Annotated in this window: 49 protein-coding genes and 1 tRNA gene (2 of these 50 only partly in view); 30 read left to right on the forward strand and 20 right to left on the reverse strand. The window is 65.7% G+C overall.

Features of this window, described 5'->3' with window-relative positions:
- Nucleotides 1-2308 carry the final stretch of a tetratricopeptide repeat protein gene (locus FRC98_RS21245; protein WP_230467221.1) on the forward strand. Its footprint begins 9170 nt before the window's first position, so 2308 of the gene's 11478 nt are visible here — the last part of the coding sequence; its start codon lies off the left edge, out of view; it ends in the stop codon at nt 2306-2308.
- Nucleotides 2309-2385: 77 nt separating this feature from the next.
- Here the strand turns inward: FRC98_RS21245 and FRC98_RS03210 are convergent, their stop codons facing one another.
- From FRC98_RS03210 to FRC98_RS03220, 3 genes are read right to left on the reverse strand one after another with little or no spacing between them, the layout of a single operon-like run.
- The gene (locus tag FRC98_RS03210) at nt 2386-3183 is read right to left on the reverse strand and encodes a protein-L-isoaspartate O-methyltransferase family protein (protein ID WP_146979845.1); all 798 of its coding nucleotides are present in this window, start codon (nt 3181-3183) and stop codon (nt 2386-2388) included.
- Between the two features lie 23 nt (nt 3184-3206).
- Nucleotides 3207-3683, reverse strand: coding sequence for a low molecular weight protein-tyrosine-phosphatase (locus tag FRC98_RS03215; protein ID WP_146979846.1), 477 nt, complete (start codon nt 3681-3683; stop codon nt 3207-3209).
- Between the two features lie 42 nt (nt 3684-3725).
- Nucleotides 3726-4034 (reverse strand): hypothetical protein, encoded by a 309-nt coding sequence (locus FRC98_RS03220; RefSeq protein WP_146979847.1) that lies wholly within the window; start codon nt 4032-4034, stop codon nt 3726-3728.
- Nucleotides 4035-4235: 201 nt separating this feature from the next.
- Between FRC98_RS03220 and FRC98_RS03225 the strand changes: the two genes are divergently transcribed.
- From FRC98_RS03225 to FRC98_RS03240, 4 genes are all read left to right on the forward strand, one after another.
- Complete coding sequence (locus FRC98_RS03225; RefSeq protein ID WP_146979848.1) at nt 4236-5459, forward strand: superantigen-like protein SSL4; 1224 nt, start codon at nt 4236-4238, stop codon at nt 5457-5459.
- A 90-nt stretch (nt 5460-5549) separates the two neighbouring features.
- Entirely contained in the window at nt 5550-6362 is an 813-nt protein-coding gene (gene ttcA, locus FRC98_RS03230) for a tRNA 2-thiocytidine(32) synthetase TtcA (protein ID WP_146979849.1), read from the forward strand.
- Between the two features lie 203 nt (nt 6363-6565).
- Nucleotides 6566-8041, forward strand: coding sequence for an MATE family efflux transporter (locus FRC98_RS03235; protein ID WP_146979850.1), 1476 nt, complete (start codon nt 6566-6568; stop codon nt 8039-8041).
- A gap of 62 nt (nt 8042-8103) precedes the next feature.
- Nucleotides 8104-9069 (forward strand): dimethylarginine dimethylaminohydrolase family protein, encoded by a 966-nt coding sequence (locus FRC98_RS03240; protein ID WP_146979851.1) that lies wholly within the window; start codon nt 8104-8106, stop codon nt 9067-9069.
- Between the two features lie 8 nt (nt 9070-9077).
- On the opposite strand, the gene FRC98_RS03245 is transcribed toward FRC98_RS03240, so the two are convergent.
- Entirely contained in the window at nt 9078-9464 is a 387-nt protein-coding gene (locus FRC98_RS03245; protein WP_146979852.1) for a VOC family protein, read from the reverse strand.
- A 152-nt stretch (nt 9465-9616) separates the two neighbouring features.
- Here FRC98_RS03245 and FRC98_RS03250 point away from each other — a divergent pair, with 152 nt between their 5' ends.
- From FRC98_RS03250 to FRC98_RS03295, 10 genes are all read left to right on the forward strand, one after another.
- Nucleotides 9617-11824, forward strand: coding sequence for a penicillin-binding protein activator (locus tag FRC98_RS03250; RefSeq protein WP_146979853.1), 2208 nt, complete (start codon nt 9617-9619; stop codon nt 11822-11824).
- Nucleotides 11821-13053 carry a hypothetical protein gene (locus FRC98_RS03255; RefSeq protein WP_146979854.1) on the forward strand — a complete coding sequence of 411 codons (1233 nt, stop codon included), beginning with the start codon at nt 11821-11823 and terminating at the stop codon, nt 13051-13053. Before FRC98_RS03250 ends, FRC98_RS03255 begins: the two co-directional genes overlap by 4 nt.
- Before the next feature lie 155 nt (nt 13054-13208).
- Complete coding sequence (gene tolQ / locus FRC98_RS03260) at nt 13209-13940, forward strand: protein TolQ (protein WP_146979855.1); 732 nt, start codon at nt 13209-13211, stop codon at nt 13938-13940.
- A 21-nt stretch (nt 13941-13961) separates the two neighbouring features.
- Nucleotides 13962-14465, forward strand: a complete 504-nt coding sequence (locus FRC98_RS03265; protein WP_146979856.1) for a biopolymer transporter ExbD — start codon at nt 13962-13964, stop codon at nt 14463-14465.
- Nucleotides 14465-15316 (forward strand): TonB C-terminal domain-containing protein, encoded by an 852-nt coding sequence (locus FRC98_RS03270; protein WP_146979857.1) that lies wholly within the window; start codon nt 14465-14467, stop codon nt 15314-15316. The genes FRC98_RS03265 and FRC98_RS03270 overlap by 1 nt, the downstream gene beginning before the upstream one ends.
- Nucleotides 15317-15332: 16 nt before the next feature.
- Nucleotides 15333-16718 (forward strand): DPP IV N-terminal domain-containing protein, encoded by a 1386-nt coding sequence (locus FRC98_RS03275; protein WP_230467222.1) that lies wholly within the window; start codon nt 15333-15335, stop codon nt 16716-16718.
- On the forward strand, nt 16706-17437 hold the full coding sequence (locus tag FRC98_RS03280) for an OmpA family protein (RefSeq protein ID WP_146979859.1): 732 nt from the start codon (nt 16706-16708) through the stop codon (nt 17435-17437). The genes FRC98_RS03275 and FRC98_RS03280 overlap by 13 nt, the downstream gene beginning before the upstream one ends.
- Nucleotides 17434-18345 (forward strand): Clp protease/crotonase-like domain-containing protein, encoded by a 912-nt coding sequence (locus FRC98_RS03285; protein ID WP_146979860.1) that lies wholly within the window; start codon nt 17434-17436, stop codon nt 18343-18345. Before FRC98_RS03280 ends, FRC98_RS03285 begins: the two co-directional genes overlap by 4 nt.
- Nucleotides 18346-18542: 197 nt before the next feature.
- Nucleotides 18543-18626 (forward strand) — tRNA-Leu (locus FRC98_RS03290).
- A 193-nt stretch (nt 18627-18819) separates the two neighbouring features.
- Nucleotides 18820-19293, forward strand: coding sequence for a hypothetical protein (locus FRC98_RS03295; RefSeq protein ID WP_146979861.1), 474 nt, complete (start codon nt 18820-18822; stop codon nt 19291-19293).
- 96 nt (nt 19294-19389) lie between these two features.
- Here FRC98_RS03295 and FRC98_RS03300 read toward each other — a convergent pair whose 3' ends face one another.
- The 3 genes from FRC98_RS03300 to FRC98_RS03310 form a co-directional block, all read right to left on the reverse strand.
- Nucleotides 19390-19992, reverse strand: a complete 603-nt coding sequence (locus tag FRC98_RS03300; RefSeq protein ID WP_146979862.1) for a MiaE family protein — start codon at nt 19990-19992, stop codon at nt 19390-19392.
- 7 nt (nt 19993-19999) lie between these two features.
- Nucleotides 20000-22567, reverse strand: coding sequence for a signal peptide peptidase SppA (sppA, locus tag FRC98_RS03305; protein ID WP_146979863.1), 2568 nt, complete (start codon nt 22565-22567; stop codon nt 20000-20002).
- Between the two features lie 71 nt (nt 22568-22638).
- Nucleotides 22639-23721: a hypothetical protein gene (locus FRC98_RS03310; protein ID WP_146979864.1), complete on the reverse strand. Its 1083-nt coding sequence runs from the start codon at nt 23719-23721 to the stop codon at nt 22639-22641.
- A gap of 204 nt (nt 23722-23925) precedes the next feature.
- Here FRC98_RS03310 and FRC98_RS03315 point away from each other — a divergent pair, with 204 nt between their 5' ends.
- The 4 genes from FRC98_RS03315 to FRC98_RS03330 are packed head-to-tail and all read left to right on the forward strand — an operon-like array spanning nt 23926 to nt 27964.
- Nucleotides 23926-24654 carry a DUF1963 domain-containing protein gene (locus FRC98_RS03315; protein ID WP_146979865.1) on the forward strand — a complete coding sequence of 243 codons (729 nt, stop codon included), beginning with the start codon at nt 23926-23928 and terminating at the stop codon, nt 24652-24654.
- The gene (locus FRC98_RS03320) at nt 24654-25667 is read left to right on the forward strand and encodes an Lnb N-terminal periplasmic domain-containing protein (RefSeq protein WP_146979866.1); all 1014 of its coding nucleotides are present in this window, start codon (nt 24654-24656) and stop codon (nt 25665-25667) included. The genes FRC98_RS03315 and FRC98_RS03320 overlap by 1 nt, the downstream gene beginning before the upstream one ends.
- 60 nt (nt 25668-25727) lie before the next feature.
- Nucleotides 25728-27131, forward strand: a complete 1404-nt coding sequence (locus FRC98_RS03325; RefSeq protein ID WP_146979867.1) for a LemA family protein — start codon at nt 25728-25730, stop codon at nt 27129-27131.
- A complete protein-coding gene (locus tag FRC98_RS03330; protein WP_146979868.1) occupies nt 27128-27964 on the forward strand; it encodes an alpha/beta hydrolase in 837 nt (278 codons plus the stop codon). Before FRC98_RS03325 ends, FRC98_RS03330 begins: the two co-directional genes overlap by 4 nt.
- Nucleotides 27965-27971: 7 nt before the next feature.
- Here FRC98_RS03330 and FRC98_RS03335 read toward each other — a convergent pair whose 3' ends face one another.
- From FRC98_RS03335 to FRC98_RS03355, 5 genes are all read right to left on the reverse strand, one after another.
- On the reverse strand, nt 27972-29489 hold the full coding sequence (locus FRC98_RS03335) for a hypothetical protein (protein WP_146979869.1): 1518 nt from the start codon (nt 29487-29489) through the stop codon (nt 27972-27974).
- A 198-nt stretch (nt 29490-29687) separates the two neighbouring features.
- Entirely contained in the window at nt 29688-31976 is a 2289-nt protein-coding gene (locus tag FRC98_RS21980; protein WP_146979870.1) for an NADP-dependent malic enzyme, read from the reverse strand.
- 37 nt (nt 31977-32013) lie between these two features.
- Nucleotides 32014-32691: a DUF6483 family protein gene (locus FRC98_RS03345; RefSeq protein WP_146979871.1), complete on the reverse strand. Its 678-nt coding sequence runs from the start codon at nt 32689-32691 to the stop codon at nt 32014-32016.
- A gap of 54 nt (nt 32692-32745) precedes the next feature.
- Nucleotides 32746-32955, reverse strand: coding sequence for a hypothetical protein (locus FRC98_RS03350; protein WP_146979872.1), 210 nt, complete (start codon nt 32953-32955; stop codon nt 32746-32748).
- A gap of 75 nt (nt 32956-33030) precedes the next feature.
- Nucleotides 33031-33351, reverse strand: coding sequence for a hypothetical protein (locus FRC98_RS03355; RefSeq protein WP_146979873.1), 321 nt, complete (start codon nt 33349-33351; stop codon nt 33031-33033).
- Between the two features lie 519 nt (nt 33352-33870).
- Between FRC98_RS03355 and FRC98_RS03360 the strand changes: the two genes are divergently transcribed.
- Nucleotides 33871-34077, forward strand: a complete 207-nt coding sequence (locus tag FRC98_RS03360) for a cold-shock protein (protein ID WP_111728389.1) — start codon at nt 33871-33873, stop codon at nt 34075-34077.
- A 38-nt stretch (nt 34078-34115) separates the two neighbouring features.
- Entirely contained in the window at nt 34116-34856 is a 741-nt protein-coding gene (locus FRC98_RS03365) for a CAP domain-containing protein (RefSeq protein WP_146979874.1), read from the forward strand.
- A gap of 147 nt (nt 34857-35003) precedes the next feature.
- Here the strand turns inward: FRC98_RS03365 and FRC98_RS03370 are convergent, their stop codons facing one another.
- Both FRC98_RS03370 and FRC98_RS03375 read right to left on the reverse strand, forming a co-directional pair.
- Nucleotides 35004-35216 (reverse strand): cold-shock protein, encoded by a 213-nt coding sequence (locus FRC98_RS03370; RefSeq protein WP_115602922.1) that lies wholly within the window; start codon nt 35214-35216, stop codon nt 35004-35006.
- Nucleotides 35217-35488: 272 nt separating this feature from the next.
- Complete coding sequence (locus FRC98_RS03375; protein ID WP_230467223.1) at nt 35489-36805, reverse strand: lysyl oxidase family protein; 1317 nt, start codon at nt 36803-36805, stop codon at nt 35489-35491.
- 169 nt (nt 36806-36974) lie between these two features.
- Here FRC98_RS03375 and FRC98_RS03380 point away from each other — a divergent pair, with 169 nt between their 5' ends.
- Nucleotides 36975-38189, forward strand: coding sequence for a hypothetical protein (locus tag FRC98_RS03380; protein ID WP_230467224.1), 1215 nt, complete (start codon nt 36975-36977; stop codon nt 38187-38189).
- A 27-nt stretch (nt 38190-38216) separates the two neighbouring features.
- Here FRC98_RS03380 and FRC98_RS03385 read toward each other — a convergent pair whose 3' ends face one another.
- Both FRC98_RS03385 and FRC98_RS03390 read right to left on the reverse strand, forming a co-directional pair.
- Nucleotides 38217-39500 carry an alpha/beta hydrolase family protein gene (locus tag FRC98_RS03385; RefSeq protein ID WP_230467225.1) on the reverse strand — a complete coding sequence of 428 codons (1284 nt, stop codon included), beginning with the start codon at nt 39498-39500 and terminating at the stop codon, nt 38217-38219.
- A gap of 10 nt (nt 39501-39510) precedes the next feature.
- Nucleotides 39511-39768: an acyl-CoA-binding protein gene (locus tag FRC98_RS03390; RefSeq protein WP_146979878.1), complete on the reverse strand. Its 258-nt coding sequence runs from the start codon at nt 39766-39768 to the stop codon at nt 39511-39513.
- Between the two features lie 145 nt (nt 39769-39913).
- Here FRC98_RS03390 and FRC98_RS03395 point away from each other — a divergent pair, with 145 nt between their 5' ends.
- Entirely contained in the window at nt 39914-40900 is a 987-nt protein-coding gene (locus FRC98_RS03395; RefSeq protein WP_146979879.1) for a YheT family hydrolase, read from the forward strand.
- 111 nt (nt 40901-41011) lie between these two features.
- On the opposite strand, the gene rho is transcribed toward FRC98_RS03395, so the two are convergent.
- Nucleotides 41012-41959: a transcription termination factor Rho gene (gene rho, locus FRC98_RS03400; RefSeq protein ID WP_146979880.1), complete on the reverse strand. Its 948-nt coding sequence runs from the start codon at nt 41957-41959 to the stop codon at nt 41012-41014.
- A gap of 142 nt (nt 41960-42101) precedes the next feature.
- Here rho and FRC98_RS03405 point away from each other — a divergent pair, with 142 nt between their 5' ends.
- The 3 genes from FRC98_RS03405 (at nt 42102) to FRC98_RS03415 (ending at nt 45156) form a co-directional block, all read left to right on the forward strand.
- On the forward strand, nt 42102-43001 hold the full coding sequence (locus FRC98_RS03405) for a hypothetical protein (protein ID WP_146979881.1): 900 nt from the start codon (nt 42102-42104) through the stop codon (nt 42999-43001).
- A gap of 128 nt (nt 43002-43129) precedes the next feature.
- Nucleotides 43130-44026 (forward strand): hypothetical protein, encoded by an 897-nt coding sequence (locus FRC98_RS03410; RefSeq protein WP_146979882.1) that lies wholly within the window; start codon nt 43130-43132, stop codon nt 44024-44026.
- Between the two features lie 47 nt (nt 44027-44073).
- Nucleotides 44074-45156, forward strand: coding sequence for a S41 family peptidase (locus FRC98_RS03415; protein WP_146979883.1), 1083 nt, complete (start codon nt 44074-44076; stop codon nt 45154-45156).
- A gap of 11 nt (nt 45157-45167) precedes the next feature.
- Here FRC98_RS03415 and FRC98_RS03420 read toward each other — a convergent pair whose 3' ends face one another.
- Together FRC98_RS03420 and FRC98_RS03425 are read right to left on the reverse strand one after the other, a co-directional pair.
- Nucleotides 45168-45995, reverse strand: a complete 828-nt coding sequence (locus tag FRC98_RS03420) for a hypothetical protein (protein ID WP_146979884.1) — start codon at nt 45993-45995, stop codon at nt 45168-45170.
- A 48-nt stretch (nt 45996-46043) separates the two neighbouring features.
- Nucleotides 46044-47654 (reverse strand): amidohydrolase family protein, encoded by a 1611-nt coding sequence (locus FRC98_RS03425; protein WP_230467226.1) that lies wholly within the window; start codon nt 47652-47654, stop codon nt 46044-46046.
- Nucleotides 47655-47859: 205 nt separating this feature from the next.
- Between FRC98_RS03425 and FRC98_RS03430 the strand changes: the two genes are divergently transcribed.
- The 4 genes from FRC98_RS03430 (at nt 47860) to FRC98_RS03445 (ending at nt 55460) form a co-directional block, all read left to right on the forward strand.
- Complete coding sequence (locus tag FRC98_RS03430; RefSeq protein WP_146979886.1) at nt 47860-51102, forward strand: serine/threonine-protein kinase; 3243 nt, start codon at nt 47860-47862, stop codon at nt 51100-51102.
- A gap of 53 nt (nt 51103-51155) precedes the next feature.
- Complete coding sequence (locus tag FRC98_RS03435; protein ID WP_146979887.1) at nt 51156-52805, forward strand: NAD(P)/FAD-dependent oxidoreductase; 1650 nt, start codon at nt 51156-51158, stop codon at nt 52803-52805.
- Between the two features lie 106 nt (nt 52806-52911).
- Nucleotides 52912-54045 carry a PAS domain-containing protein gene (locus FRC98_RS03440; protein ID WP_146979888.1) on the forward strand — a complete coding sequence of 378 codons (1134 nt, stop codon included), beginning with the start codon at nt 52912-52914 and terminating at the stop codon, nt 54043-54045.
- Entirely contained in the window at nt 54042-55460 is a 1419-nt protein-coding gene (locus FRC98_RS03445) for a PAS domain-containing sensor histidine kinase (protein WP_146979889.1), read from the forward strand. The genes FRC98_RS03440 and FRC98_RS03445 overlap by 4 nt, the downstream gene beginning before the upstream one ends.
- Here FRC98_RS03445 and FRC98_RS03450 read toward each other — a convergent pair.
- A protein-coding gene (locus FRC98_RS03450; protein WP_146979890.1) for a M64 family metallopeptidase crosses the window boundary here: on the reverse strand, nt 55426-56355 show its 3' portion. It continues 837 nt past the right edge of the window; only the last 930 of its 1767 coding nucleotides appear in the window; the start codon falls outside the window, past its right edge; its stop codon occupies nt 55426-55428. The genes FRC98_RS03445 and FRC98_RS03450 overlap by 35 nt on opposite strands.

Here is a 56355-nt window from a genome sequence, read left to right on the forward strand (position 1 = left end):
TCTCGAGGCCTTCGAACTTTACCGCCGCGTCCTCCTCGACGACCCCACCCACACCGGCGCCGTCGAGGGCCTGGAGCGCCTCAGCGACCTCGATGAGCTGCGCCCCGAGATCCTCGAACTCCTCGAACCCACCTACCGTGAGGCTCAGGACTGGCTCAAACTCAGCCGTCTCTACCTCCTGAAGCTCGAAACCGTCGACAGTTCCGCCGAGCGTGCCGACCTCCTCCGAGAAGTCGCCACCCTGGAGTACGAAGAACTCGGCGACGTTGAAGCCGCATACGCGCACTGGGGCAGGGCGCTACGCGAAGATCCCCATGACGTCGACGTCCAGGAGAAGATCGAGGCCATCGCAGAGCAACGCGACCTCTACGAGGCCCTCGTCGTCCTCTACGAAGACATCGTCGAAGACCTCAACGACCCCATCCGTCAACTCGAACTCGCTGAGCGCGCCGCCGACTGGGCCTCCCGCATCCTCGGCGACGACAAGCAGGCGGCCTCCCTCTACCGCGTCGTCCTGGCCACCGAACCCACGCATCCCCAGGCCCTCGAAAACCTCGAGCGCATCGCCCGCCAGCAGGGCGATGACCAGAGCCTGGAAGCTGTCCTCGCGGCACGCCTCCAGTCCTCCCACGACGCCTCCGAGCAGGCCGACATCTACGCCGAACTCGGCCGCGTCCGCCTCGGCCTCCAGGACCACCCCGGCGCCATCGACGCCCTCATCGGCCTGACCGACCTCCAGGGCGAAGACCCCGAAGTCCTCGAAACCCTCTGTGGCCTCTTCGAGATCACCGAGCGTTGGGAGGAACTCGCCAGCACCCTGGAGCGTCTGCTCAACCACCGCTCCGAGCCCGAACAACAGCTCGAACTCCTCATTCAACTCGGCAGCGTCACCTCCGAGCGCCTCGAACAGCACGGACGCGCCCTCGACGCCTACACCCGCGCCAGCGAGCTCGCCCCTGACGATCCCCAGATCCTCCGCGCCCTCGAAGACGTCTACCACGGCCTTGGCGACCACCAGGCCCTGCGCGACCTCCTCGATCGCCAACTCGAACTCGCTTCCAACGAAGACGAAATCGTCCGCCTCCTTCTTCGCCGCGCGCGCCTGCGCTACGAGGTCGATCGCGACGCCAACGCCGCCATCGAGGACTACCAGGCCGCCTTCGCCCTGCGCGACGATCACCCCGACGTCATCGCCGCCCTCGGCGACCTCTACCGCAACGAAGCCCGCTGGGACGACCTCCTCGGCCTGCACAGGCTCCACTTCGACCGCGCCCCTGACCAGGACGCCCAGATCCACCACCTCCTCGTCATGGCCCAGATCTGCCACGAGGAACTCGCACAACTCGAAGAGGCCGCCAGCTTCGCGGGCACCGTCCTCGAAGCCGACCCCCATCACCCCGACGCCCTCAACCGCCTCGAGGCCATCTACCGCTCCCAACAGGCCTGGGACAACGTCATCGCTGTCCTCGACCGCCGCATGGAACGCGCCGACGACCAGCAGCGCTACGACCTCATGCTTGAGCGCGCCCGCACCCTGGAACACGACGCCGACGCACCTCAGCCTGCAGCCGACACCTACCTCACCATCCTGGAGTCTTTCCCCTCCGATGAGGTCGCTCTGAGCCGTCTTCACGCCCTCTACGAGCGCACCGAAGATCACCTCGGCGCCTACAACCTCCTCGACCACCGCGCCCGACTCACCGACGCCGCCGACGAGCAGGTCCAGCTCTACCTGCAAATGGGTGAGCTCGCCCGCCTTCACCTCCCCGGCACCTCGCTTCGCACCGACGCTCTGGAGAAGGCCCGCGCCATCACCGGCGATGACCTCGCCATCGTCGAGCCCCTGCTCGACGCTTACATCGAGCAGGGCCTCCTCGACCGGGCCACCCCGATCCTCAACGCCGTCATCGACACGCTGCTCGACGCCCGCCAGATGAAAGACGTCGTGCGCTTCTATCACCTCCAGGGCAAGCTCGCCGAACAGGCCGGCGATCTCACCAGCGCCCGACAGTCCTACGAGGCCGCCCACAAGATCGACGCCACCTACGTCCCCAACCTCCTCAGCCTCGGCAAGCTCGCCTTCGACAGCGATGACCTGGAGCACGCCCTCAAGATCTTCCAGATCCTCCTGCTCCATCAGATGAACATCAAAGACAACGCCGACAAGGTCGACGTCTACTACCACCTCGGCGCCATCCGACAGGCCTCCGGCGACGAGCGCGGCGCCCGCGATATGTACAAACGCGCCCTCCGCGTCGACGCCTCTCACGCCCCCAGCCAGCAGGCCCTCGACGCCCTCGGCGCTTAAGCCCCACCTGCCTCCACCACGAAAAAAGGCCGCCCCCTCGGGCGGCCTTTTTTATGAGCCTCGGCGTAACGCGCTACTTACTCCGCCTCACCGCGCCGCCAGAACTGAACCAGCTCCACATCGCGCTGCGTCACCATGCCGTCCTCCCCCTTGCTCACCACGGTCAGCGCCTGCTCCTCCCCCGCACCCAGCGCCACCACCATCCGCCCCCCCGGCGACAGCTGCGCAACCAGCGCTTCGGGCAGCTCTGCGACCGCTTCATGCACCACAATCCCCTCAAAACCCGCATCACCCTCCGGCCACCCCTCCAGACCCTCCCCGCAGCGCACCTCCACCCCCCGGTAACCCGCACGCACCAGATCATCGCTCATCAACCCGGCCATCTCACAATCCCCCTCCACCACCTTCACATCCGCCCCCATCTCCTCCAGCACCGCCGCCGTGTACCCGCTCCCCGGAGACACCTCCAGAACGCGATCATCCGGGCTCAACTCCAGAAGCTCCAGCACCAACCCCACAAGATAGGGCTGCAGCACCGTGCGTCCCCCTCCCAGCGGCAACGGGGCATCCTGATACGCCCGCGGACGCACCGGCGCCGGCACAAACTCCTGACGCGGCACCTTGCGCATCGCCTCCACCACCGTGCGATCCTTGATCCCCCGCGCCACGATCTGCGCGCTCACCATCCGCTCCCGTTCCCCCTGGCGCGCCGCCGCATTCGGGTCCTCCTCCGGCTCAATCGTCCCCATCTTCACATCCGCCTGCATTTGACCCTCCGCAGACGACGGGGCAGGGGAGGGCTCACACCCCATCACCCCCACCCCTGCAAGCAGACCCAGGCCCACAACCCGACACAACGCTCGCGTAGCTCGCATAACCTCTCCTCGGTGTAATCAAATCAGCGCGCCACGATGGCGTCGAGCAGCGTCGCGGTGCAGCGCTCCACCATCTCAAACACCCGCTCAAAATGCTCCGGTCCTCCGCCCCACGGGTCCGGCACATCCCGACTCCGCAGCGACGCATCCGGCTCATAGTCTCGCAGCAGCACCAGCCGGCCGCCATCGCCTCCCGGCAGCCGCCGGGCATCCCGCAGGTTGGCGCCGTCCATCGCCACAAGCCAGTCGTAGCTTTGAACATGCGCACCGACCAGCTGCTGAGCCCGCTGCCCCGAGATGTCCAACCCCAGCCGCTCTCGGGCCACCCTCACACTCCCCGGATCCGGCGGCTCCCCCACGTGATATCCGCTCGTCCCTGACGACGCGATCTCAAACCCGTCCCCCAACCCCCGCGCCTCCACATGGTACCGAAACAACGCCTCGGCCAGCGGTGAGCGGCAGATGTTCCCCAGACAAAAAAACATCACCCTGGTACGCATCTCTCGCTCTCCCTCAAGCCCGTAGCCCCCATCGCTTGCCACTCAGAAGTTGATCCGACGACACGCCCCGTTGGGCTGCACCGCCACCTGCGCCCGATCTTGACGCCACAAAAAACCAAACTGGTTCAGCATAAACCCCACACCCTCCGCCGGGTCCGGCGCCGTCGCAAGGTCCAGCAGCACCTCCATCGCGTAGGTCGCTCCCTCCACATTGACCTGATAGCGGTACAACGCCTTCTTCCCCTCCAACTCCTTCGAATAAATATTCGACTCCCCGGGTGTCGGAAGATCCTCCGGCCAGTTCTCCGTCGGAAACCCCGCATCTTCCAGTGCTTGCAGTGTCAAACTCATCACATCTCTCCAGCTTCGACGAGACCCTCAGCCTCGCATCGCCTATCCAGTCGGGGCATGAAACCTCACGCAGGTTTTTCGCTCGTAGTTTGCGCCATCCCCACCATCCTTTCAAGGCCCCAACTCACCCCCAACATCGACCATCCCCCCCTCCGATCCTACATTTCCTCATGGAGCATCCAACATTCAGGGGGGAACACCATGAACATCACACCGGGAGAACTGCGCCCGACGCCTCGTCACGTCGCCTTCATCGCACTCATACTCATCGCCCTCAGCGCACCAGGCTGCGCCAGTCAGACCGACTGGCGCCCCCCACAGCGCCCCTTGATGCCCCTGGTCGAAGAGATCCGCCCCCCCTCCACCGACATGCGCTTCGTGCAGCGCTGCCCCTCCTCCGACTTTCAACCCGCCCGCACCGGCCCCTGGATCAGCGCCGCCTCCGAGCGACTGGCCCAGAACCACACCCCGACCCACATCGCCCCCGACCAGATCATCACCACCGGCCAACCCCTCACCCTCCACGCTCGCCTCTCCTACGCAGATCAACCCCTCCAGGGGGAGTGGGCCCGGATCTTCTGGGGAAGTTGCGAGCGAGGCTGGGAGCAGATAGGCCACCTGCGCACCGACGCCGATGGCCGCCTCGCATGGCCCATGACCCACCGGCCATCCCGCGGACGCTACACCTACGCCGTTCAGGTCGTCGGCGACCAGACCTTCGCCACGGGCAACATCTGGATCGTCGCCCCCGAAGTCCGCGCCGTCGCCATCTCGGCCTCCGCCATCCTGCATGCAGACACCTTACAACCCGCCTCCCAACCCCAGGCGCCTCCCGAAGCACAATCACCCCCGGCCGTTGACGCCGCCGCCTCTCCCGCAACAGCCTCGCCATCCACCGTCACTCCCACCGACGAAACACCCCCGGCACCCGCAACCACCGACGCCGCCCCACAGCCCCCACCCACACTCACCCCGGGGGCTCGCGAGCTGGCCGCCTACTATGCCCGCCGCGGCTACCTGGTCATCTACCTCGTCGAAGATTCCTGGCAAGACACCCTCACCCCCACATCCCTGGCGGCCCTGGGCCTGCCCGCAGGCCCCGTCATCACCAGCGAAGGGCAGGGCGCGCTACCCGACGAACCCTCGACCCCCGGCAACCGCTGGGAAGACGCCTCCGCCCGCGCCACCGGTGGTGGACCGCCGCTCTCCATCATCCTCACCCACCACTTCGTCGCCACCTCCGACGCCGCCCGACTTCCGCCCTCACTCCCCCTCACCCCCCTGGAGGTTGTCCCTCGCAACGACGCCCCGGGCTGGGAGGCGCACCTCCAGACGCTCACCCCCGACACCGGCACAGACACACAACCCTCCCACCAGATCATCCGCCCGGCCCACGCCGTCCCCAACCATCCCCGCTCGCGATGAGCCTCACCTTCCCCACAATCCGGGTTGAGCACCGCCGCCGCTCAGAGTATAGACCTCGGCGGCAGTGTTTCCGGGCACCGTGAGGTGAGTATGGGCGAGTTGGATCGACTTCGTCAGCGCCTTCTGGGGAAGGTGAAGACCGCGGCTAAGAACTACGGCATCTTCGAAGACGGCGACCACATCCTGGTCTGCCTCTCCGGGGGCAAAGACTCCTACACGCTCCTCGACATGCTCCTGGAGCTGCAGCGCGTCAGCCCCTTCGAGCTCAAACTCACCGCCTTTCACCTCGACCAGAAGCAGCCCGGCTACCCCGAGGGCGTGCTCCGCGCCTACCTCGAAGAGCAGCCACTTCCCTTCGAGATCTGCGAGGAGGACACCTACTCGGTCGTCCAGGAGAAGTTGGCCCCCGACGCCACTCCCTGCTCACTCTGCAGCCGCATGCGTCGCGGCATCATCTACCGCCGCGCCGAAGCCCTGGGCTGCAACAAAATCGCCCTGGGCCACCACCGCGACGACAGCATCGAGACGCTGCTCCTCAACCTCTTCTACAGCGGCCGAACCCAGGGCATGCCCGCCCGTTTCACCACCGACGACGGCCGTTTCCAGGTCATCCGCCCCCTGATCCTGGCGGCAGAAGACGAGATCGCCACCTACGCCGCGCTGCGCGGCTTCCCCATCATCCCCTGCAACCTCTGCGGCTCCGTCGAGGGCAAACGCAAGTTCGTCAAACGTCTCCTCAACGACCTGGAGACGACCATCCCGCACGTGCGCCACAGCCTTATCGCGGCCATGGGCAACGTCAAACCCAGCCACCTCCTCGACAACGACCTCCGCTCCCTGGCCGAAGACGCCGCCGCCCCAGTGCTCGCCGGCGCTTGTGCCGTGGAGCCGGAGCTCTTCTAATCACCTTCAGGCCTCGCCGACCTCGACCCTCGTCGACGGCCCGGCCCTGCTCACCTTCGCGTCGCTGCGCGAGACCTCCGCAGCGACCGCTCCTTCCGCCTCGGGCGAGTGTTTCTACGCGCCCCCCTCCTTTGTATCGGTCGTCGGCGGCCCACATCGCCCCTGACGATCGCTGAGCCCGCAATGGGCTTTGAGGTACCCCGATGGCACGCGCCTCCACCGTCGACACCACCGAAGGCAGCCTGGCCGGCCGCTCCGCCCAGCTGGCCTGGCCGGCCGTACTGCAGGCCATCCTCGCCAACTTCTACGCCTTCAACGACTTTGTCTTCGTGGGCATGTTGGGCGACGCCGCGGCCACCGCCGCGCTCTCGGCCTGCTTCGCGCTGCTCATTCTGCACTTCACCTTCATCAAGGTCTTCCCCGTCGGCGCCACCGCGCTCATCGCCCAGGCTTTCGGCGCGCGCAAGCCCGAGCGCATCGGTGCGCTTTTTCGCAGCGCGGTCACCACCACGATGGGCCTCTCTCTGCTCATCGCGGTGGCGGGCGTCTGGGCGATGCCATGGTTTGTGAGCCTGGCCAACGTCACCCCTGAGGTCGGCATCCACGTGGCCGACTACCTGCGCATCATCTACTGGGCCACCCCTACCTTCGCCTTGATGCTCGTCGTCGTCGGGGTCTTCCGCGCCTGCGGCGACACCCGCACGCCCCTCTTCCTGGAGATCGGAAGTCTCCTGGTCAACATCGTCCTCAACTTCATCTTAGTGCTGGGCTGGGGCCCCATCCCGGCCATGGGCATCGAAGGCGCTGCGCTCGCCACTGCCTTAAGCCGCGGCCTTCCCGGCATCGTCGGCCTCTGGATGATCTTACGCGGCGACCTCGACTTCGACCCGATGGCCGGCGTCCGCGGCCTCATCGCCTGGCGCCCCGACCTCGACCTCTCCCGCCAGATGGCCGCCATCGGCATCTTCGAAGCCCTATCCGGCCTCATCTACGGCGGCGTCTACCTTATGCTCAACCGCATGGCCGGCGAACTGGGCTCGGCGGCCCAGGGCGGCCTGGGCGCGGGCTTAAGGGGCATTGAGTGGATCGGCTTTGCCTTCGGCAGCGGATTCCTCACCGCCAGCATCTCCATCGTCGGCCAGAACGTCGGCGCCGGTAAAATGGACCGCGCCTGGGGAGGCGCCTGGATCAGCGCCGGCCTCAGCGCCCTCTGCTGCCAGCTCGTCGGCCTGATCTTCATCCTCTTCCCCGAGCCCCTCTCGCGCATGGTCACCGACGACCTCGACACCCTGCGCTACGCGATGATCTACGTCTATTACATCGGCTGGGTGATGTGGGCGGTGGGCTTTGAGATGTCGATGTTTGGCGCCATGGTTGGGGCAGGGCAGTCCCGCACGGCCCTGGCGGTCTCCGGCGGCTACAACCTCCTGCGCATCCCCCTGGCCGCCGGGCTGCTCTTTGGCCTCGAAGGCCTCATCGACGGCGTGCGCTGGGTGACCCTGGGCGCCGCCGACGCCCCCGCCGTCGTTGGCCCCTTCGCGGCGCTCGTCTGGACCATTGGCCTGACCTCGGTCCTCAAAGCCGTTACCTACGCCCTGATCTTGAGCGCCCGCTGGAGGGCCCTGAAACGCTCCCAGGCCACCACCCGCGTCCGTGGTGCGCGCAGCGTGCGAATGTGATAGAAGGGCGCGCAATGTTTGAACATCACTGACCACCACACAGCACCGGGCAGAGGTAGTTGATGAAACCAGCGGTATTGATGGCGCACCCACGCCATTTTGCGATCAAAGGCGGCGCGAACCCCCACACGCGCAACAAGGATAAATCCCTCAAAGAGGTCGACCCCACCGTCGCGCTGGAGCAGTGGAATACCTACGTCGACCAGCTCCTGGAGTGCGGCCTCGACGTCTACGTCATCGACGCCACCCCCGAGCTCACCGGTATGGTCTTCACCGCCAACGCCGGCTTCATCTACGGGCTGCGCGACCGGAAGCCTTCCCCTCAGAAGACCTTCTTCCCCAGCCACTTCATGGTCGAGCACCGCATGGGGGAGACCGAGCGCTTCGCCGACTTCTTCACCAACTTCGGCCTGCAGGTCAGCGACATCCCCGAGCAATGGCGCTGGGAAGGGGAGGCCGACGCCTTCCCCGTTCTCAAGGGCGATGACCAGACCTGGATCTTCACCCACGGCTTCCGCTCCGACTCCGAGGTCGGCGACTGGCTCGAGAGCGGCCTGCTCAACGAAGACGTCGTCTCGCTTACTTTAAGCGACGAGCGCTACTACCACGGCGACACCGCCATCTGTGACCTGGGCGACCACGTGCTCGTCTACCTCGACGCCCTCGAGCCCGTCTCCCGCGAGCGCATCAAAGAGGTCCTGGGCGATCGTCTCGTCGAGATCGAAGAAAAAGACGCCAAAGCCTTCCTCGGAAACTCCTTCTACGTCGAAGCCGACGAGCGCCGCCTTCTCTTCGTCCCGGCCGGCGTCCGCAAGAAGACCCAGAAGGCCATCGAGAAGCTCGGTGTTGAGGTCATTGAGATCGACGTCTCCGAGTTCTTCGGCAAAGGCGGCGGCGGGCCCAAGTGCATGGTCTTCAACCTGGGCGTCTGTGACCCGGCCGAAGCCGGCCTCACCGAAGAGCAGAGCGCCTTCCGCCACGCCCGCCACATCAACAGCCTGCGCCGACGCCGCGGCCGCATCCGCTGAACCGCATCTCAACCCGGGGGGGCAGGGCAGGGATAATGACTCACCGCGACCCGATTCCCCTCCGGGTCGCGGGCATAGAGCGTAAACGCGCTCTCCTCTTCCACCTCACACCCCATCGCCTCCAGCCGGCCGCGCATCGACGCCCGCTCCTCGGCCTCCATCGCAAACGCCAGCAAAAAAGGCCCGGCCTCCACGCCCTCAACCCTGGGTCGCTCCTCGCGGCTATGCTCCACCATCAGCACCCCCGGGTTGAGATCGAGCCAGATTGAGCGAAGCGCCCCATCCTCATAAGCATGGCGCGTCAACTCCCGCAGCCCGAAGGCCTCGCGGTAAAATCGCGCCACTTCTTCGACCTGACGCGCCCCCAGGGCAATATGATGAAGTCCACGGCTCATAGCTCCTCCTCTCAATGGATGATCGCGAGCGTGGCATAGCACCGCGACGACGGGAAGAATTTCGAGCTTTCCCCTCCCTGTGGTACATCGGAACCTGACGTAGCGCGGCGAAGGTTTCGCCACGCATCAGCGGTGATGACGGTGAGCAAGTGATGATCAAGGTGCAACCTTTCCGAAAGCCGACCCGTGGCCTGGCCCTGGCGCTCTGCGCGTTGCTCCTCAGCGCCGCCGGCTGCAAGACCACCCGCAGCAGCACGACGCTTGAGCAGGAGCCGCCCATCGTGGCTCAGTCTCCCGAGGTGCAGGCGGAGTTTGAAGACGCCGTCGCCCTTCTCAACGCCGGCGAGTATGACCAGGCGGCTGAGCGCCTGCGTCTTTTGCAGGCTGAGAATGCTGACGATCGCATCGCCCAGATGGCCGAACTCTACATCGCCCGCGCCCTCATTGGCGACATCGACGCTCGGTTCAAGGCCATGGAGACCGGCCAGTGGCAGGCCCTCTCCCCCGAGGTCGAACGCCTGCTGGCACCGCTGGCCTCGGCCACCACGGTCGATGAACGCGTGCGTTTCGGTGCAGCCGCCTACCTGGCGCTGAGCCAGGCCCTCAACGCGCAGGCGGCGCAGTCCGCCTCAACCTTACGATCTTACCCGGGCCCCTCCATGAGCCCGGCCATCCTCGAAAAAGACCGCCCCTGGATCTGGCCCCTCATCGCCGAGGGGCTTCAGCAGGCCGATCGCCCCGCCGAAGCCATCGAAGCCTGGGCCCGCACCTTCGAGGCCCTTCGACCAAAGCCCGCACCCGACCAGCGCGCCTCCGGCTCTGAACAGGCCCCCGGCGACGCTCCCGGCAACGACCAGCCCTCCGCCGACGACGCCGACAACGCGCAGATCCAGGCCTACGCCGACGGCAGCGAAGACGTCGAGTTCGGTGACGGTCAGTCGCTCACCCCGGGCCAGGTCATGGCCGTGGCCCGGGCCTTCGACGCTGCAGACGCCCTGGAGGATCGCCAGGCCGCCGAGCTCCTCAACGCCGAACGCCCCTTCGTGCGCGCCCTGGCCACCTGGGCTTACGTGCGCCGGGAGGCCCGTCAGGGCATCGACGAGCGCGAGCAGGAAGCCCTCCTGGAGATCTTCAACGAGAACGCCCCTTACTTCCTGGAGATGGGCGTGGCCAGCCGCGCCGCCGAGCTCTCCATGACCATCGCCTCCTTAAGCGAGGCCCGCCGACTCGTCGTTGGCGCGCTGCTGCCCTTAAGCGGACCTAACCGCGCCGTGGGCTACCGCGCACTCTCCGGCATGCTCATCGCCCAGCAATCCTTTCACGTCGCCGGGGAGCCTGCCGTCACGCTGGTCATTGAAGACAGCGCCGCCGACCCGGCCGCCGCCCTCCAGCGCCTGGTGGATCTCGGCGTGCTCGCTGTTGTCGGCCCCCTTGACGGCCGCATCGCCGCTGAACTTCGCGAGCCTGCCGCCGACGCCGGTGTGCCCATGATCGCACTCGCCCCCGAGGCCATCGAGGGCGGCGACGACGAGCGCACCTCCTTGCTCTTCCGCAACTTCCTCAGCGCCACCTCCGAGGCGCGCGCGATGGCCACGCTCTCCTTTGAGCAACTTCACGATCGCCGCGCCGCCGTCGTCTACCCCGACATGGGCTACGGACGCGTGATGGCGCAGGCCTTCGCCGATGAGTTCCGCGCCCGGGGCGGTCAGATCGTCGCCGAGGTCGCCTACGATCGCTCCAGCTCCAACTTCGTCGACACCGCCAAAGCCGTCGCCCGCGCCAACCCCGACGCGCTCTTCATCCCCGACTCCGGCAGCAAGATCGCTCAGCTCAGCGCCTTCATGGCTCAGGAAAACATCTGGGGCCACGCCCCCGATAAGCGCCCCGGCGCCCGCGCCCAGCGCACCTACGTGCATTACCTGGGCACCAGCCTCTGGCAGGACCCCATCGTCACCCGCCAGGCTGCAAGCTACGTGGAAGGCGCGCTCATCCCCGCCTGGTACTCCTCGACCTTTGACGACGCCGACACCCGCCAGTTCAGCGCCGGCTTTGAGGCCGTCTACGAGCGCGGCGCCGACTACTTCGAGGCCTTCGCCTACGACTCGGTCAAACGCCTGCGCGAGCTGATGGTGGAGCGGGGCGCCGGGCGCACCCAGACCCTTGTCAGCTCCCTTCGCGGAAACGAGTGGGCAGGCGGCGCCACCGGACGCTACCGCTTCGACGAGCGCGGCGAACCTATCCGGGAGCTGCGCATGCTCCAGGTGAAGTCCGGCGAATGGGCAGCCTATGAACGCAGCATCATGACCCCCCTCCATCGTCCCGCCGCCGCGATCACCGACGACGACGGGAGCTCGCCGTGACGCTGGCTTCACGCCGCGCTGCAAGCCTCCTGGCGGGGGTGGGCGTCGTGATGCTGGCGCTGACCGCCAGCCCTTTGCCCCTGTCCGCCCAGGAGTCCGCGCCTCCTCCGCCGTCCGCAGCGGCCGCGCAGCGCGACGACGCGCAGGAGGCCCCGGCCGACGCCATTGCACCCGAAGCGGAGCGTGGGCGCTCCCTCGATGGTCGCACCCGCGAGGAGCTCGAGGCCCGGGGCTTTGAGTTCGTCAGCACCGTGGAGCAGCGCCGCCGAGCCCACGCTACGCTCCTGGCAGCGAGCGCCGGTCTCGTCCTCCACGGGGTCGGACACTGGCACCTCCAAGAGCCCTCCACCGCCTACTTCCTGGCCGGCGCCGAGCTCGTGGGCCTCACCACCATCGCTGGCGGCGCCGTCCTCAAACTTCGCCCTACGGGCAACCCCCAGCTCGACCAGTTCAGCAACGAGCTCCTCTTCCTCGGCATCGCCACCCTGGGAAGCTCCTGGCTCATCGATGTCCTGGGCACCGCCTACCATGATAAACTCGGCGTCCCCACCTCCACTCGCCGCGACCACGGCCTGGGCCTGCACCTGGGCTACGAGTACATCCGCCCCGAGAATTTGAGCCTCCGCCACGTCGCCGCAGCCCAGGCCTACTGGCGCCGACGCGCCTATGACCTCGACCTGCGCGTCGCCCAGGAGCTTGGCCTGGGCATGTCCGACTACCAACTGCGCGGGGTGTGGCGACCCTGGGTGGCCGCGGCCGCCCAGACCAGCGTGGGCGTCGCCCTGCAGGGCGGGATCATTCAGTACCGCCTCGATCTTCCTTACGAGCGCGCCCGCGTCGCGCTCAGCGCCGTGGGCTCCATCAACCTCGGGAGGCTCTTTCCTCACCTCGATCAGATGACCCTCACCGCCGAGGCCGGTGTGGCCGTGCGCACCTTCCGCTTTGCCCCGGGAAGCGCCGGGGCCACCGGCACCGAGGGCTGGCGATGGGGAGGGTGGGGCGTACCCCTGAAAGTCGAGCTTGGCCTCAACCTCACCGAGGAGCTGCGCTTCCTGGCCGCCCTGGAGCGAGGGCAGGGCGACTGGATGCTCACCTCCAACTCCCGCATTGGCGTGCCCGTCTTTCATATCCTCTACCGAAGCGCCCGCCGCCTCGACCTGCGCTTCTTCGCCGCCTTTGGCGACGGCGTCAGCGCCGGCGCCGGGCTGGCCTTCTGGCTGGGGGAATAAAGCCCCGGGCGGTACACGCTTTCAAGCGCGTTGCCAGTGCTCCGGCGCTCGTGATACCTCGGATACCCCTGTAGTTGGCACCTGTACCTCTTCGACTTCGGCCGCGTCGGGTGCCCCACCACTTCCGCAACCTATCTGTTCGCGAGGAGCGTCGCATGCTCGCAAACCTCCTGTCGTCGCCCCTTCTTGCTGAAGCCGCCGGCTCTCAGGTCAGCGTCATCGAGATCGTGATGGACGCCGACGCCGTCGTCACCGCCATCCTGGTCCTCCTGGCGGTGCTCAGCGTCATCTCCTGGTACATCATCGGCTACAAGGCTCTCTACTTCCGCCGCGCCCAGGCCGAGTCTCAGGACTTCATGGACGTCTTCTGGCAATCCAAACGCCTCGACGCCATCTACCAGTCCTCCGAGGAGTTCCCCCGCGCCCCGGTCAGCCGTGTCTTTAAGGCAGGCTACATCGAGCTCTCCAAGCTCAAGGGAAGCACCGAGGGCGCCGGCGCCGAATCCATGCGCCAACAGCTCGGAGACATCGAGAACGTCGAGCGCTCCCTGCGTCGCGCCTCCCGCACCGAGATGACCGAGCTTGAGAAGCTCGTCCCCTTCCTCGCCACCGTAGGCTCGACCTCACCCTTCATCGGCCTCCTCGGCACGGTCTGGGGCATCATGGTCGCCTTCCTCAACATCAGCGCCGAAGGCGCCGCAGGCATCGACGTCGTCGGTCAGCCCATCGCCGAAGCGCTCATCGTCACCGCCATGGGCCTCTTCGCCGCCATCCCGGCCGTCGTCGCCTACAACCTCTTTGTCAATAAGATCAAAGTCTTGGGCGGGGAGATGGACAACTTCTCCTCGGACTTCCTCAACATCGTCAAGCGCCACTTCTTCAAGTAATCCGCGTCCCAGGGATAGCCCATGGCTATGAGCTCATCATCGGGTGGGGGAACCGTCCTCGCCGAGATCAACGTCACCCCCATGGTCGACGTCATGCTCGTGCTCCTCGTTATCTTCATGATCGCCACCCCCCTCATCGAGCAAGACGATGAGAAGCGCGAGGTGGAGATGGACCTGCCGGTAACGCGCGACAACGAGAGCCTGGCGAACATCGACCAGACCGACCAGATCATCCTCGAGATCAACGACTCCCTGCAGATATTCATCGGTGAGACGATGATCGTCGACTGCAGCGCAGCCCTCGAAGGTGGCCCCTCCGACCGCTTCGAGCCCTGCTTCGAGGAGCTGCAGACCAAGATCGCTTCAAACCAGAAGCTCCAGGACGACGGGCGCCTCTTCCTGCTCGGGCATCCGGACATCCCCTACGGCTTCGTCGTCGGCTCAATGAATCGCATCCGTCTCGCTGGCGTCTCCAACGTAGGCATGGTGACCAACCCCGAGTACCGACAGGCCGAGCCCGAGTGATGAAGTCGATTCAATCCCACACAACCCGACAGGTTCAGAGTGGGGGACCGGTCGAGATCGGCGCCGGCATCGCGCTGACCCTGGCGCTCCACGGCCTCATCGCCTTGAGCGTCTGGTGGGCCGCCAACCTCACGCCCGAAGAGCCCGAGAAACTCGAGATGGTCTTCGAGCGCGTGGAACTTCTGGCTCTGGGTGAAGAGCGCCCCGAAGCGGCCTTGCCCCGCATGGCCAACCCCGAGCCTCCGCCTCCCGCACCCGACGACTCGGTCGTCGTGCCCGACCCCGAGGCTGCCCCGCCCGAAGAAAACCAGGTTAACCTGGAAGTGGAACGCGAGCGCGAAGAGCAACAAGAGCGAGAACGCGCCGAAGAGGCTGAACGTCGGGAGCAGGAAGAGCGCGAGCGCCGCCGCAAGGCCGCGCTCAGTGCCCTGAGCAACCCCGACCGCCCCTACAACGACGATGCCCCCGAGGGCAGCGCCGATGGTGTGGTCGGCGGCACCGTCTCCGACGCCGCCATGGCCAACATGATGGGCACCTACCAGGCTCGCCTCCTCCAGGAGCTCCTGCGCGCCTGGACCGTCCCCACCACCCTGGGCGACGCCGACCTCGCCCAACTCGCCGGCAGCGTGCGCGTCTTTGTACGCCTCTCCGAAGGCGGCAAGATCGTCAGCCACACCTTTCGCGCCCGCAGCGGAAACGAGCAGTTTGACGCGAGCATCGACCGCGCCATCCGCCAGTTCCACGTTCAGTACGGCGGCCGCACGCTCCCGCTGCCCGACCACGAAGATGTTCGACGCGAGGTGCTCCGCGAGGGGCTCTTGCTGACGCGGTGGGACTCCACCGCACGATGACCTCCACGAGGGAATGATGATGCGACCTTTCGCGCCTACCACTCGCCACCGCCGCTTCGGCCGGGCTGCCTCTGTGCTCTTCGGGATCGGCCTCTTGCTGACGCCGCTCTACGCCGGCGCTCAAGATGCTCCTGCCGCCGGCGACAGCGCCACCCAGGGCGACATCTCGGGCATTGAGGTCGAGGTCAGCGGCTCGGCCCGCCGTACCCTCCTGCCCATGGCCGTCCCCGACACGCAGGCCCTGGCCGGCGCCGACGGCACCATCGCCGATCAGGTCGAGCAGACCCTTCGCCGCAACCTCGACCTGGCCGGCTACTTCCGCGTGCTCCCCGTCGATAGCTTCTTCTTCGACACCCACAATGAGGGCGTGGCCGCCGCCGACATCAACTTCTCCAACTGGATGAACGTCGGTGCCCAGGGCCTCGTCAAAAGCACGGTGCGCGCCGAAGGCGACCAGATCGCCCTCGACCTGCGCCTCTTCTCCGTCGACCAGGGCCGCCAGGTCTCCCTGAACTGGTCCGCCAGCACGCTCAGCCCCGACGACGTCCAGAAGGAAGTCAACGCCTTTATCAACGCCGTCATTGAGCACTACACCGGCCAGCCCGGTTTCTTCGGCTCGCGCATCGCCTACTCGCAGCGCACCCGCTCCGGCGCCAAGCACATCTACGTGATGAACATCGACGGCAGCGGCGTGCAGCGCATCACCCGCAACAACGCCATCAACCTGCTCCCCTCCTTCGGCCCCGGCGGCGCGGTCTACTTCACGAGCTACCAGGATCAGAACCCCGACCTCTGGGTCTGGCGCGGCGGCCGCGTCTCCAAACTCTCCAGCCGCAGCGGCCAGAACAGCGGCGCCGCCTCCTGCGGCGGCAAGCTCGCGCTCACCCTCTCACTGGGGGGCGACAACACCGACGTCTACCTCATCAGCCCCGAAGACGGCTCCGTCGTCCAGCGGCTCACCGACCACTGGGCCATCGACGTCTCCCCGACCTGGAGCCCCGATTGCAGCCGCATCGCCTTCGTCTCCGGGCGCTCCGGCGGCGCCCACATCTACGTGATGAACGCCGACGGCTCCGAGCAGCGTCGCCTCACCTTCCAGGGCACCTACAACACCACCCCGGAGTGGTCGCCGCGCGGTGACCGCATCGTCTTCAGCGGACGCGATGAGCGTAACCACTACGACATCTTCGCCGTCGACCTGCAGGGCAACATCGAGCGTCTCACCCAGGATCAGGGCAACAACTTCGAGCCCAGCTACAGCCCCGATGGTCGCTACATCGTCTTCACCAGCGACCGTGGAGGGCAGGGCAAGCGCCTCTGGCTGATGAGCGCCGACGGCCTCTTCCAGAAACTGCTCACCGAAGAAGGCTCGGGATATGAGGAGGCCGCATGGGAACGCTAAACCACCGCCGCTCGAGCTTCTGGTCGAAGACCCCGATCCTCATCGCGCTCACGCTCCTTCTCAGCGCCTGCCCCAAACCTCCCCAGGAGGCCCTCGACGCCGCCGAGGCCGCCGTACTGGCCGCCGAAGGTCGCAAAGACTGCGCCGGCGAGAAGTTCGCGGCGGCGGAGGCCTTGCTGGAAGAGGCCAGGGCGCATGTGGCGGCTGAGGAGTATGAGGCCGCCGAGCGCAAGGCCCGCGCCGCCGAACGCCTTGCCCGCGAGGCACAAGAGCAGGCCGATGAGACCTGGGAAGACTGCCAGCGTCGCCTGGAGGCCGCCCGCCGCGCCGCCGAAGGCGGCACCCAGACTCAACCCACCGAGGTCGAGCAAGAGACCCCCGAAGAAGACCTCAAGCTCACCACGGTGCTCTTCCCCTACAACAGCGCCGAGATCTCCGAGACCTCTCGCCAGGCTCTGGAAACCAACCTGCGCTGGCTTCGCCAGAACCCCGACGCCACCATCCTGCTCGAAGGCCACACCGACGAACGCGGCACCTCCGAGTTCAACGTCGCCCTCGGCGAGCGTCGCGCCCGCTTTGTGCGCGACTATCTGGTGCAGCGCGGCATTGAGGCTGAGCGCCTCTCGACCCTCTCCTATGGCGAGGAGAAGCCGGTGGCGTTCGGGCAATCCGAGGATGACTTCGCCCGCAACCGTCGCGTGGAGTTTTTGCCCCGATGAGCGCCCGCGACTTCAAAGCGAGCATCGAGCAGATCGAGACGCTCCTGGCGTGTCCCACCTTCGTGGCGCTCGCCAGCTGGCGCGGCGAGTACGCGGTTGACCTCGATGAAGAGGCGGGCGGGCGCCTGGCTACGCAGGTGCTCCGCCGCTACCGCGAGGCCCCCTTCACCGACGCCGCTCTCGTGATCCTGGCGCGCGGGGGCCACGTCGCCTTCGCCGAGACCCTGCTGCGCACGCTCCGCCATCTCGACGTGAGTCTCACGGTCTTGGTCCCCCACGAAGTCAGCGGCATGGCCAGCGTGCTGGCGCTCGGCGCTGAGCGAATCGTGCTGCACCCGGCCGCCGGGCTCGGAGCCTGCGATCGCGGCATGTGTGTGCTGGAGCGCGTCCCCTGGACGGCGAACCTGCTTGAGCACCTGCCCGAGCTCACCGACCCCGCCATCTTTGGGGAGCAGGCCACCCAGACCCTGAGCACCGTCGCCAACCAGCAGCGCTACCGTGCCGAGGTTCGCCTGGCGCTCGCCCGTCAGGTCAGCGCCCGCCAGATCAGCCCGGAGCTCGTCGCCGCGACCTCCCTGGAGCGTCTGGGAGAGGAGGGCGTCGCCGACCTCGGGGGGCTTACCCGCGCCGGTGCCCGCGCCGAAGTCGCTTCCCCCGAACTGGCGGAACTTCTCGAACACCTCATCCGCGCCGCCCGCGACACCCACGGCCTCTTTGATACCCCGCGCGCCCGCTTCGAGCGCTCCACCGACTGGGCCGACGAGGTCGAGTTTGCCCCGGCCGAAGACGTCGCCGGCGCGCTCCTGGCCAGCGCCTCGCTGCGCGATCTTTATGTGCTTGATACCGGAAGCCCCGATCCCGACTCTCCGCGCCTCCAGGGCCGCTGGTTGAATCCCCACGGAACATAAAGCGCATCGGCCTCTCTGCGACACGAACCTTTTCGCTTGCATATTCCCCTACAAACCCTTAAATTCCTTAACAAGCGGATGCAACCTGCCTCGCCCTCTACGGGCAATCTCCTCACGAAAACTGAAGAACGGCCTTGCGGGTTGCACCGGTCTGCTCTACATAACAGCGCACTTCGCCCGACTCGGGCGCAAGGCTCGCCGGAGTGGCGGAATCGGTAGACGCGGCGGATTCAAAATCCGTTGATCGAGAGATCGTGCGGGTTCAAGTCCCGCCTCCGGTATCATCAAGAAAGCCCCTCAACGCCCGCGCGTTGAGGGGCTTTTCTGCGCTTGGTTCACCGCCCGACCTTCGGCCCGGTCCACGTTCGAGCACCGAGGTCCACAGGTCGTGGGCTTGCCTGGCTTCGCCCGCGGTGGTAAGACCCTGACTACTGCTGGAAGCAACGCCAAACTTGTATGGTCAAGGAGAGAGTTATGTCGCACGTGCGTGGCGCGCTGTTTTCGTTGGTAGCCCTGACGGTCTTCATGGTTGCCGCAACGGCTTCGGCCCAGGACTACAGCTTCCGGGACTGGAGCGACGTCAGCTCGGTCTGTCCCTCCTGCGACGCGGTCTCCACCGACGTCCTGGAGCTGACCAGCGGGCAGGAGATTCAGGGCAACGTCGTCGCCATCAACGCCGACTTCTACACCGTCGAGCGCTTTGGTGAAATCCGCACCGTGCCGACCTCTCAGGTCAGCTCGGTGAACTGGAAAGATGGATCGCAGCCCGCGGGCATCGACGCCCTCGACCAGATCGTGCTCAACAACGGGCATGTGCTCACCGGCGAGCTCGTCGTGGAGAATGAGGCCCCGGCGTACATGCAGCTGCGCGGCGCGTTGAATGACGCGACCTTCACCGTCTTCGCCACCCAGGCTGCCGCCGTCTACAAGGCCGGCCAGGCCCGGTAAGCTCCGAGGCCTTCAGGCCTTCCGATCGTAAAAAGGCCGCGCCCCTTTTGGGGGACGCGGCCTTTTTCGTACCTGCAACCTGAGCGCCGCCTGGCCTCAGTAGGAATGCAAGCGCGGGATATCGCCCCCGGCGCGCAACGCCTCAACCTCCACCACCGCCAGCTCCTGCAGGCGCGCCTTGACCTCCTCGCGTGAGAAGTGGTCGCGGGCCAGGTTGGTGTAGAGGGTGTAATGCATCGCCTCGGTCTCAAAGAGCTCGCGGTAGAAGGCTGCAAGCTCCGGGTCCTCCACGTTTTCGCTGAGGATGGCGAAGCGCTCACAGCTGCGCGCTTCAATGAGCCCCGCCACCAGCAACTTATCCATAAACATGTAGGGCTCCTCCGATCGTATCGCCTTCACGAGCTTCGAGGCGTAGGGGGCAGGCTCCAGGCGCACAAGCTCCACACCGCGGGCCTCCAGCACGTCGAGCATCCGCGAGAAGTGGTCCATCTCCTCCTGCACCACCGCGCTGAGCTGCCGCGCCAGGCCCGCGCGCCCGGTGTAGCGGAAGATCATGCTCAGCGCCGTCGACGCGGCGCGCTTCTCCAGGTGGGCGTGGTCGATCAGGATAAGGTCGAGATGCTCGCGTACCCGCTCGTACCACCCGTCATCGGTGGGTTGAGCCAGGTTGAGCATCTGTCGGGAGAGCGGGGCGTTCATAAGCGTCTCAATGAAGGTGCAGGGGGTGGGCAGGCAGCATCAACGTCTGCCCTTGCTCAAAGTAGAGGGGCCAGAGCGCCTGTGCCTCGATCGTCTCCAGCGAGCGACGCAGCGCGCCCTGCGGCAGATGATCGAGCAGGCGCGGCGCGTTGACGGCGGGCTCAGCCGCGATAAACGCTCCCAGCCAGGCGCGAAATCCCTGGGGGGCGGGCAGCCCACTCATACCACCGTAGGTGGTCACCTCGGCGCGGTCGGGGCTCAGGCCGGCCAGCTCCTCGGCGCGGCGCACCGCATCGAGGATGCCGCCGATGGTATCGACGAGCTTGGCCTCGCGCGCCGACGTACCCGTCCATACGCGCCCGCGGGCCACCTTGTCGAGCTCATCGGCGCTCAGGGGCCTCCCTGCCGAGGCCTGCGTCAGGAAGAGCTGGTAGAGGTAGCTCATGGTCTCACTGACCCCTTCGAGCTCCTCCTCGCTCCAGCCTCGCCAGAGCGAGAACATACCGGCACGCTCCCCGCGTTGAATCGGCGTCGAGCTCATACCCAGGCGCCCCGCGAGCTGCTCGAAGTTAAACTTACCGGCGAAGATCCCGACCGAGCCGGTCAGGGTGTTCGGCGTGGCAAAGATCTCGTCGGCGCCGGCGGCCACGTAATACCCGCCGCTGGCAGCTACGTTGCCCATCGAGGCGATCACAGGCTTGGTGCGTGCGAGCGCCCGCACCTCCCGGTAGATCAAATCGCTGGCCAGGGCGCTACCCCCGGGGCTGTCGATGCGCAGCACCACCGCCTTCACCCGCGCATCGCTCGCCAGCTGGCGCAGCGTGGCGTTGACGCTGGCCGCCCCCGTCATCACGCTGCCTCCCAGCGGCGAACGACCCGACCCACCGTCGATGATCGCGCCGTCGATGTAGACCACGGCGATCTCCGGACGCAGCCCCCAGGCCTCATCATCGATGGTCACCGGCTGGTAGCCCCGATCGACGCGAACGCCGGAGCCAAAAAGATCGCGCATGCGCTCGGGAAGCTCATCGTCGTAGACCAGCGCATCGACCAGACCACGGTCCAGGGCCTCATCCGGAAGCAGCGGGGCGTTATCGACGATCGCTTTAAACGCCTCGGCCTCAAGCCCCCGACGCAGCGCGATGCGGCTTGTGAGCTCATCGTAGATCGCCTCGACATACTCCCCGGTCTGCTCCCTGGCTTCTTCGGAGGGCATGGCGTTCACAAAGGCCTCCGGCGCCGACTTATACGCGCCGATGCGCACGAACTCCGCCTCCACGCCCATGTTCTCCAGAAGTCCCTGGTAGCTGGTCAACTCGGCCTGCAGCCCGGTGGGCGCATAAGGCGTGGCCGGCAGCATCCACACCTCGCGCGCCGCAGAGGCAGCGTAGATGCCGGCGGTGGTCGTCGAGCTCATCAGCGCCACGCTGTGTTTGCCCGCCTCATGAAGTCGCTGGAAGGCCTGATGCAGCTCCCAGAGCTGGCCATACCCCAGGTTGAAGTTGCCCACGCCCAGAATCACCCCGGCCACCGTGGGATCCTGCGTGATGGCGTCGATGTCTTGCATCAGGTTCAGGAAGCTGCGCGTCGAGGGACCGAAGAGCTGCGAGACGGCCTGCTCGGCAATGGAGTTATCCAGGTCCAGACGCACCCACCGCCGCGACGATCCGACCACCGAGCGCCGGCGCTGATTGCCCATCCACACCCGGCCGTTGAGCGCGTTAAACGCCACGTCGGCGCTCTCCGCATCTTTGCTCAGCAGGGCCGCCACCGAGGTGCCCAGAAGCCCCAGGCTCATCTCGGCCCCGGCGCTCATCGCCACGATGCGCGGTTCATGCTCGCGTTCGGTATCCAGCGAAATCGCGCTGCGCGCAAAGAGGCGCAACCCGGGGTAAACCTCACCCATCACCCGAGGTTCCACCGAGACGAGGCGAGCACCGCGGACGTGGTAGAGCTCGGTGTCGAAGATCAGGCGCCCGTCGAAGCCGCGCAGCGCCATCCCCAGGCCCAGTCGCATCGGCAGCGCGCTGTCTTCCTGCAGGTAGGCGGGCATCGCATCGCGGACCATCATCCCCAGCCCCAGGTGCTCACCAACCCGCCATTGCATGCCCACATCCAGCGTGGTCAGGTCGTTGAGGCGCTCGCTGCTGCGGCTCCCGAACATGTTGACGCCCAGGCCCACACTGAAGAAGCGCGGCATCGCGACGGCCGCCCCCAGAGTGTACTTTCGGTAGCTGCCCAGCTCCGGCCCCAGCTCCGGCCGCTTGAGCCACTGCACCTGGCCGCCCAGCCCCACATAGCCATTGCCCAGCGCAAAACTCGTGGCATGGCCCGAGCCCAGCACATCGTCAAAGGTGTCGGAGGGAATGAGGTAGCGGTAGCCCAGCTCCGAGCCGCGCACAAAACCCAGGCCGGCCGGGTTGGTCTCCAGGCTCGCGCTGTCGGCCTGGGTGGTCAGGGAGCTGTCGGGCACCGCCACCCCCTGGCTGGGGGAGGGCTGCGCAGAGAGTGTGGCGGGGATGGCGAACGTAAGCGCTACCAGAGAGAGCGCGACGCACTGGCGAGGGGAGATCATGGGTGAAATCCTTGCATCAAAACACGGGCAGCGACCCTCGCGCACACCTCAGCATGTGGCGCGCCGATCGATCAGTTAAAATCAGCTTCCACACCATCTTCCGGCACCGGCGCCGGGGCGGCCTTTGAGGGCGACGCCGCCGGTGCCGCCGGGCTCGCTCCCTGCTCCAACTCGCCGGAGGTCTGGACGATACGCATGACCTGGTCGATGAGGATCTGCGCCTCATCATTGGTCATGGAGGTGGTCACAAACAGATCGGCGGCCTGCTGGCGCACCGCCAGATTCTGCGCGGCGGGCGCAAGCCCGAACATCGCCACCAGCGGATTGCTCAGCGCCTGCTCGCGGGCCGCAGCGATGTCCTGGGCGGACTGGCGAGCGCGCTCATCGTCGCGCATCGTCATCACCATCGAAGCGAGCACCCGCGCCTTCAGGCGCACGCTCAGCGCCGCAAAGCTCGCATCGCCGGCCCCCCCTTCGTAGTTCGGCTGGATCATCATCACCACCCCGGGCGCCTCACCCAACTTCGTCAACGCCCCGGTGTAGCGTGCGCTCAGCAGCTCACCGCGCTCCAGCCGCGCGAGCACCTCATCGCGGTAGTCGCGTTGGCCGGTGAGCACCAGCACCGCCTTCTCTGAGAGGGTGACCACATCGATCTGCGCGGTGCGCACCCCGGCGCGCTCCCCCACGCTCAGCGCCGCGGCATCCGAGTTGCGGGCACGCACACCCTCCAGCACTTTGGCCGCCTCAAAATCCCCGCGCGCCGCCAGCACCGACCCTCGCACCGAGCTCAAATCCAGGCTCGACGGGTCCATCGGGTTGGCACCACCCCCGAGCATCGCCATGTTTAAGGGCGGGGTATCCGAGAGAATCACAAGCTCATCGAGATCCTTCTCGATCTCGATCTGCAGCGTCTCCTCCACCGCCTGTAGCGCCGGACCCACCGCCGGGTGCGAGCGCATCCACCCCAGCGCCGAGCGGAAAAATGGCGAGTCGCGGGTCTCATCGAAGTCGACCGCCATCACCGCGTCGTGACCGCCGGGCAGCGTCTCCAGAAGATCGCCCATCGCAAAGGCGGGCACCGTCGCCAGCAACACCAGCGCGCTCACACCCAGGGTCAGCGCCGAGCGCATCATCACAGAAAGGTTCTTCATCATCACAGGGCTCCTTCATCGAGCGTCAGGCTTAGAAAGGGTGGGGCTCGAACATGTCGCTGTCGCCTCACACTAGGTCTGGCGAGTAGGGGTGTAAAGCCGGGCACCGGTTTGTGTGCGGCGGCGAGGTGGGCATAGGATGTGGGGGCTACCGATGACGAGCGGACCTTTGATCTTCGACACCCTCCACCACACCGACGAGGCATTATGACGACCGCACGCGCTCTGCCGCCCACGCTCCTGACCCATCGCCGCACCGCCTACCGACCGCGCACCGCCGAGGGCGATGGCGATCTCCTGGCGAGTAAGTTCAGCGGTCGGCCCTGGCTCAAAGCGGATGAAGCCTGGCCTACATGCCCCAACTGCAACAAGCCTCAGCAGCTCTTTGTTCAGCTCAACCTCGCTACGTTGCCTCAACCCGAGCAGCAGCGCGTGGGGAAGAGCGGCCTCTTGCAACTCTTTTACTGCACCAGCAGCGACCCGCTCTGCGAGGTGGAATGCCAGGCTTTCTTCCCCTTCGCCCGCAGCGTGATGGCTCGCCGCATCGACGACCCCACCGGCCCCACCAACCTCAACGCTTCCGGGCCTGCGGAGCCTTTCGCCCCTCGTCGCATCGAGAGCTGGGAGCCCATCGAGGATGACGTCCCCGGCTACGAAGAACTCTACCAGATGGGTCATGAGATCAGCCCCGAGGAGGAGCAGGCGCTCGAAGAGGCCGAGCGCCCGGCCACCGGCGACAAACTCGGCGGCTGGCCGGCCTGGGTCCAGGGCGTCGAGTACCCCAACTGCCCTCAATGCGACGCGCAGATGGAGGTGGTCTTGCAGATCGACTCCGAAGACAACCTCCCCTACATGTTCGGTGACATGGGCGCCGGACACCTGACCTGCTGTCCGAACCACCCCGACGTGCTGACCTTTGCCTGGGCCTGCTATTGATGAGCAAGACGACGACACCGGCCGAAGAGCCGCGCTGGATGCGCTGGGCAATGGCGCTCTTGATGCTACCCCTGGCGCTGCTCGCACTCGGCGTGCTGACCTACGCCGGCGGCGCTGGCGGTGAGCTCAGCCCGATGCGGCTGGGGCTGGGACTTGCGGTAGGGGGGGCGATGGTCGCCTGGCCGGTGATGCTGGGCATCAAGCGCGGCGGCCTGCTCGTGGCGTTGGTCGCCGCGCTCCTGAGCATCTTTTATGGGGCGCAACGCCCCGCAGCCGATCGCAACTGGCAGGAGAACGTCTCGCGCGCCCCGCGGGCGAGCATTGAGGGCCGGGAGGTGACCATCCGCGATGTGCGCGACTTCCGCTACGATGAGGAGGGAGAGGTTGAGGAAGCCCGCTGGTACGACGCAACTTACAACCTCGACGAGATTCAGCAGGCCTACTTCATCCTCACCACCTTCGGCGGAGTACCCGGAGTGGCGCATGTGATGGTGAGTTTTGAGTTTAGCGACGAGCGCTTTGTGGTGCTCTCCGCTGAGGCGCGTCGTGAGGAGGGTGAGAGCTATGATCCCCTCGGCGGGATGTTTCGTCAGTACGAGCTCTTTTATGTGGCCGCCGACGAGCGCGACGCCCTGGGGCTGCGCACGCGCGTCCATAAAGATCCCACCTGGGTGATTCCCATGAACGCCGGACCGGAGAAGACCGCCGCCTTTTTCGTCGACATGGTTCAGCGCCTGGAGACCCTGGCTAAAGAGCCGAGCTGGTACCACACCGTGCTCAACTCCTGCTCCTCCAACCTCGCTGCGCATTATGAGCGGATCAACGCGGTGGAACTTCCCCCGGACTACCGGGTGCTGCTTCCCGGGTTTAGCGAAGAGCTCATCGCCGAGCTCGATCTTCTCCCGGAGGGGGTGAGTGTGGCCGAGGCACGTGAGCGATTCTTGATCAACGAGCGGGCCCTCGCTGCGCCCCTTGATGCGAACTTCTCCCGGGCGATCCGCAGCACCCCTTAAGCTCATGCGCGTGTCATCATCCCGGCGAAGCCAGCACACCGCCTTTCACCTGGAGCGACCATGGACGTGAGCCTCATCCGAAACGTCACCTTGATCGACGACGTGTGGCAGGGCGTACAGCTGGCGAGCGCCTCCCCGGCCGACATCGGGCTCTTTATGGGCGTGGGGCTGATGCTCTTTCTGGCCTACCGGGCGCTCGCGCGAAAGCGTCTTATCGAAGATCTGCCGCGCTCGACCTGCGGTGGGCTGACCGTGGGCATGTGCCGCGTCCGGGGCAAAGCGGGCGCCGAACGTGACCACGAGTTATTGAAAGCCCCGGGCTCCGACACACAGGTCGTGTACTGGTCGGAGCGCGTCGAAGAGCAGGTCGCGATCGTCGAAGATGCGCCGCCCACCCGTAGGCGTCGTCGCCACAACCGCGTACGCTACGAGTGGCAGGAGGTCAGCCACCGCACCTCGCGCGCGACCTTCTGGCTCTTGGACGAGACCGGCCGCGTGGAGGTCGACCCACGAGGCGCCCACATGGACACCCGCGTCGACTTTCAGGAGGTCTTCGAAGTCGGTTATCCGGGCGCTCGCAGGCGCTCCCGTGCCAGGCGCCGCGGAGGGCGCACGGGGCTTCGCCGCCGCGAGGTGCGCGTGATCTATCCGGGGGAGGAGGTCAGCATCATCGGCCCGGCGAGGCTTGTGGACACGGGTGATCGCCTGCGCATCGGGCCGGGGGACTGGCAGGCCCCCGACTATGTGATCACGACCCGCGGAGAGGCAAAGGTTGCCAGCGCCTATGGCCGCTGGGCCTTGTTTCTGGTGCTCGTCGCCCTGGCGCTGGTGGGTTTCTGGTGGGGCGGCAGGATGGCCGCCGGGCATCTGACTCTGCTGCACACCTGGCCCCTGATCGGAGAAGACCCAAGCGCGCGCTGGCTTTTGATGATGTTGGCCATTGCCTGCGTGGTCGTGCTTTACCTGAAGGTGATGCTCGATGGGCTGGTGGCGCTGCAAAAGCGCGTCGAGAGGGCCTGGTCGATGCTGGAGGTGGAGCTTTCCCGGCGGCATCACCTGATCGCAACGCTCGCAAATCTTGTCCGGGGCTACGGGGCGCGGGAGGCCGAGCTGATGCGCCAGGTCGCTCGAATGCGCCGGAATGCTCAACCTGGCGATGGCGAGCAGCCCGGGCGCTCGAAAGGGCACTCGGAGCGCGATGTTGGGGTTACCCGGGAGGTGGATGCCCTGGCGGAAGCCTATCCTGCGCTGCGCTCAAGCGAGCACTACGGGCGCTTGATGGACGAGCTGCGCACCACCGAAGATCGGGTGGCGTGGGCGCGCGCCTTCTACAACGATTCGGTCGAGCGTTTTAATACGCGTCTGCAGCGCGTGCCGGACAACCTCGTGGCGCGTCTGCTCGGCGTGCGGCGGGCACTTTATGAGCGCGAGCGTCGGCCGACGAGCCCGGAGCGCGGCGCATGAAACGTGCAGGAGTCTTTGCAGTGATGATCATGGCGTTGGGAGCGATGCTGATGGGCTGGCAGAGCCGACTGATCTTCTACCCGGAGCGTCTTCCGCAGGACGTTGAGTTTGATCTGCCGCTGAGCGCAGAAGAGGTGCAGATAAACACCGAAGATGGGGAAAACCTCAGCGGCGTGCTCCACCGCGCGCAGGCCAGCCGAGGGGTGATCCTCTACCTTCACGGCAACGCCGGAAGTCTGCGCACCTGGAAAGATGTCACCTCCGACCTGGTCCCCCTCGGCTACGACACGCTGGTCATCGACTACCGCGGCTACGGCAAGAGCACCGGTCGCATCACCGAGGCGGGGCTCTACGAAGACGGTCGCGCCGCCTACCGCTGGCTGATCGAGCGGGGGTACCGCGCCGACGATGTTGTGATTTACGGCCGCAGCATCGGAAGCGGCATCGCCTCAAAGTTGGCGAGTGAGGTTGAGGCAAGCGCGCTCATCCTGGAGTCACCCTTCAGCAGCCTGGTGACCCTGGGCCGCGAGCTGATGCCCTGGGCACTCCCTCGACTGACCCTGCGTTTTCGCTTCCCCAATGAGGATCATCTGGCAGCAACCTCTTTGCCGGTGCTCTTACTTCACGGCAGCAACGACGAGCTCATCGGCGCGCATCATAGCGAGCGCCTGGCCGACGTCCTCGGCGCACGCAGTGAGCTGCACCTCATCGAAGGGGGCGCTCATAACGACCTGGCCGCGTTCGCTCCCTACCATGAAGTGCTCGCTGCGTTTCTCACGCAACATGGAGGGAGCGGCGCGGCCTTCGTACCCACCCTAAGCCCTGCTCCTTAAGCGACGCTCATGGACGCCACTCGATCTGAAAACCGATCATCGGGCCGCCCTGGCTGACCTCCACATAGCAGCGTTGATCGCCGGTGGGGGCGGGCTCACCGGAGGGCAACTCGGGCCCGCTTCCGCAGTCCACCTCGCGGGTGCCCCGAAGTTGTGCGAGTCCGACGGTGGGCACGAAGAAGAGCGAGCCGTGGTCGCCATTGCCGCGCGCCAGCACCTTCAGACCGACCTCGCCAAAGGCGTGGCCGGCAAAGCCCGCGCCCCCGCGCGCGACGATCCACGACGACTTGCCGATCGAGCCCGCCGGCACCTGCGCACCGCCGGCGGTACCCCCGTAGCGAAACGCGCCGTCGTAGAGAAAGAAGTTGTTGACCAGTTGAACATGAATGCCGTCGAGCGCCCCCAGGCGAACCTTTTGGGAGATGGCAAACCCCAGCTCCGCCCCGAACCCGCCCGTGTCACTGCCGCCGCTCTGGTAAGCGGTGGAGTTGATGGTGGTCGTGCCAAAACCAATGCCAACCTGAAAGGGCGTCGTGTCGTACGAGATGATCGCCGTGCCGATCACCGCCAGCAGGTTCGCCGCGCGCGAGAAGCCCACCGCCAGCGGGTCGATGAGCAGCTCGGCTGTCCACGGCCCCTCAAACTGATAGGCGGCAGACGCCTCGCTCAATGAGCCCGCGCCCACCGTACCCAGCGCCAGAAAGGGGCGCAGCGTAAAGCTCAGCCTCGCAAGCCCGGGGAGGCGAGGGGGTGTGAGCCGGCTGGTGGTCGACTCCTGTGGGGTCGGTCGGGCCAGCGCTCCGGTGGGCACCCGCTCATTGATACCGAGGTTGAGCTCGGCGCGGTTCTCACTGAGCGACTGGATTGGCGCAATCGCCAGCGTACGCACGCGCTCGGTGCTCTCAGATGTGTCGCCCAGCCGCACGCTCTTGACCTCATAAAGCTCAAGGTGTTGCCCGGGCTGAAGCCCCTGCGCGCTGCCCATATCGACGATGACGCTGCCGTGGTGGCTCTCCACAACTGTGGCGACCACCTCGCTCGTCGGGGTGGATGGCGAGGGTGCGGAGGGGCGCGGCGCAGCCGGGCCTTCTGGCGAGGTCGTGGGGCCGGAGGGAAGGGGCAAGCCCGAGAGCAACGTCGCTTCCTGGCGCCGTGTGATCACCCAGACATCATCCTCAGCGGGCAATAGCGCCTCAATGGGACCTGCCGCCCGGCGTACCTCCATCGAACCCTCACGCACCACGAGCACGCGTTGGTCGGCACACGCCAGCACCGGGCCTTGTTCCAGCATCAGGCTGGCGACGAGCTCGCAGTCTTCGGCCCGGGCGCGTGAGGCAATCACGTCTTCGGCATTCGCATCCTCGGCAACATCATCACCCGGGGGAGACGTTTGCTGCGGGAGCGCGTCGTCGTCCGAAGCCGGGGCCTCTTGAGCGGAGGCCTGGGGCAACGCGAGCAGGGCCGCAAAAAGCGCGGCGGTCAAACGAAGAGGTGCGGCGTGGCAAAGGGCGGGGCGCACAAACATAAGCAAGCTCCATCGGCAAGAAGACGGGCATCCAGCGAAACGGGTCGCGATGACGCGATGGTAATGACCGAATCTTTGAAAACAAAGGGCTCGCCCCTCTGCGTCACACACACCCGGCGACCCGACGTGCAAAAGCCCCGGCGCGCCATCATGGCTCGCCGGGGCTTTTACTCTCACACACATGTAAGCACGTCAGTCTTACCCGCGTTCCCGGTCGAGCTGCTGGGCATGCAGGCAGGTCACCACCGCCAGATGCACAATCGAGGGGACCGAGCACGCGAACTGCAGCACGTTCACCGGACGGCGCATCCCCAGCAAAATGGGGCCGATCACCTCCGCACCACCGAGTTGGTTGAGGAGCTTGTAGCCGATGTTACCCGCGTTGAGGTCCGGGAAGATCAAGACGTTGGCTTCCCCCTCCAGCGTGGAGAACGCAAACTTATCGGCGCGCAGCTCCGCCTCGGTGGCAAACTCCAGCTGCATCTCGCCATCGACGTTGAGCTCGGGGCGACGCTTCTTGATGATCCGTGTCGCCTCGGCCACGCGGCTGGCGTCCGCATGGCGGCTCGCCCCGAAGTTGGTGTAGCTGAGCATCGCGACGCGCGGCTCCAGGTCGAAGAGGCGCGCGGCGTCGGCGGTGGCGATGGCGATGTCGGCAAGGGTATCGGCGTCGGGATCGATGTTGACCGTGGTGTCGGCAAAGAGTTTGACGCCGCGCCGCGTGACGACCACGTGCATGCCCGCAACGCGACTCTGGCGCTCATCGACGCCGATGATCTGCAGCGCGGGCTTGAGTGACTCGCGGTAAGGCCGCGTCACCCCGGAGACGACCCCATCGGCCAGCCCCTCGTGCACCAGCAGCATCGCGTAAGGCTCCGGGCTGCGCAGGTGGTTGCGCGCATCTGCGATCGTCACGCCTTTGCGCTGGCGCATCCGGTAATACACGTGGGCCAACTCCTCAAAACGCGGGTCGCGCTCATTGTCGAGAAGTTCAATGCCGGTGAGGTCGATATCGAGATCCCGGGCCCGCTGGCGGATGACGTCTACCGGCCCCAGAAGGATCGGGCAGGCGATGCCTTCGTCGACGAGAATCTGCGCCGCCTTGATGATCTTATCCTCGGTCCCTTCGGGGAAGACGATGCGTTTAGGCTCGCGCTTGGCAACGTTGATCAACCGCCGCATCAGCCCCTTGGAGACGCCCTGGAGACGCTCAAGCTCCTCGACATACGCAGGCAGGTCGAGCGTCTGGCGCGCGACGCCTTCGGCCATCGCCGCCTCCGCGATGGCTGGCGAGAGGCGCAGCAGCACGCGGGGGTCGAAGGGTTTGGGGATGATGTACTCGGGCCCAAAACGAATATGGCTCTCATCGTAGGCTTCTGAGACCACCTCCGGGACTTCTTCGCGCGCAAGGGCGGCCAGCGCATGCACGGCGGCCAACTTCATCGACTCGGTGATGCGCCGCGCCCCCACATCGAGCGCGCCCCGGAAGATGAAGGGAAAGCCCAGCACGTTGTTGACCTGATTGGGGTAGTCGCTGCGCCCGGTGGCCATGATTGCGTCGTCGCGCACCGCCATCACGTCGGGATAGGCGATCTCCGGGTCGGGGTTGGCCAGCGCAAAGATGATGGGGCGTTCGGCCATTGAGGCGACCATCTCGCGTGAGACGATGCCCCCGGCGGCCAGCCCGACAAACACGTCGGCCCCGTCTATGGCTTCGGCCAGGGTGCGTCGGTCGGTCTCATGAGCGAAGTGTCCCTTGTAGGGATCCATAGCGATCTCGCGCCCCTGATAGATGACGCCGTGAATGTCGACCATGGTGATGTGCTCGTGTCTCACCCCGAGCGACTCGTAAAGGCGCGCGCAGGCCACCGCGCCGGCTCCGGCGCCGGCGAAGACCACGCGCACCTCTTCGATCTCTTTTTTCTGCAGCGCCAGCGCGTTGATCAGCGCCGCACCGGTGATGATCGCCGTGCCGTGCTGGTCGTCGTGAAAGACCGGGATGTCGAGCTCATCGCGCAGGCGCTCCTCGATGGCAAAGCAATGCGGCGCGGCAATATCTTCGAGGTTGATACCCCCGAAGGTAGGTTCCAACGCCTTAACGCAGCGCGCAAACGCGTCCGGGTCGCGCTCGTCGAGCTCAATATCGAACGCATCAATGCCGGCCAGAACCTTAAAGAGCACAGCTTTGCCCTCCATCACCGGTTTGCTGGCCAGCGCGCCGATATCGCCCAACCCCAGGGTGGCGGTGCCGTTGGTGATGATGCCCACCAGGTTTTTGCGATTGGTGTAGCGAAAGGCCGCCTGCGGATCGGCAGCGATCTCGCGGCAGGGCTCGGCCACCCCGGGGCTGTAGGCCAGCGCCAGATCGCGCTGCGTGGAGAGGGGTTTGGTGGGGAGGACCTCGACCTTACCGGGACGGGGAAACTCGTGGTAATCGAGGGCGTCTTTGCGGCGGATGGGGCCGTCGTGCTTGGAGTTGACGGTCATGGCTGAGGTACTCCGGGAGGGGGGATGGCAAGGCGGGTCAGGTGTCGGCCAGAAGCTCTTCGAGATCGGCCAGCGCCTGGGTGACGTCGAAGCGGGAGAGGCCGCGGCGCCGCAGCTCGGTGTCGTCGAGCGTCCGCAGACGTTGATAATAGCTTCGAGCGCGTTGGCCAAGGCGAGCGCGCTCCGTGGGGGAGTCGGCCAGAAGATGGAGGGCGTGAAAGAGGGTGTCTTCGGCCCGATCGTCGATGCGGTGCTCCGCATAGAAGTCGAAGAGCTCGGCGTAGGCGCCGGCCACCTCCCGGGGCGTCAACGCCAGGGCGGCGACCGGATGAACGAGCAGCCGGTGCAGATGGTGGGCCGCGTAGCGATCTTCGTCGGTGAGGCGCTCACGCAGGGTCTGCCGCAGCGCGCAGAACGCCAGCCCCGCGCTATGCGCCGCGGCCCCCTCCTGACCCAGATCGTGGAGCATGGCGGCGCGCAACGTAAAAAGCCGCCCCAGTGAGGCCAGAAGGGGCGCATCCAGCGCCCGAAGATCCTCATACGCCAGGGTATGCAAGAGCTCCTGGCGCGTGTGCAGATGCTCGGCCAGCGTCTGGTCGAGCGCCGCCAGCGCCATCGCATCGTCGGTGGTCTCACTGCGAGCCCCGGCGACGCGTTTGTAGGTTCTGGAGAGGGCCTCCAGCGCGCGCATCAGATGTTCATTTTTTACGATCATAAGTGAGGATCAAAACGCAGAGGGCGGATGCGACGCCGGAGGTCAGCGTGAGGCTTAGCTCTCGCGCGGGTCGTAGCCCAGAAGTTGGTCGGCGACCTCGCCAGCGCTCAGCTCATCGTCCTCGATGATGGTGAGCGCTTCGGCGTCGCTCATGGAGAGCTCCAGGCTGTTCACCAGGCGTTGAACTTCTCCCGGCTCCAGCTCCCCGCGGTCGAGCTCGTCGAGCATGATGATGAGTTGTTCACGGCTGAGGCGTCGTTTCATGGTGCGCTCCTTTGCATGAGGTTTGTAGGAGACTGCAATCACAGAGTGATAAGCACCACGATGCCCGCCGACAGCTCAGGGCGTTGCGGCAGGCTGCGGCAACGCCGCGCGCATGCAGGTCATGTAGACCTCGCGATCGTGATCGACGGCGAAATCACCGGCCTCGTTCATCACCATCGCCTCATTGAAGCAAGGGCGGTGGTGGCTTCCGATGGCGTCGGCGCACACGCTCTCATCGTGTTGCCCCACACAACGGCGCTCAAAGTAGTGGGCGAACTCGTGGGCGACCTCCGGATCGTAGGGAGGGCTCTCCACGAAGTTGACGTAGGACCAGGCGGCGACACCACCGACGATGATCAGGGCGATTGCGACAACGATGAGCTTGGAGCTTTGCACGGCACCCTCGGGACACCAGGGGGAGGCGACGATGGCCTCGGGGAAAGGAACTCGACATGTAGGCAATTTTACGGGTATGAACAACCAACATATCCGACGGCCCGATGGGCCTGACCTGGCGGTAAGATCGCACGACGCGCTGCGTCAACAGAAGACGTTGAAAGTTCGCGTTGGAGGTGTCATACTCCATCACGTTCATGGCAATTTGCTTACGCGAGTTCTTACCGAGCTTTCGGAGCCCCGGCGTGACGTCGAGGTCTGACAGCAGGGGGAGGGTTTCAAGGGGGCTGTTGGTATGAACACCAGAGCGATTTTTGTTTTGAGGTGAGGGCATGTAAGGCGCTCGCCGGTCGCTCGAGATCCACGTCGTCGACGCGTAGTACCCCCACCGGGGGCGTCGTTCGGATTTTCCCGCCACGGCATGGTGCGTGGTGGGTTAGTTAGGACCGGGGAGGTCCCGGGTTGTCTTTGTCAGGCGACGGTCAAAGGCAGCGCAGATCATGTTTCAGGAGTAAGGCAATGAAGATTCAAGGTACGGTCAAGTGGTTCAATGCGGACAAGGGCTACGGTTTCCTCACCCAGCCTGATGGCGAAGATGTTTTCTGCCACTTCAGCGCGATTCAGTCCTCGGGCTTCAAGACCCTTCGCGAAGATCAGCGCGTTGAGTTTGAAGTTGAGCAGGGCCCCAAGGGTCTCCAGGCGGTCAACGTTGTGCCGCTTGACTAAGGTCTCCACGACTTAGAACCAAACCCCGGCGTCGCGAGATGTCGGGGTTTTTTTATTTTCTCCAGGAGGTGGCGATGGACGCGCGCGCGGTGGTCGGGATGTTCAAAAGGTTCACCATGCTCGGGGTGGTCGGGGGCGTCGGAGCAGCCAGCATGCTCGGGGGATCGATGGGATGTGCCGCGGGAGGGGGAGCCGAGCCTACCCTGCGTTATGTGGAAGTGGAGGGAGGCCTGGGCGGGGCGGTCGCCGATGGGGATTGGGAGTGGGCAGAGAGCTCCCGGCACGTGCGCTGCGGCGCAGACGATATCCGCGTCGATGATCTCGGGGTGGAGGTGGTGGAGGGCGGGGAGGTCTCAAGCTGGTCGTCGGTCGTCGCCGATCGCGGCGATCGCTGTGGCGACGACTATGAGACGGCGCTCTTTCGCCTGGCCAACTGCGAGCGACGCCAACGGGGGATCAGCGAGCTCACCTGCGATATGCGCCTGGTGGTCCTGGGCCGGCAGCACAGCGCCGACATGCGCGATCGCGACTACTTCTCCCACATCAGCCCCCGGGGCCAGAGCCCCTTTGACCGCATGGACGCCGTGGGGCTGAGCTACCGCGCGGCGGCTGAGAATATCGGGCTGGCGCCCACCGTGGCACACGCGCACCGGGGGTGGATGGATTCGCAGGGGCATCGCGAGAACGTGCTGCGCGAGGAGGTGACCCATTATGGCGTGGGAGTTGTGGCCAGCGGGAAGGGGTATTTTAAAACGGCGCTTTTTATCGCGTTGCCCTGAAGACCAGCAGGGGGGGACTGGCGTGGGATCGAAAATATGCTGCGTGTAATTTACATAATAATAATTATCGACGTGTGGTCGATACACCAAAAAAAAACCGCGGGGCCGAAGCTCCGCGGTTGATAGACCGATACTTTCTAAGCCGGATCAGTCAAGGGGGATGACGTTCACAGCCTGCAGGCCTTTGGGGCCTTGCTCGACTTCGAACTCCACCTGCTGGTCTTCACGCAGGGTCTTGAATCCCGAGCTCTGGATGGCGCTGAAGTGACAGAACACATCTTCACCATTGGGCTGGCTGATGAAGCCAAAGCCTTTTTGTTCGCTGAACCACTTCACTGAACCGACGAGACGTTGTGCCATGTTGCTTTCTCCTGTGGTGGTGGCCTCAAAGTTTGGGAGGTCGCCACCTGTCGCGCTACCCCTGGCAACGCGTGCCCATCTAAAGATGTGGGCTGTGGGTATGAATCGAGCGACGATGAGCCGTGGACACCGCAATAAAAGCGATGACACATCCCTCCAGGGGAGGGGCGAAGCTACGAACAAGAGTAACTCCGAGGAGACACCACCGTCTGGGCCTTCCTACGTGAAGCCGGAGGGAAAGGCAAGGACGAACCTCAGAAGAGGTCAGGGTGTCAGGGGCGACGCACCGTCAGGTTGTCAATGAAGCGCAGGTAGTCCGGACACATCTCCTGCTCTTCGTCGTCAAAGCTAGACTCCGGACCGCTGCAGTCAATGCGACTTCTCGGGGAATTGCAGAGCGCGGGCAGATCCAGGGGGCGAGTCAGGCGCTGGCTGGCGCGGTTGTTTGTGGTGTCGAGTTCGGTGAGTTTTCCTCGTGGATCGACGCTGGCCTCGACAATGACAGCGGTGGGAAGCGCCTCCATCGCCTCGGCATCGCCGACGATGATGACCTGACCTTCGAGCAGGGCGTGGTAGACGTCTTTCCAGCCCGGGGAGAGCCCCTGCTCCACGCTGTCGCAGGTGGGGGGCTCGGGGTAGCGCTGATGGCCCTCATAATGCTCACGGATCTCGGCGTCGAAGGGCTCCAGATCCATGATGCAGAACGAGAGCTTGGTGCCGCTGGCCAGTTTGCAGCTCTCCGGCCGCTCGCCAGGGGTGTCGCACTCGGCGGTGGGCTCGATCAGGTTGAGCTCCAGCCAGTCTTTAAAATGGATGTGGTTATGACCCGGATGAAGCTCAAAGGTGTCCTGTCCCAGGTCGACCTCGTCCTGGCCTCCCTGGTTGCGATCGATCTTCTGAACCACCTGCGCAAGCTCCGGGTCATCCTCCACGCCAAAGCCTCGCCCCTCCAGATGCAGGGGGCCGGTGCCCACGTTGGCGGTGCTCGAGCCCACGCGCAGCCCGAAAATCGGAGGGCCTGAGGGCATCAGGGCGCATTGCCAGAGGTTGTCTTCAAACTCCCGCACATCGACGATGATGTCCGGCAAGAGCTGGTAGTCGCCTTCACGCGGCCAGAGCGCGAAGTCCTCTCTTCTGCAGGGCCCCTCGGCGCTCTCGATGCCTGCCGAGGAGCAGAGGTCGAAGGCGCAGGTCTCGTTAAAGCCGTCGTGGAAGCGGTAGAAGATCCCGGGGCGGTAGTCGGGATGATCGACGCGAACGCGGTACCACTGGCCCGGGATCAGCGTGGACTCCGGGTCGACCAGGCAGGGGCCAGCGCCGCCCAGGCCGAAGTTCGAGCCGTTAAAACGCGCGGCGGCGCTGCGCGTGAAGTGGTCCGGCTGCTCACGGCGAAGATCGCGGGGCCACTCCCAGCTGTAACCGGTCGACTCGGGCGGCGGCCAGCCGTAGAGCCGAACTTCCGCGTCGGCCACCGGCGCGGCGGTGATGGCGTCTTCGACGCTGCCGGAGGTGCACGCACTGAAATGCGTGGTGAACAGCGCCAGCGTGAGCGCTGCGCAGAAGAGCCTGGCTCGGATCGACGCGTTCATATTCGCCCCCTGGGTGTGCAGGAGGGGGATGCCGAAGGCTTCGGCCCTCCCTCCTGATTTCTTGGATCGCGTTGAGGTAGAGCGTAAACATAAAGTCGCCCGGGGCCAGGGCCTGGTCCTGAAATCCCGGCGTGCCTTCCATTTTGAGACGTCTCCCGGAGTCCGTGACGTGCGTGAAAACCTGCAGAGAAAAGCTCGACGAATCGCCTGGCCGCACCGGCTTGCGGGTGGTCGCACCTTGAGCGCGGCGCTGGCGCTGGTATGTGCCGCGGGCTGCGTGGCCTCAGAGCAGGGGCCGGTGCCCAACAGCGAGGCCGGGCACCTCTTCGTCGACCTCAACACCCCGCTGGCAGCCGGCTGGGACGCCACCATCCTCGTGCTCGGGCCCACTAACGGTGAGCAGATCTGCGATGAGGAGGTGGGCTGCTACTCCGACCACCGCGCGCTGGTCGCCCATGATGTCTCGGTCAGCGGCGATGAAGGGGCCGTGGAGATCGTGGGGTTTGAGGAGGTGGAGCTGATGGGCGTGGCCGGGGCGCGCGTGACGCTCAAAGCGCTTGAGCCCGGGCAGGCGCGCGTGGAGCTGACTTTTGATGTGGAGGGCCTGGAGCCCCCCGCCGACACAAGCTCGGAGGATGGCGACCAGGACGCGCCCGCAGACGATCATTTTGTCGACGCGTTCGAGGTCGAGGTTCGCGAGGTCGATCGGGTGGAGCTACGCCGCGTCACCGGCAGCGTCGATCCGCAGGGGCGCTACGGGAGCTGCCCGGCCACCGATGCCGGCGCGTACGTTTTTGAAGATCCCACCGAGCTCGCCATCACCATCGAGCAACGCAAGCTCGACGCTCAGGGCGAGCTCCTGCGGGGGGCGGGTCAGTTCGCCTTTGAGGTCGATCCGCCCGAGGCGATGGCGCTTTTTGAGGGGGAGGAGAGCCTCCATCAGATTCGCCTGGAGCCGGCGCAGAGCGGCGTGATCTCGCTCAACGATGACGATGGGCAATCTCTGATGAGCTTTCGTCTGGGGGGGCCGGAGGCGGTCGACGGGGCGCAGCCCCGCGTCGTCGAGGTGACCAACGAGGGGCAGCGCGGGTTTGTCGTCGATCGCATGGTCCAGGGGCGCTACTACGAGCTTCAGCTCGGCCCGACGCTTGGCCAGGCACCGCTCTGCGGAGGCGACGCGGTGGTGCAGAAGCAGGTGATGACGCCGGCGACCTGCGAGTTTCCCACCGCACCTACAGCCAACTCGGTGCAACTTGTGCGGGCGCTAAACCCGGGGGAGTGCTGGGTGCGTTTTGTCTCGCCACAGGCCAACGGCGGACGCGGCATCTCCGTCGATTTTCAACTCGACGTCGACCCCGGCTCGCCGACCCAACCCGGCCTTTGAGTGGCGAGCCAGGGCAGGGAGGATGACTTACTCGTGACGATCGAAGACGAGTGAGTCGCTCAGCGGATCGTCGCCGTTGAGCATCGCCTCGTAGCTGGTGTCGCCGTCGAGGTGCAGGCGTAAGAAGGCCATGCTGTAGGCATTGATCACCAGGTAGGCCTCTTCATACCCGATGTTCGTCGGGCTGCAGCCGTCGTCCTGGAGGTCTTCGACCGCGCCGCCGAGCAGCTCGCAGAGGTTCGAGAAGGTGAAGTGGCCGCCGTCGGTGATGTCGATGCGGCGGTGCTGCGAGCCTTGCATCGCCTCCCAGAGTGGGTCGCCTTCAACCTCATTGGGGAGCGTCAGATCGCGCCCGGCGGTCCACATCAGCGTGGGGATCTCGATGGCCGAGGTGCCCGGCACGTACACCTCGGCGCCGGCCGGGGTCATGGGAATGGAGGCCTTAAAACGATCATCGAGAAAGCCCTCGGCGAAGATGGCGTTCTGATCGTTTTCGAAGATCTGGCAGATGCGGTTGCTGATGGTGTTCGCGGCGCAGCCGGCGTCAACGGCTTCCATATCCAGCGTGGCGCCGGTGTTGGCCAGGGTGGTGAAGCCGCCCAGGCTGTGGCCGCTGATGGCGATCTTCGATGGCGAGATCTTGCCGTAGAGCGCATGATCTTCGGGGAGGGCTTCGACCCAGTCGAGGATCGCGCTGACGTCCTGAGGGCGGTAGACCGTGGACCCCAGCTGCACCGCACCGCCGGTATCACTGAAGGTGTTTCCTTTATGATCCGGCGCGATGACGACGTAGCCGTGACTGGTCAGGTATTCGGCAAAAAAGTAGCTCTGCACGCTGAAGCTGCCGTTGCCGTGGGAGAAGACCATCAGCGGGGCGGGCTCGGCCTGATCGATGGCCGGGGTCGGATCGCGCAGCACGCCCGCCGGAGCGTTGATGGCGTTGAGGTAGCGCGCCTCGTGGCCCTCGGTATCGAGCGTCGGATACCAGATGGAGATAAAGATCTCGCGCTCCTCCTCGCCATCGCCGCGGGGGAGGTAGGCGATCTTTGTGTAGGAGTAGCCGATGTTGAAGTGGCCGCGCTCCTCGATGGGCCAGGGGCCCTCGGGAAGTTCATCGAGGGGATTGACGTCGGCGTCGGCGGTGTCGCCGGCATCATGCGCGTCCGTGTCTCCGGGGTCGGCGTCGGCCAGGACGTCGGTATCTGGCGCGTTGGCGTCGGGGCTGTCGGTGACCTGATCATCGCCGCAGGCGACAAGAAGGAGGCTGGCGAGCCAGGCGGCGGCCAGGCGTGACCGGTGGTGGGTGAGCATCGGGCGTCCTTCAGGAATTGACCAGCGAGTTGACGAGCGTGATGTAGGCCTCTTTGGCCTCATCCTGCGACATGCCTTTTTTCTGCGCCCAGGCGTCGAACTTGGCCCGCTCGCGGATCTTCAGGCGCGAGGGCTGCTTGCCTTCGACATCGCCGGCGGTGGCCTGCTTAAAGAGGGCATAGAGATCGAGGAGGGTGGCGTTGTCGGGGGTGCTGCCCAGCGTTTGCACACGGCGGGTGGCAGATTCGAAGTCGTTTTGAAGGCTCATCTTGGCTCGACCCTGGGAGGAGGTTGGGGTAGTAGGAGCCTTCAAACTACCAGAGCTGATTACCGCGGCAAGGCATAAGCGCGCTTCACACAAGGGAAGGGCGCGTGTCGGGCTGGCGTTTGGACTTCCTCTAAGGACAGGATCGATGAAGACTCAAAACCCGCTGAAACGATGGACCGGGAGTGCGGCGCTGCGCGAGCGCGTGGGAGGGCATCTGCAGACGATCGCCCCGGCGCTGCGCCATGACTGGCTCCCACGCAAGGCGCCGCGCGCCAACCTCTGGCGCACCCGCGTCGACGACGGGCGCGATGGCGAGGTGACGCTCAGCGGGATGTTTGCCGATGTGGCCGGGGTCTCCGACCTGGTGATCGTGGTGCACGGGCTGGGCGGCTCGGTCGACCGCGGCTACTGCGTGGAGGCGGCGCGCGCCGCTCGCCAGGCCGGGCTTCCCTGTCTGCGGCTGGCGATGCGCGGCGCCGACGGGCTTGGCGAGGATATGCACCACGCCGGACTCACCGATGATCTTCGCGCGGTGTTGCAGCAGCCTTTTTTTGAGCGTTTTGAGCGCATCGCGTTGCTGGGCTACTCGATGGGCGGGCATGTCTGCCTGAAGGCCGCTGCGGAGGGCCTGGGGCCAAAGGTTAAGGCCGTGGCTGCGGTATGCCCGCCCCTGGATCTCGAAGCCACCCAGCGCTGTCTGGATGCGCCTGCGAACATCATCTACCGCCGCCACCTGCTCGGCGGGCTCAACCAGATGTATGCGGGCATCGCCGAGCGCGGCCAGGTGCCCACCCCGCCGGAGCGGGTGCGCCTGGCGACCACGATCCGCGAGTGGGATCAGCTCACGGTGGTGCCGCGCTTTAAGTTTCGCGATGTCGATGACTACTACCGCTCGCAGTCGGTGGGGCCTCTTCTCAAATCACTGGAGGTGCCGGCGCTGGTGGTGGCGAGCCCGGGCGATCCGATGATTCCGGCCGACTCCCTGCGCGGGCCGCTGGTGGCTGCGGCCACGCGCGTGGAGGCACGCTGGGTGGCCGGCGGGGGGCATGTGTTCTTTCGGCCCGACGTCGACCTGGGCTTTGGCAACGCGCCGGGGCTGGAGCAGCAGATCTTGAGCTGGTGCTTCGGCTAAATTGTTAAAAATCCCGGCAGTCAGACATCATCACCAACAACAAAAGCGCGCCCCCGAACAGGGGCGCGCTTTTGAGCTTTCCGCTAACATGTTGCCGGCTGTGCGGCTCGTTTAAAGCTGGGGGATGGAGCGCAAGAAGTTCTGATTATTCTTGGAGTCGTGCAGACGCTTGATCATCCACTGCATGCCCTCCACCGGGCTCTGATCCATGAGGCGTCGGCGCAGAAGCGGGGTCTGCTTGCGCTCGAGCTCATCGAGCATCATCTCTTCGCGGCGGGTGCCGCTGCTGGCGATGTCGATGGCCGGGAAGACCCGTCGCAGCACGAGCTCTTCGTCGAGGAGAAGCTCCATATTGCCGGTGCCTTTGAACTCCTGGAAGATCACCTCGTCCATGCGGCTTCCGGTCTCAATAAGCGCGGTGCCGATGATCGTGAGGCTTCCGCCGCCCTCCAGGTTGCGGGCCGCGCCGAAGAGCTGGCGGGGGATATCGAGCGCGCCGGCGGAGACGCCACCGCTCAACGTGCGACCGCCCGAGCCGGTGTGCTCGACGTTGTAGGCGCGGGCCAGACGCGTGATCGAGTCGAGCAGGATGAGCACATCCTTACCTTCGAGCACCTTCTCCAGCGCGATGGTAAACGCCTTCTCGGCCACCTTGATGTGGTTGCTTGAGGAGCGGTCGGAGGTCGAAGCGTGCACCTCGAAGGGCATCTTCCGGCGGAAGTCGGTGGCCTCTTCGGGGCGCTCGTCGATGAGGACGGCGAGTTGGAAGATGTCGGGGTGGTTCTTGTGGACGGCCTTGCCGATCGTCTTGAGGATCGTGGTCTTGCCGGCCTTGGGCGGGCTTGTGATCAGGCAACGCTGGCCCCGAGAGATCGGGGTGAACATGTCCATGATCCGCCCGATGTATTCGTAGCGGTCGGTCTCCAGCCGGATGCGCTCTTTGGGCTGGATGGGGGTGTAGTCGGAGAGCTTCGCGGTCAGCGTAGCCAGGTCGACTTTGGGCTTGGAGCTCTGGCGATTGCCGCTGCGGCGACGACCGCGGCTGCGATTTCTACTCATGACAGCATCGATGGGGTAGATTAAAGGAAGGGTCGAAAGAGTGCGTGGGCCCGGCGAATGATTGGGAAAAGCTGCTCAACACGAGTGGAGCTGCAGGCGCGGGCGTACGAAGTCACGACTCCATAGTCAAGAGAATATGCACATGGCGCGCGAAAATGAAAACGAAAATTCACATGGCGGGCTGCATCCGGCGCTGCTGACGGTGAGCTGGCCGGAGGGCAAGCGCTGGACGGCTGCGCTCTGGAAGAGCCAGGGCCGCTCGACGATGCGGGGGATCCGGGGGCTGTTGGAGGCGCGCTATCTGGCGCACCTGAGCATGCCGCCCTCGTCGTATCTGGAGCAGGTGGAGGAGGCACAGGTGCTCTCCTTTGATGTGGCCAGCTACGGGGATCTCAGCGAGAGCGATGAGGCGGGGTTGCGGGCGCTGGGTTTTGCGGAGGTGAATGAGGCGCTTGACGCCGAGCAGCTCGAGAGGCTCAGCGTCTTTCGCAACGAGGCTCGCCGAAGCGGTGGGGTGTCGGTTGGGGATCCGAGCGCGTTGTGGCGGCTGAGCTTCAGCAGGCCGCAGGGCATGCTTGATACGATGGTGAAGAGGGCGTGTGTGGCCAGCGCCCGGCGCCAGGGCGACCAGGTCTTTGGCGACCGCCCGGGCTGGCCGAGCAAATGGCTGGTGGAGGAGCTGAGCCGGGCGATGCAGCTTGAGCTCGGGCCCAACGTGGAAGGCCTGGAGCGCCTCTGCGCGCTTTTAATCGATGCCTCACCGGGGGAACTGGGCTGGGTGGAGCCGGTGGCCTTCCAGGCCATTTGCGATCTTCTGGCGGTGGTGCTGCAGGCCAGCGGCCGGGGGCAGGTGGAGTGGGCCTCAAGCCCGATGGACGCGCTGAGCGGGCTTGCGCCGCCGCCGATGGCCAGGATTCGCCGGGGCGGCTCATGGAGAGCGCTGGAGCTGGGCCGGGATGTGGCCGCGACGCTCCTGCTTCCCTTTGAGCGTCGGGAGACCGGTGAGGCGCTCAAGGGGCTTTTGAGCGCCTACCTGCGTTGAGGCAGTAGTGTCGGCTGTATTGTCGGGGGGGCGCCGGGGGTTAGCTTCAAAAGGAGAGTGGTCGAAGACCTGGGGCGGCGCGGCTGCGCGGCCCCGGTCGGCCTGATTTGCAAAACCAGGGGGAAAGGATGGCGAGCCTCAAAGGCTGGTGCGCCGCTGTGTGTGGCCGATTCCGGTGGGCGCAGAGCGGTGTGGCGCTGCTGATCGCGCTCGGGTGTTTTTGTGTTGCCGGGTGGGCCCACGCCGCAACGCCCGAGCAAAGCACTGGCCAGGCGCCCGGCGCAGAGAGCCGCGGAGAGGTGTTGATCTTCAGCGGGGTGGAGCGGCTGGGAAATCGCGACGCCACCGGTTCCCCGCTGGCCTACCGCGGGCAGGCTTACCCGCTGATTTTGCGCTGGGGACGCACCGCCTCCCGCTGGAGCCGCGCGCTGGAGCTGGGGGGCTTTACCCCCGGTTTCAACGGCGGTCGGCTCAGCTCGGCCATCGATGACGGGCAGGGGCACTGGGCCAACGCGAGCTTTGTGGACGCGTCCTTTCAGTGGCGCTTTGCCCTGCTCAACCGCGGGGGGCGACGCCTGGAACTGGGGCCCCGTTTAAGCCACTGGACGATGTACCGCTCCTACCAGTACGACCCGGCGCAGATCGGTTCTGTGGAGGTCTGGGATGCGTTTGTCTCGCTCGATGCCTCCGCCGGTTTTCGCCAGACGTTGGGGGGCTGGGGGGAGCTGCACCTGGGCATCAACGTGCCTCTCGGAGGCTATGTGATGCGACCCAGCTACGCGGTGCGTGGTGATGAGCGGGTGCGCCTGGTCCAGGAGCGCTGGCGCGCGTTGACCGACGGTCGTTTTGAGAGCTGGGGAAGTTTTCGCATGGTGCAGACCCGCGCCGAGCTCTGGTGGAAACCGGGCAAATACCTGGGGGTGGTGGGGGCCTACCGCGGGGGGGCGTTCAGCTATGAACTTCCCCTGGATACGCGCACCTACAGCCACCGCTTCAGCCTGGGGGTGGGGCTGCTCTACAGGTAGAGCCGACGACGCGCGACGCTAAAGGCAGGGACAACCGGGGGGATGTGATGACGATCAGAGCGCGGATGAGCGGGTGGTTTCGAGGAGCGCTGCTGGCAATGCTGGTAGTGATCGGCGGTTGCGGCGCCTTTCTGGGACCGGATCCGGCCAACACACCCGAGAGCAACTTCGAGATCTTCTGGGAGTCCTTCGACCGGCATTATGCGCATTTTGTGCATAAGGACGTCGACTGGGATGAGGTCTACCGGCGCTATCGCCCGAGGGTCGACTCCCAGACCACCGACGAGGAACTTCTGGAGATCTTTGGCGAAATGATCCGCTACCTGGAAGACGGCCACGTCTATGTCTCGGCCGGCGAGGTGGGGAGGGTGCAGAGTGATCTTCATCTGCGGGGCTCGCGGCGCAACTACGACCGCAACCTGATCAACCGGCGCTACATTCTGGGTAAGGAGCTAAGCGCCGGAGAGGGCAACTTCCGTTACGGCTGGGCCGGTCATTCCATCGGATATGTGCATCTGGCGACCTTAAGCGGCGCCGAAGGCATCGGCGATGATGTGCACGGGTGGATCGAAGATCTCGATGACATCCTCGCCTATTTTAAAGATGCCGAAGGGCTGGTGATCGATCTTCGTAACAACAGCGGGGGCAGGGCGTTTAACACGACCTTCTTCGCCAGTCGCTTTGCCACCGATACCCGCGACTTTGTGGTCACCCGCACCCGCAACGGCGCTCGCCATGACGCCTTCTCGTCCCCCACCGTCTGGAAGGTCTCGCCGGCGGGGCCGCGTCAGTTCACGCGTCCGGTGGTGGTGCTGACCAATCGCTACAGCTTCAGCGCCGCGGAGTGGCTCACGCTGGCGCTGCGCCAGTACGATCATGTCACGCATATCGGCACCAACAGCGGCGGAGGCCTGGCGATGTTTCTGCCGCGGGAGCTCCCCAACGGCTGGCACTACACCATCTCGGTGCAGGAGACGCGCGACGCTGACGGGGTGTTTTACGAGCGGGTCGGCGTGCCGCCCCATATCCATGTGGAGAATACGCCGGAAGACGTCAGCGAGAACCGCGACGCGATCCTCGAGCAGGCGATCCTGCACCTCAAAAAGCAGGCGGGTCTGCCCCAGCGTTGATGCTCGCCGGCTCAGTCGGGGCTGCGCACCGAGACGCCCAGGCCCACCGCCCAGCCCGCCGCGCTGTTGCGGGAGAAGGGGGTGAGGTAGCCGTCGGCCTCCAGCGCGATGCGCTCGGTGATGGGAAAGAAGATCGAGGGACCCACCGTCAGGTAGCTCTTCGAGATAAGATCGTCGCTCAGGGGAAAGACCGCCGAGGAGGTCAGCGCCACCGTCGCCGTATCGAAGAGGTTGTAGCCGACCTGGGCCTGGTAGACGAAGCCATCGGAGAAGTCGCCTACCTCGGTGCCGTCGAAGGTCCAAGAGCTGCGGTGCTGGTAGCCGATATCGGCGTAGAAGTAGATGCCCAACTCATGGAGGCCACCCCCGGCGGAGAGCCAGAGCGTGAGATCCACCTGCTGGTCACCGCGCGCCGGCGTAAGGTCACCATCGGGGCGCCCGTAGAGGGGAAGTTTGGCCTCCAGACGCAACGACGTGGGCACGCCCAGGTCGAGGGGGGACGCCTGAAGGGCCAGGTTCATATCCCCGGGACCGAAGTCGGAGTAGCTCTGCGTGCCAAAGCGGTTTCGAGCGAACATCACCGGCACATAGCTCTGCAGGTGCACCCCATCGAGCAGACCCAGCTCCGCGTAGAGGTAGGTCGTGGCGCTGAAGTAGTCGACGCCGGTGACCAGGAACCCCTCCGGGGTGCGAAAGGCGTTGGCCTGGTAGGCGGATTCGCCAATTTTGACGTAATACTCACCAGTGTCTTTGGTCCAGGGACCGGCGCTGGCAGTCGACGATACAAGAAGCGCCGCGCAGAAAAGCAGCGCGGCGCTGAGGCGGAACACGTTTCGCATGATTCTACGGCTCACATCGGCCGAGAATCATCCACTCGGCTCAAAAAGTCAGGGGCAAATCACAAGGTCGAGCAGCTCATCGCCGCGACCGTACTGTTCATCCTCCGGGTAGCCAGTGCCCTCGAGGATGTCAATCAGTTGCTGGCGGATGTCGGCATAAGTCTCATCGCGACGATCGCCGGCCGAGGGGCTGTCCTGGACACACAGAAACTTCGATGTGCCGCAGGTGGGGAAGGTTTCACAATATTCGTTTCGCGCGGCGGCTTCTTGCAGGGCGGCGTCGCCGAAGTAGACCTGGCCGTCGATGAGGCTCAGGCGCACGTCGTCGGCATCACTCTCGATCACCGCCCGATACGGGTCGTTGCCTTCGCGTCCGAAGACGACGATGTCGGCGGCGTAGCCGGGCTCAAGCTGCCCCACGCTATGCTCCAGGCCCACGGCGATGGCGCCGTCCCAGGTGGCCATCTCCCAGATGCGCTGTGGGGTGAGCGCGTCGATCTCTTGCTCCTGTCCGTAGCGATAAGCCACGCGCATCTCAGCGAGCATGTCGAACTCCCCGGAGACGGTCCAGTCAGGGCCGAGCGCGGTGATGATGCCTAAGTCGAGGATGGACTCGATGTCGGCGGTCACCCCGTAGAGTGCGAGGTTGCTCGAAGGCGACCACACGATCTTGGAGTCCGTCATGTAGGCTTCTTCAAGCTCGGCGTCGGTGAGCGCCACCGAGTGAATGAGCATCGCGGTGCCATTGTAGAGCAGGGAGGTGCCGGCGTGGCGGTTGTCGCGGGTGTCGCGGCCGGCAAAGGAGCTAAATTCGAGTTCGATGTTGTCGCCGCTGATGCCCTCGGCCATATGCACGGCCAGGCGAGTTTTGGGCTCATCCGGGTCGTTGAAGCTCTCGATGTAGCTCTGGGCGTCGGCATCGGTGATGTCGCGTGGCGAGCCGATGGTGGTGCGCATGTGGTTGTAGCCCAGGCCGTGGTAGTGGTCGGCGTTGCGGGTGCCCCAGTCGACGCAGCGTTGCTGAAAAGACTGCCCCATCACCGTGGTGGTGCCGTGAATCACCGAACGCAGCTCACCCCATTTGGCAGCCGGGCAGTAGTGGGTGCCGGTGCTGCGTCGGTTGGCGTAAGGCGCGACGTGGGCCTCGTAGGCGGGATCTTCGGCCCACTGGTAGCGGTTGCCGAAGAAGCCGACATCGCCGGGGATCCAGGGCATCAGGAAGTTGTAGGGGAGGTGGTTATGAGCGTCGACCAGCCCCGGTGAGATCACCCCGTGGGTGTTTATCACCGTGACCGTGGCCGCGCCTGGCTCGCCGGAGCAATCATCGGCGACGCAGGTGATGGCGCCGCCTTCGATCAGTACCTCGCCATCTTCAATGGGACCGTCCAGGGTGAGGACGGTGCCGCGGAGCAAAAAGCCACCGGCGCCCACGCGCTCAACTTCGGCGGGAGGAGAAGGTTGGGAGGCGTCTTCGTCGACCGGGCCGGTATCTTCGTCGACATCCGTGTCGGGATCTTCGCCGACGTCGGCGTCAGGCTGGCCGATGTCAGGTTGGCCGGCGTCGGGGGTGGTGATGGGCGGGTCGGCGCTGGAGCAGGCCGCGCTCAGAGCGACGACAAAAACAAGGCTAAAGCGCAACAGGTATCGCGAAGATCGCATGGTCTCTCCCGTGAAAGTCGGCGCCAGTGTAGCGACTTCGCCCTCCAGGTGAAACGATCTTCGCCAGTTCGTCACAATCCGACCTGCCGGGGCATGGGCTGACCGGTGAGTCGGTTGAGGATCTGCGGTGCGCGTGGCATGTTGGGCAGACGCGGTGTCGGCCGGTCTCGGTCGATCCTCTGGCGAGCAACCCCGGGCAGAGAAGATGGCCATCGAAAACAAGCAGCGAGCGCGAAAGCGCAAGAAGAGCAGCGCTTCGGCGACCAAGGTGTTTGCGGGGCGCTACGCCTACAAAAAGCCGCTGGGCCGGGGGGCGGGCGGGTCGGTCTATCTGGCCGAAGATCTGCGTGAGGGCGAGCGCGAGGTGGCGCTCAAGGTGCTCTCGGCCGATGCCTACAACAGCGTGCAGGGGAAGATGCTGCGCCGTGAGTTTGAGATCCTCTCCAAACTCGCGCACCCCAACCTTGTGCGGGTCTTCGACTACGGCAGCCTCCCGGACGGTGGCGTGTACCTGGCCGAGGAGTACATCGACGGGTTCAGTCTGCAGGATGCGCGCGCGCTGCTGGAGCCTGCGGCGCTCATCGATATCACCCTGCAACTTCTGCAGGGCTTAAGTTACCTGCATGCGATGGGCATGATTCACCGCGATATTAAGCCGGCCAACGTGATGTTGCTCTGGCTCGATGACGCCTCGGCGCTGCCGATGGCCAAGCTGGTGGACTTTGGCCTCTCCAGCATGGATCCCAAGCGCGACACGCTGCGCGGGGGCACGCGCTCCTACATGGCGCCCGAGGTTATTCGTGGGGAGAAGGGCGAGCAGCGCTCCGATCTCTACAGCCTGGGGGTGACGCTTTATTACGCGTTGTGCGGGGTACTTCCCTTTGGGCCGCGCAGCAAAGATGATCCGCCGCCTACCGAGGAGGATTTTCGGCCGCCGGAGCCGCATCGACTCAACGCGGAGGTTCCGCTGGAGCTGAGCCGCTTTACGATGGCGCTTTTGCGCCAGCTTCCCGACGTGGACTATGCCGACGCTGGCGAGGCGCTGCAGGCTCTGGCGCAGGATACAGGCGTGCTTGAGCAGTGGTCGGCGGGGCGGATGGCCAACTCGCTGGATGTGGCCGCCACGCCGGTGATTCGCGGCTACTTTGAGCGCGGGATTCTGGCGCGCCGTATCGATGAAGATGATCTTTTGCTGGAGTGGCTCTCGACCAATGAGAGCGAGGCCATGGGCCAGCTCTACCTGATCCGCGGTGCGGAGGGAGCGGGGAAGTCGCGCTTGCTTCATGATGTGCAGGCGTCCTCGAAGTTGGGCGGGCACGTGGTGCTCGAGAGCACCTGTTATGAGGGCATGGGCGCCTATGCGCTGCTGACCGATCTGGTGACGCAGACGATGGAGCTTGCGCTCAGCCAGGATCAGCTGGGGCTTGAGCCCTACCGCCCGGCGTTGCAGGCCCGGCACCTGATGACGGCGTTGGGCATTGTGACCGCTGGCGAGCGGGTGCAGCCCTTTGTAGAGCAGGCCTGGATGCGGGCGGCCCTGGAAGAAGCCGTAGGGTTGCTCAAGCCGCAGCAGCTGGTCTTCTTTATCGATGAGCTGCACCTGGCCGATGAGGCCAGCCTGGAGGTGATCGAAGACTGGTTCCGCGCGGTGAAAGTTCGAAACCGCCCCGACATCGTCGCCGCGCTCACCGAGGGGGAGGTGTGCACCCGGCTGCAAAAAGGGCAGGGCGTGCAGCTTTTGCCCATCGAAGGGGTGGTGCGCGAAGACGTGGCCGACTTCTTCGGGGAGCAGCTCGCCATCAGCGGGCTCTCGGATGTGTGGATCGAAGATGTGAACCGGGCTGCCCGCGGTCGGCCGGCCTATGTTGAGGAGCTGTGCCGCTATCTCATCGACGCCGGCCTGCTCAGGCGGCAGTCCGCCTCGCGCTGGGCTGCGCGCCTCGATGAGGTGGAGGCGCGCGGGGTTCCCGCATCCTTGCGCGAGTCGTTGCGGCGACGCGTGACCGCGGTGGGCGCGGCCGGTCGGGAGTGCCTGGAGTTGCTCTCCTTGATGGAGCGTCCGCTGCTCTGGGAGAGCGCCCGAAAACTTCTGGTCGCCGGTGGGGCGAGCGCCTCGGAGGCCGAGCGCACGCTGCAGACGGTGTTGTGGCGTAACCTCGTCGAGATCGATCTTCTGGCCGGCGGGCGTTTTGTGCGCCTGATCCATGAAGAGCTTGGCGAGGCGGTCTCTGACATGATCAGCCCGGAGTGGCGCCGGGCGCTGCACCGGCGCATCGGGCAGCAGCTCACCCGCGACTGGCGCCGGGGTGCGGCGCGCGCCTCCGAGGCGGCGCATCATCTGGCCGCCGGCGGCAACCTCGATGTGGCCGCGCATTACTTCATTATGGCCGCCGAAGAAGATCGCGCCGACGGCGATAGTGCGCAGGCCTACGCGCTCTTTCAGCGTGCCGATGAGGCGCTCTCCGCCGGCCCGGAGCGCGCGCTGGTGAGCCTGCATCTGGCCAATCTTGCGATCGCGCATTTCGACACAGAGAGCGCGCGGCGCTGGCTCTCGCGCGCCGACGAGGCATCGCGCGCCTGCGACTCGCGCTGGCTGCGCTGGCAGGTGCTTTTTCGCGGCGCCGAGTTGATGCTCTACGTCGGCGACGTGGCGCAGGCCGAGAGATGGCGCGCCCGAATCGACGAGGAGGGTGTCGCCGAGTACGGCGCCGTCGATCTGCTCACGCTGGATGCGCGATTGCTTCTGGGACGCGGCAAGCTGGAGCTTGCCAGTGAAATGTTGCAGCGCTGCGTGGAGCGCGCGTCCAACGGCGTAGTGCGCTACCGTCAGGCCAGCGCGCTGGGCAGCCTCGCCCACGTGCAGATCGTCTGCGGGCAGTCCGCGCTCGGGCTTAAGAGCTACCAGCAGGCCATCGAGATGGCCGACCGTCTCGGTGAGGAGGGGCTGCGCGCTGAGGTGCTTACCGGCTACGGCGCCGACCTGCGTCGCATCGGAAGTCCGGTGGAGTCGCGCGACGCGCTTTTGGAGGCGCTTGACCTGGCGTTGCAATCCGAGCGGGCCTGGGTGGCCATTGAGGCGCTCTTTCAGCTGGCCTGGACGCTGGCCACCCTCGGCAACCGCTCGGACGCACGCCGGCGCGCCTCGGAGGCTTATCGCCTCGCGCAGCAGCTGGGACACCGCGCCTCGGAGGAGAAGATCGCGCTCTTTCTGGGCGGGCTTGTTCTGCGCAGCCGCGCCGAGCAGGAGATTGGCGCCGAGCAGCTTGAACGCGTCGCGCTGGCCTTCGACGCCCGAGAGGATTATAGGGTCGAGCGCGCCGAGCTGCTGATGGCCACCGGCGATCTGATGATCGAGCTGCAGCTGGCCGAGGTCGGCGCGCGTCTTCTGCAACGGGGGCGAAATCAGGCCTTCCGAATGGGGGCCCACGGTCTCCTCCCCAGGCTTTAAGTCGGCGCTGAGCCGCCGGCCACCGCCTCCCAAACCACCTCGAAGTGACAGCGATGAACCAGTCGAAGAGCAAGCGTCTGCGCGTGGGCGATCTGCGCGTGGACTTTCAGTCCGATGAGAGTGAGCTTCGCGCTCAGGCCGCCAAAAAGTTGGGGGTGAGCCCCTCGGACATCGAGGAGGTTGAGATCCTTAAACGCAGCCTCGATGCACGTGGTCGGCCGCGCTACGTCTACAATGTGGAGGTGGCGCTCAGCGGGGCGCGCGCGTTGGGCAAGCTGCCCGAGGGGGTCAAAGAGGCGCCGGCGCCCGGGAGCCTTACGCCCGAGAAGTTCAATCCCCGCAAGAAGGAGCGGGTCATCGTCATCGGCGCCGGCCCCGCCGGGCTCTTCTGCGCCAACCGACTTGCGGACAGCGGCGTGGAGACGATCCTGCTCGACCGCGGGCAACCGGTCGAAGTTCGGGGGCGCGATGTCTCGGCGCTGATGCACCGGGGCGAACTCAAAGAAGACAGCAACATCTGCTTTGGTGAGGGCGGCGCCGGTACCTGGTCGGACGGCAAGCTCTACACGCGCGTCAACGATGTGCGCGTGCGCCATGTGCTTGAGACGATTGTGGCGCTCGGTGGCCCCGAAGAGATCCTCATCAACGGCAAACCGCACCTGGGCACCGACCGCCTGGTCGCGCTCTGCAAAGCCTTCCGCGCCCACCTGATTGGTGAGGGATGTCAGGTGCGTTTCGGGGCTTTTGTCAGCGAACTCATCGTCGAGGAGGAGCGCGGTGAGCGCGTGGTCAAGGGCGTGCGCCTGCGCGACGGGGAGCGCATCGACGCCGACCGCGTCGTGCTGGCCGTGGGTCACTCCGCCCGCGAGATGTACCGCCACCTGGCCGACCTAAAGGTCGCCATGGAGCCCAAACCCTTCGCGGTGGGTTTTCGGGTGGAGCATCGTCAGGAGCTCATCAACAGCATTCAGTACGGCAAGTACGCCGATCTTCCCGATCTTCCGGCGGCCGACTACCGCCTGGCCGAGAACCTGGGCAAAGGCGCAGAACGCCGGGGCATCTACAGCTTCTGCATGTGCCCGGGCGGTCAGGTCGTGCCCTCGCACACCCTTCCGGACGGCATCTGTGTCAACGGCATGAGCCACGCCAGCCGCAAAGGGCACTGGGCCAACTCGGCGCTGGTGGTCAGCGTGCGCCCCGAAGACTTTGGCGCCTTCGGCCCCATCGATGAGCTCGACGACTACGACGGGTTGCTCGCCGGGATGGCCTTTCAGCATGAAGCGGAGCGACGCGCCTACAAACTTGGCGGCGGCGGCTTTGTGGCGCCGGCCCAGCGCGTCAGCGACTTCAAGCAGGGCGTGGCCAGCACCTCGGTGCGCAAGACGACCTACAAGACGGGCATTGCGCCGGCCGATCTTTCGAGCTGCTATCCCGCCTTTGTGATCGACGCGCTGCGCGTGGCGCTGGATGGTTTTGAGCGACGTATGCGCGGGTTTGTGAGCGACGACGCGCTGCTCATCGGCGTGGAGACGCGCACCAGCGCGCCGGTGCAGATCGACCGCGACGCGACCTCCTACCAGTCGACCTCGGTGGCCAGGCTCTACCCCTGCGGCGAGGGCAGCGGCTATGGCGGCGGCATCGTCAGCGCGGCCATTGATGGGTTGAGGGTGGCCGAGACCATCCTGGAGACGCTCAGCGTCTGAGCGCGGTCGGCGGCGCGTGGGAAACTTGCGATCGCGGCGTCAAACTGCGAGGTTAGAGGCCGTGGTCGCCGCCTGAGCGACCGATGACGCGCCTCTGACTCGCCCTATGACGCAGACCTCTGTACCGACCATCTGGATTGTGGACGCGCTCGACGAGCGCGCCGCGGAGATCGCCGAGCTTCTGGCTCCGCTTCACGCGACGTTGCGTCTTTACGCCGACGCGCGAAAGGCGGTCTTCCACGCGCGCCGCTCCGCGCCCGACCTTGTGGTGCTCGGCGTCGAGGAGTGCACGATTCCGTCCGATGAGATCCTGGGCTGGACGCGGCAGTTCAATGAGACGGCGAACATGCCGGTGATTCTCGTCTACCAGGATGGTGAGAGCGCGGAAGTTGTCGATCGTGCGATGGCGCACGGTGCGACCGATGCGCTGGAGCGCGTCCGGCTGCACAAGGAGCTTCTGCGGCGGGTGCGCTGGCGCCTGCCGACATCGCGAAGCGAGAAGGGCCGGCGCGATGAGGCGACGCGATCCTTTGAGTTTTTGGAGCGCGTGATTCACGCCAGCCCCAACGCCATTGTGGCTGCGCGCCGCACTGGCGAGGTGGTGCTCTTTAACGCGGCGGCTCAGCGGGTGCTCGGCTGGAGCGAGAGCGAGGCGATGGAGCTCAACGTACGTGAGCTTTATCCGCCTCAGGGTGCCGAGCGCATCATGCATATGCTGCGTAGCCGGCAGCATGGCGGGCCGGGGCGCATCGAGTCGCTTCGCGAAGAGGTCGTCGATCGCCATGGCGAGCGCATCCCGGTGGAGATCTCGGCCGCCCTGGTGATGGAGGACGACCTGGAGGTGGCCACCGTGGGCATCTTCACCGATCTTCGCCAGCGTCTGGCCATGGAGGAGCGACTTCAGGAGGCCTTTGAGACCCTTGAGCGCACCCAGCGTCAGGCGGTGATCGCCGAGTTGGCCGGCGCTGCCGCGCACGAACTCAACCAACCTTTGACCAGCCTGATGGGGTATGCGGAGCTCTTGCAACGCCAGGGGCACAGCGCCGAGCAGGCGGAGCGCGCGGTCGATACGATCCACCAGGAGGCGCGTCGTATCAGTGAGATCGTGCGCAAGATCGGGCGTATCACACGCTACAAGACCAAAGAGTACGCGGGGGGAGAGCTGATTGTTGATCTGGATGAAGCAGGACCCTCCGAGGTGGTGCCCACACCCCCCTCGGAGCGAGGAGATGGCCTATGAGTGAGACCGTCGCAGCCGAGATGATCAACTTTGCGCGGGTGCTCGATGAGCTGCGTGAGCCAGTGGCCGTGTGTGACGCCACCGGGCAGCTGATCTATGTCAACCGCCTGGCGCGAGCCTTTCTGGGCATCGCGCAGGGGGCGGCGCTGCCCGGGTTGAACCTCACCCAGCGCGAGACCTTCTCGCAGATGCGCCTGCAGCCCGCTGAAGACGGGCGCGAGGAGTACTTTTTGGGCGGCGTCTCGCTCAAAGGATGTGAGCGCGAGACGGTCTCGGTGAGCCTCGCGCCGATGGGCGATGGCAACTACCGCGTGCTCTTTGAGCCGGAGACCGATGCGCGCCTGGCGCCCATCATCGACCAGATCGATGCGCTGGTGGCGATCTGCGACGGGCGCCGCCAGGTGCGACTGGCCAACGCCGCGCTCACCCGGGTGCTGGGGCTTGCGCCGGGCGAAGATCCCGACTGCGATCTTCTCGACATCTTCGCGCCGGAGGAGCGTCCGCTTTTGAGGGTGGCGGCTTCCCGTGCGCTGGCCGGTGCGACGCCGGAGCCGGTCTCCACGCGCCTGGTCGGCAGCGACCTGCCCGATGGCGGGGAGCTTGTGCAGGTGCGCATCCGCCCGATCGCGCCAGGGGAGGGCGCCCAGCGCCGCCCGATGCGCGGGCTTGTGGTGGTGGTACAACCCAGTCAGTCTTCGCTCGAAGAGCTCAAGCGCCGCTTTGCCCGCGCTGAGGAGCTGATGAGCCTCGGCCAGCTCGCCGCGGGCGTAGCCCACGAGCTCAAGAACCCGCTCACGAGCATCCTCAACTACGCCGACTACCTGCTGCGTAAGTACCGCGGGCAGCTCTTTGACCCGCGCGATGGTGAGCGCCTTCAGCACATCATTGAGGGGGTGGAGCGCATCGATCGTTTTGTACGTGACCTGCTCAATCTGGCCGGGACCGAGGGCGCGACGCTCGAAGAGATCGAACTTCACGGCTGCATTCGCACCGCCGTGGGGCTCTGTGAGGTTCCCCTGGAGCAGCACCAGGTAGAGGTATGCTACGAGCTTGCCGAGTCGCCCCTGGCGCTCCTGGGGCACGCTGGTGGCCTGCAGCAGATCTTTGTGAACCTGATCACCAACGCCGCCCGTGCGATGGACGGGCCGGGCGGGCGGATCGTCATCCGCACCCGCGTCGAAGACGACGAGGCCGTGGTGGAGGTCTCGGATAACGCCTGCGGGATGGCCCCCTCGGTGCTCGACCGGGCGTTTGAGCCTTTCTTTACGACCTCCACCAACGGCAGCGGCTCCGGGCTGGGGCTCTCGCTCGTTGGCCGCATCGTGGAGCAGCACGGGGGCAGCGTCAGCGCCCAGTCTGAGGAGGGCTCGGGCACGACCTTTACGGTGCGTCTTCCCGTTTTACCCACAGCGTGAACTCGTCGTTGATCGCCGGGTGCTCGCTGGCCAGAAAGGCGGTGGTGTTGGTGACTTCCGCGCGCAGCTCCACCCAGCCCTGGCTCTCCGCTCCTGTGAAGCTCGCGCCCCCCAGGCGCAGCCGGGCTCCCTGGCCAACCTCGCGCTCTCCCAGGTACCAGGTCACCGCGTAGCGTCCCGGTGCGTCGCGCCGCGGCACGCGCGCCTCAATGATGCCCGGTGAGATGCGCTCGACCTGAATCGCCTCATTGGGGGTGGGATCGACCCCGGAGTAAAAGCGGCGCACCATCTGCTCGGCGCACACCGGGCAGAAGTCGTCACCGCTGTCTTTCATCATGCACTCGTAGCTCGGGCGCACGAGAAACTCGCAGTTGTAGGCGCGCTCATAGGCCCCCACAGGGTGTGTGTTGGCCTGATTGGGCGGCGTGGGCAGCGGCGCATCTTCGCTCACCCAGGCCTCCCAGCTTAAGGGCTCGCCCTCATTGAGCTCGTCGATGTTGGCCGGCAGCGGGATGAAGGGCTCATTGAAGAAGCACGGGTCGCCGTCGACCATATACTCATCGCCCAGCATCCCCAGGGTGTGACCGAGCTCGTGCACGACCGTATCCGGGAAGCTCTGGCGGTTGTCGTAGGTGGTCACCAGCGAGACGTAGACGCCGGCAAAGCCCGAGACTTTGCGTGTGTTGGAGAGGAGCACGATCTCGTCGTACTGCGCCAGCGCCGCAGCCTCAAACATCCGGCCCACCTGAATGGGCAGCGCCACCCGATCGGAGACCTCGCCAATGTCGATGTTGAAGATGTCGGCCACCGCCGGGATCACAAAGGTCGTCTCAAAGACGGTGTCCCGAAGGCGCCCCTCGCATTCGGTCTGGCCGAAGCGGCAGTCGTAGCCGGC

Origin of the sequence: Lujinxingia vulgaris (assembly GCF_007997015.1) — a bacterium.
GTDB lineage: Bacteria > Myxococcota_A > Bradymonadia > Bradymonadales > Bradymonadaceae > Lujinxingia > Lujinxingia vulgaris.

Excerpts from the sequence above, each read along its gene's own strand:
- FRC98_RS03300 (WP_146979862.1), bottom strand. The coding sequence starts at position 19,992 with ATGAACGCCCCGCTCTCCCGACAGATGCTCAACCTGGCTCAACCCACC.
- FRC98_RS03295 (WP_146979861.1), top strand. The coding sequence starts at position 18,820 with ATGTCGCACGTGCGTGGCGCGCTGTTTTCGTTGGTAGCCCTGACGGTC.
- FRC98_RS03390 (WP_146979878.1), bottom strand. The coding sequence starts at position 39,768 with ATGAGCCTTCAAAACGACTTCGAATCTGCCACCCGCCGTGTGCAAACG.
- FRC98_RS03240 (WP_146979851.1), top strand. The coding sequence starts at position 8,104 with ATGAAACCAGCGGTATTGATGGCGCACCCACGCCATTTTGCGATCAAA.
- FRC98_RS03265 (WP_146979856.1), top strand. The coding sequence starts at position 13,962 with ATGGCTATGAGCTCATCATCGGGTGGGGGAACCGTCCTCGCCGAGATC.
- FRC98_RS03325 (WP_146979867.1), top strand. The coding sequence starts at position 25,728 with ATGGACGTGAGCCTCATCCGAAACGTCACCTTGATCGACGACGTGTGG.
- FRC98_RS03335 (WP_146979869.1), bottom strand. The coding sequence starts at position 29,489 with ATGTTTGTGCGCCCCGCCCTTTGCCACGCCGCACCTCTTCGTTTGACC.
- FRC98_RS03370 (WP_115602922.1), bottom strand. The coding sequence starts at position 35,216 with ATGGCACAACGTCTCGTCGGTTCAGTGAAGTGGTTCAGCGAACAAAAA.
- FRC98_RS03215 (WP_146979846.1), bottom strand. The coding sequence starts at position 3,683 with ATGCGTACCAGGGTGATGTTTTTTTGTCTGGGGAACATCTGCCGCTCA.
- FRC98_RS03245 (WP_146979852.1), bottom strand. The coding sequence starts at position 9,464 with ATGAGCCGTGGACTTCATCATATTGCCCTGGGGGCGCGTCAGGTCGAA.
- FRC98_RS03275 (WP_230467222.1), top strand. The coding sequence starts at position 15,333 with ATGATGCGACCTTTCGCGCCTACCACTCGCCACCGCCGCTTCGGCCGG.
- FRC98_RS03365 (WP_146979874.1), top strand. The coding sequence starts at position 34,116 with ATGTCGGGGTTTTTTTATTTTCTCCAGGAGGTGGCGATGGACGCGCGC.
- FRC98_RS03270 (WP_146979857.1), top strand. The coding sequence starts at position 14,465 with ATGAAGTCGATTCAATCCCACACAACCCGACAGGTTCAGAGTGGGGGA.
- FRC98_RS03350 (WP_146979872.1), bottom strand. The coding sequence starts at position 32,955 with ATGAAACGACGCCTCAGCCGTGAACAACTCATCATCATGCTCGACGAG.
- FRC98_RS03210 (WP_146979845.1), bottom strand. The coding sequence starts at position 3,183 with ATGCGAGCTACGCGAGCGTTGTGTCGGGTTGTGGGCCTGGGTCTGCTT.
- FRC98_RS03220 (WP_146979847.1), bottom strand. The coding sequence starts at position 4,034 with ATGAGTTTGACACTGCAAGCACTGGAAGATGCGGGGTTTCCGACGGAG.
- FRC98_RS03250 (WP_146979853.1), top strand. The coding sequence starts at position 9,617 with ATGATCAAGGTGCAACCTTTCCGAAAGCCGACCCGTGGCCTGGCCCTG.
- FRC98_RS03225 (WP_146979848.1), top strand. The coding sequence starts at position 4,236 with ATGAACATCACACCGGGAGAACTGCGCCCGACGCCTCGTCACGTCGCC.
- tolQ (WP_146979855.1), top strand. The coding sequence starts at position 13,209 with ATGCTCGCAAACCTCCTGTCGTCGCCCCTTCTTGCTGAAGCCGCCGGC.
- FRC98_RS21980 (WP_146979870.1), bottom strand. The coding sequence starts at position 31,976 with ATGACCGTCAACTCCAAGCACGACGGCCCCATCCGCCGCAAAGACGCC.
- FRC98_RS03440 (WP_146979888.1), top strand. The coding sequence starts at position 52,912 with ATGACGCAGACCTCTGTACCGACCATCTGGATTGTGGACGCGCTCGAC.
- FRC98_RS03280 (WP_146979859.1), top strand. The coding sequence starts at position 16,706 with ATGGGAACGCTAAACCACCGCCGCTCGAGCTTCTGGTCGAAGACCCCG.
- sppA (WP_146979863.1), bottom strand. The coding sequence starts at position 22,567 with ATGATCTCCCCTCGCCAGTGCGTCGCGCTCTCTCTGGTAGCGCTTACG.
- FRC98_RS03405 (WP_146979881.1), top strand. The coding sequence starts at position 42,102 with ATGGCGCGCGAAAATGAAAACGAAAATTCACATGGCGGGCTGCATCCG.
- FRC98_RS03235 (WP_146979850.1), top strand. The coding sequence starts at position 6,566 with ATGGCACGCGCCTCCACCGTCGACACCACCGAAGGCAGCCTGGCCGGC.
- FRC98_RS03375 (WP_230467223.1), bottom strand. The coding sequence starts at position 36,805 with ATGAACGCGTCGATCCGAGCCAGGCTCTTCTGCGCAGCGCTCACGCTG.
- FRC98_RS03410 (WP_146979882.1), top strand. The coding sequence starts at position 43,130 with ATGGCGAGCCTCAAAGGCTGGTGCGCCGCTGTGTGTGGCCGATTCCGG.
- FRC98_RS03320 (WP_146979866.1), top strand. The coding sequence starts at position 24,654 with ATGAGCAAGACGACGACACCGGCCGAAGAGCCGCGCTGGATGCGCTGG.
- FRC98_RS03385 (WP_230467225.1), bottom strand. The coding sequence starts at position 39,500 with ATGCTCACCCACCACCGGTCACGCCTGGCCGCCGCCTGGCTCGCCAGC.
- FRC98_RS03330 (WP_146979868.1), top strand. The coding sequence starts at position 27,128 with ATGAAACGTGCAGGAGTCTTTGCAGTGATGATCATGGCGTTGGGAGCG.
- FRC98_RS03360 (WP_111728389.1), top strand. The coding sequence starts at position 33,871 with ATGAAGATTCAAGGTACGGTCAAGTGGTTCAATGCGGACAAGGGCTAC.
- FRC98_RS03425 (WP_230467226.1), bottom strand. The coding sequence starts at position 47,654 with ATGCGATCTTCGCGATACCTGTTGCGCTTTAGCCTTGTTTTTGTCGTC.
- FRC98_RS03395 (WP_146979879.1), top strand. The coding sequence starts at position 39,914 with ATGAAGACTCAAAACCCGCTGAAACGATGGACCGGGAGTGCGGCGCTG.
- FRC98_RS03420 (WP_146979884.1), bottom strand. The coding sequence starts at position 45,995 with ATGCGAAACGTGTTCCGCCTCAGCGCCGCGCTGCTTTTCTGCGCGGCG.
- FRC98_RS03415 (WP_146979883.1), top strand. The coding sequence starts at position 44,074 with ATGACGATCAGAGCGCGGATGAGCGGGTGGTTTCGAGGAGCGCTGCTG.
- FRC98_RS03435 (WP_146979887.1), top strand. The coding sequence starts at position 51,156 with ATGAACCAGTCGAAGAGCAAGCGTCTGCGCGTGGGCGATCTGCGCGTG.
- FRC98_RS03430 (WP_146979886.1), top strand. The coding sequence starts at position 47,860 with ATGGCCATCGAAAACAAGCAGCGAGCGCGAAAGCGCAAGAAGAGCAGC.
- FRC98_RS03310 (WP_146979864.1), bottom strand. The coding sequence starts at position 23,721 with ATGATGAAGAACCTTTCTGTGATGATGCGCTCGGCGCTGACCCTGGGT.
- FRC98_RS03445 (WP_146979889.1), top strand. The coding sequence starts at position 54,042 with ATGAGTGAGACCGTCGCAGCCGAGATGATCAACTTTGCGCGGGTGCTC.
- FRC98_RS03285 (WP_146979860.1), top strand. The coding sequence starts at position 17,434 with ATGAGCGCCCGCGACTTCAAAGCGAGCATCGAGCAGATCGAGACGCTC.
- FRC98_RS03315 (WP_146979865.1), top strand. The coding sequence starts at position 23,926 with ATGACGACCGCACGCGCTCTGCCGCCCACGCTCCTGACCCATCGCCGC.
- FRC98_RS03345 (WP_146979871.1), bottom strand. The coding sequence starts at position 32,691 with ATGATCGTAAAAAATGAACATCTGATGCGCGCGCTGGAGGCCCTCTCC.
- ttcA (WP_146979849.1), top strand. The coding sequence starts at position 5,550 with ATGGGCGAGTTGGATCGACTTCGTCAGCGCCTTCTGGGGAAGGTGAAG.
- rho (WP_146979880.1), bottom strand. The coding sequence starts at position 41,959 with ATGAGTAGAAATCGCAGCCGCGGTCGTCGCCGCAGCGGCAATCGCCAG.